This window comes from Shinella zoogloeoides (genome assembly GCF_022682305.1).
GTDB lineage: Bacteria > Pseudomonadota > Alphaproteobacteria > Rhizobiales > Rhizobiaceae > Shinella > Shinella zoogloeoides_B.
Genome location: NZ_CP093529.1, coordinates 338,216 through 395,551 on the forward strand (window position 1 = coordinate 338,216; position 57,336 = coordinate 395,551).

A 57,336-nucleotide genomic window follows, 5' to 3' on the forward strand; every position below is an offset into this window, starting at 1 on the left:
CTCCTTGCCCTCGGAACCGCGCTTCCCGCCATCGCCGCCGACAACCTGACCGTCTTCGACTGGTCGGGTTACGAGGACCCGGCCTTCCATCCCGCCTATACGGAAAAGCACGGCGGCTCCCCGGACTTCTCCTTCTTCGGTGACGAGGAGGAGGCCTTCCAGAAACTGCGCTCCGGCTTCAAGGCGGATGTGGCCCATCCCTGCTCGCAGAGTGTCGTGAAGTGGCGCGAGGCCGGCCTGCTGGAGCCGCTCGACACGAGCAAGCTGGCCGCCTGGAACGATATCCTGCCGAACTTCAAGACGATGAAGAACCTGATGACCTCCGATGACGGGACGGCCTGGTTCATCCCCTTCGAGTGGGGCAATACCGTCCTGACCTATCGTACGGACACGGTGAAGCCGGAGGACGTGGCCTCGCTGAAGGCCTTCGCCGACCCGAAATTCAAGGATCGCGTGTCCATCGGCGACAATGTCGACGACGCCTATGCGCTGGCGAGCCTTGCCATCGGCGTCAAGGACTGGACGACGATGACGGACGCGCAGTTCCAGGAGGCGTCGGCCTTCCTGCGTGAGGTGCACAAGAACGTGCGGCTCTACTGGACGGACAATACCGATCTCAGCCAGGCCATGGCGAGCGGCGAGGTCGATCTGGCCTGGGCATGGAACGAGACGGCGACGACCCTTCTGGCCGAGGGCCAGCCCGTCGCCATGCGCAAGGACACCAAGGAGGGGCTGTCCACCTGGGTCTGCGGCTATGTGCGATTGAAGGGCGCCGAGGCCAGCCCGGACCTTGCCTATGACTATCTCAACGCCGTCACCGATCCGGCCGTTGCCGCCTATATGGTCGAGAGTTGGGGGTACGGCCATTCCAACGCCAAGGGCATGGCGGCGGTCGATCCGAAGATTCTTGCGGACAAGGGCTATGCCGACGTCGACGCCTTCGTCGCCAATACGCTCTTCCAGTCGCCCATGCCGACGGAGTTGCGGCAGAAGATGATCGCGGAATTCGAGAAGATCAAATCGGGTTATTGAGGGCGCGGGTGCCCCTTATCCGGCCTGCCGGCCAACTTCTCCCCGCAAGCGGGGAGAGGGTCGCGGCAGCGGGATGAGGGGCCGGCCTACACGCGCGATACCGGCGCATCCTCCGCCAGAAGGACGAACGCATCCGGATCGTAGGCCAGGCGGATTTCCGCGCCGATCGGCAGGTCGTCCGCGCCGTAATTGTTGGTCTCGACCATCGAGAGCGGTTCTTCAAGCCCGTCGACGCCCACGGTGAGATGCGTCACCTCGCCGAAATAGGCGCGGTTTTCGACGCGGCCGGCAAGCTCGTGCGGCGCGCGGTCGTCATCCCAAAGCAGACGCAGGCGCTCCGGGCGGATGCCGACGGTGACGTGGCCGTCCGTGGCGGCAAAGCCGTGCGGCTTGTCGAGGCTGACGGCGCCGAAGCGGGCGGCGTCGAGCGAGACCGTGTTGCCCTGCTCGCCCAGCACCTTCGCCTTGAGGAAATTCATGCCGCCGAGGAAGTCGGCGACCTTGCGGGTGCGCGGACGCTGATAAATCTCCTTCGGGCTGGCGACCTGCGCGATGCGCCCGCCGAACATGACGGCGATGCGGTCGGAGAGGGCCAGCGCCTCGTACTGATCGTGCGTGACGAGGACGAAGGTGATGCCGACCGCCTTCTGCAAGCTGCGCAGCTCCACCTGCATTTCCTCGCGCAGCTTCTTGTCGAGAGCCGAGAGCGGCTCGTCGAGCAGCAGCACCTTCGGGCGCATGACGAGCGCGCGGGCGAGCGCCACGCGCTGGCGCTGGCCGCCGGAAAGCTCATGCGCCTTGCGCTGCCCGAGACCGGAGAGCCGCACCTGGTCGAGTGCGTCGCCGACGCGCTTCCTTTCCTCTTCCGGCGGGAGCCTCAGCCGCTTCAGCCCGTAGGCGACGTTTTCCGAGACGTCGAGATGGGGGAAGATGGCGTAGCTCTGGAAGACCATGTTGGTCGGGCGTCTGTTCGGCGGCAGCGCCAGCGAGGGCGCGCCGTCGATATAGATCTCGCCCGCCGTCGGCGTCTCGAAGCCGGCGATGGAGCGCAGCAGCGTGGTCTTGCCGCAGCCGGAGGGGCCGAGCAGGGAGAAGAATTCGCCCTCGCCGATGGTGAGCGAGATGTCGTCCAGCGCCTTGTAGATGCCGTAGAACTTCGACACGTTTTCGATCTGGATCATCGCGCGGTCGGGCATGTTCGGCTCCTAGGGCAGGGCGTGCGCCATCTGCGTGCGGCGTTCGGCACGGCGGCGCAGGGTTTCGGCGAGGGTGAGCAGGAGGATGGAGACCACGATCATGATCGTGCCGAGCGCCAGCACGCCGGGCAGCTTGGCGGCGAAGCGAAGCTGGCCCCAGATATAGACCGGCAGCGTCGGCTCGGTGCCGGAGAGGAAGAAGGCGAGGATGAACTCGTCGAGCGAGATGGTGAAGGTGACGAGCAGGCTCGACACGATGGCCGGCGCGACAACCGGCAGCGTCACGCGGCGGAAGGTGCCGATGGCGGTCTCGCCGAGATCGTAGGAGGCTTCCTCCAGGCTCCGGTCGAAGCCCTCGAAGCCGGAGACCAGCACCGACATCGCATAGGGGATGCAGAACACCGTCTGGCCGAGGATGACGGTGAGAAGCGACAGTTCCACCCCGAGCGCCAGCACGATCATCAGCAGCGAGACGGCGACGATGATCTCCGGCAGGAAGAGCGGCGCCATGATGAGGCCGGCGGCGGCCCTCTGGCCGCGGAAGCGGTAGCGCGTGATGGCGCGGGCCGCGCAGATGCCGAGCACGGTGGACAGCAGCGAGACGGAGACGCCGACGACGAGGCTGTTCCAGGCCGCTTCCAGCATGACGGTGTTGCCGGCGAGCGAGGCGTACCATTTCGTCGTGAAGCCGGCCAGCGGGAAGGTCGTGGTTGCCGCGTTGTTGAAGGAGAAGATCGGCAGCAGCAGGATCGGCAGGTAGAGGAACAGGAAATAGACGGCGACATAGGCCGGCAGGAAGGGAAGAGGGCGCAGGCGCCGCATGAGGAAACTCATCGGATCCTCCGCACGGTGAATTTCAGCGCCAGCACCACGGCGGCGGCGGCGAGCGAGACGAGCACCATGGTCGTCACCGAGAGGGCCGCGCCCAGCGGCCAGTTGGCCGCCTTGCCGAATTGCGCCTGGATGGCGGTCGCGATCATTACGCCGTCCTTGCCGCCGACGAGGCGCGGCGTCACATAGTCGCCGACCGTGGGGATCATCACGATCAGGAAGGCGGAGATGACACCGGGCAGCGAGAGCGGCAGCGTGATGCGGAAGAAGGCCTTGAGGCGGCTGTCGCCTAGGTCGCGCGCCGCCTCGATCAGCGTACGGTCGATCTTCTGCAGCGAGACGTAGATCGGCAGGATGGCGAAGGCCGCCCAGCTATGCACCAGCGTGATGACGACGGCGTTGGAATTGTAGAGCAGCGATGTCACCGGCTTGTCGATTAGGCCCATCGAGATGAGGCCGGTATTCATGACGCCGCCATAGCCGAGGATGACCTTCCACGACATGACGCGCAGCAGGTAGCTCGTCCAGCAGGGGATGGTGATGAGGAAGAGCCAGAGGTTCTTGTGTACGCCGCCGTGGAAGGAGATGAACCAGGCGACGGGATAGGAGAAGACGACGGTGACGACGCTGACGGTCAGCGAGATCCACAGGGAGCGGACGAACAGGTCGCGATAGATCGGCTCCGTCAGGGCTTGCCGGTAGTTCTCCAGCGTGAAGGTGCGGTCGATGTCGAGATAGTTCTGGGTCCAGAAACTGTAGGCGATGACGATGAGGACCGGAAGGAAGAGCACCGCCAGCGCGTAGAGGAAGGTCGGAGATATCATGGCGAGGCCGCGGGCCTCTTCGCTCCGCATCCAGGCTCTGCGCCTGGCGGGAGAGGGCGCGTTTGCGGCAGGGCCAAGCGCCGCCGCCGTCATCGCAAGGCGTTCCCGTGGCGACAACTCTCGCGGAGCATGCGGTTTTCCATGTCCATCCTTGCGCCTTTTCGGCTTGTGCGGCTCCGTGCGGGGAGCGCTTGTGTTCCCGAATGCAGCATGCGCTCAAATCCCCGTTGAAATCAACCCCTGTTTCTGCAATATTGATTGAATGAACATTCAATATGATTGAGAAAATACTGATCTTTCATATTGTTGTTCCGGAATCTCTTTCTTGTGTGATTGATGGAGAAGGGCATGGCGGCAATTGCGAAGACGGCGAATGACGGCGGGCCTGCCGACGAGGCGGCGGCCGACGACCTTACCCGGCTTGCCGAACGGCATCTCGTGCAGCCCTGGCCGGTCTCCGGCTCCATCGGCGCGGAGGCGCGCGGGCGCATCGAGGCGGGCGAGGGCATCTATGTGACGGATGCGGCCGGGCGGAAGCTGATCGACGGGCCGGCCGGCATGTGGTGCGTCAATGCCGGTCACCGTAACCGCGAGCTTGCCGACGTCATGGCCGCGCAGGCCATGGAGCTTTCCTACAATTCGCCCTGGTATACGACGAACGCGCCCTCCGCGGTGCTGTCAGCGCGGCTGGCGGGCCATGCGCCGGATGGTGTCGACCATGTCTTCTACACGACCGGCGGCTCGTCTGCCGTCGAGACGGCGCTGCGCTTCATGCAGTTCGCCAATAATGTGAAGGGCCGGCCGGAGAAGAAGCTGATTGTCTCCCGGCAGGGCGGCTATCACGGCTCGACCTATCTTTCCGCCTCGCTGAACGGCCGGCCGCGCGACCATGACTGGATGGACAGCGCCGCCGACCTCGTGGTGAAGCTCTCCTGCCCCAATCCCTTCCGCCGGCCCGAGGGCATGAGCGTCGAGGCCTTCTGCGATTTCCTCGTCGAGGAGTTCCGCCAGGTTATCGAGGCGCGGGGGGCGGAGACTATCGGCGCCTTCATCGCCGAGCCGGTTATGGCCTCCGGCGGCGTCATCGTGCCGCCGCCCGGCTATCTTCAGCGCATGCATGCGCTGTGCCGGCAGAACGATATCCTCTTCATCGCCGACGAGGTGGTGACGGCATTCGGCCGCCTCGGCCATGTCTTCGCGTCGAAGGATGTCTTCGACATCGAGCCGGACATGATCACCTTCGCCAAGGGCGTGACGTCCGGCTATTTTCCGCTTGGTGGCGTGATGATTGCCGGCCGGCTCTTCGAGGAACTGCGCCGCTCGAACCATTCCGAGGCGATGTTCGCCCATGGCCTCACCTATTCCAGTCATCCGGTCGGCTGTGCCGTCGCGCTGAAGAACCTCGATATCCTCGAGGGCGGGCTGCTGGAGCATACGCGGGCCGTGTCGGGCCATTTCCAGGCGAGCCTGAAGGCGCTGGAGGACCTGCCGCTGGTCGGCGAGGTGCGCGGCCTCGGGCTGATGGCCTGCGTCGAATGCGTCGCCGACCGCACCAGCAACAACCCGCTGACGCTCGACCTCGAAGTCGGCAAGCGCATCGACCGGCATTGCCAGGAATTGGGCCTTCTCGTGCGCCCGCTCATCCATATGTGCGTGATGTCGCCGCCGCTGACGATCACGACAGCCCAGATCGACGACATGGCGGCGATCCTGCGTAAGGGCATCGAACTGACGATGGACGATCTCGCCCGCGAGGGGCTTTGGAAAGGCTGAACTCGCGCCGAAACCCTGTTTGGAGCGATCATTCCCTGCTCCAGACATTTGAGGCCCGCGAAAGCGGGCCTCTTTTTGTGCGGGCGGCCGCTATGCGTTTCTTCTGGCGGCGACAGCGGTCTCTATGCTGTTTGGGAAATGACCTTCGAACCAGTCTACCATACGCTTGATATGAGGGCCTGCGGGCGCGGCGTCGCCCGCCTCGATCAACTCTGCGCCCGCTTGCGCCATCGCGATCAGGATTCTGGCGCTTTCCGGCACATAGGGCAGGTCGGTGCCCTGTGCGTGGCGGTCGCGTATGATCCGGTAGCGGATGTTTTCCGGATAGGTCCATGCGCTGACAAGCAGGTCGTGCACGGTGGCCGGCTGGCCGTCGACCCCGATTGCCGCATCGCGATCGGTCTCGTCGCACCCCGATGCCTCGATGCGCTCGCAGGCATCGATCGCGGCGTTCATCATGCCCCTGATCAGGTTCCAGTCGGTTTTCATGCCAGGCCTCCGATACCGCGCCGACGGCGATGGTAGGAGGAGGCCGTGCCGGACGCAATCTCGGGCTTCGTGCAGGTGTGCCGACCCTATCCCGTCATCCCGGCATTTGCCGCCGCCATTTCCCTTTCCTCCGGCGCGTCCTTCAGGTTCACCACCGGCAGCACACGGCGCAGGTGATCGTGATGGGTGCGCACGCCATATTCGAGGTCGGAGAGATAGAAGCCGGCGAAGGCGTTCGAGGTCATGGCCTCGTTGGACCAGACGGTGAGCTGCACGTCCTCGGCCTGCGTGTCGCGGTCGATGCGGGCGGCGAGGTAGCGGGCGAGACGCTGCGCGCGGTCCTCCTCGCGGTAGCGGTAGATGCCGCCGCGCAGCAGCGTCCTGCCGACGGAAAGCGGGAACTCCTGGTAGAACTGCACGCTCTCCGGCGTCACGGCGATGACGCAGTTCGGGAAGAGGCCGAAATAGATCCACGCCTTGCGCAGCCGTTCCGGCAGGCGCGTGTTCTCCGGCGAGACCTTCACATAGTTGCGCACGCTCCAGCGCCGGCCGGCATGAGGATTGTAGGTGGCGAAGGAGCGGCAGAGACCATTGACGAAGGGCTCGTCGTAATAGGTGGAGCCGTAGAGGTCCTGTAGCGCCGGATGCGCCATGGCGACATGGTAGCCCTCGTTGTCGACGTCGCGCACGGATTTCCAGTTGACCGGGCTTTCCTGGGTCCAGATGCCGCCGGCCGGCACCATCTCCTCGGCGCGGTAATGCGACAGCTCCTCCTCGAAGGGGCGCATCTGCTCGGCGACGGAAGGCTGCGGGCCGGGGGCGAAGCGGATGAAGACGAAGCCCTGCCAGACCTCGCATTCCAGCGTCTTCAGCGCGAATTCGTCCTTGTCGAGCGGCGGGAAGCTGCGCGGGCGCGCCGCGCCGCGCAATGTGCCGTCGAGATTGTAGACCCAGCCGTGGAAGGGACAGACGAGCGCGTTGCGGCACGCGCCCTTCTCGTCCGCCACCAGCCGCGAGCCGCGGTGGCGACAGATATTGTGGAAGGCCCGCACCGCGCCGTCCTGCCCGCGCAGGATCAGTGCGCGCTCGCCGAAGACGTCGAGGGCAAGATAGTTGCCGGCCTCGGGAATGTCCGAGACATGGCAGGCGATCTGCCAGTGCTCGCGGAAGACATGCTGCTTTTCCAGCTCGAGCAAGGCGGGGCTGTGATAGCACCAGCCCGGCAGTCCGCTCCGGTCCCAGTCGTTCGGAACGCTGATATCGCGGATCACCTCATTCATGTCGTTCCCCATATTTTGCTGAACGTTCATTCAATATAAACACGATTTTCGTTCAAAAGGAATAGCTTGTGAATCTCCGGGTATCGGAAGGTCGAGAGAAGCCGCCCGCTTGGACGGGCAGGCGCGAGTAACGCGGGATGCCGAAGGCGGCTGGCGGACCGGCGTGGGGTGGAGCGTTTCCGCCTGTTTCCGAACCGCAACGGCGCTTTGCTGCTCTTCCGCGAGATTCTTATTTTTCAATGTGTTGGCAAACCATCGACAGATAGCCGAGGGTGGTGACGAGCGGAAGCCGGGCTTGTCGGCAAACCGCTGGTCCCCGCGGGAAAAACCCTAGGTCCGGCCGTAGGCGCCGCCGGCGCCGGTGATGGCGGCGAGGAAGCTGGCAAGGCCGGCCGAGCGCAGCGGCAGGTAGGGCTTGCCCTGGTCGCGGCAGAGCCGCTTCACGAGGCCGACGGCCGAGTGGCTGATGTGGTCGACGGGAAAGAGGATCGTCGCGGCCTGCCCGACGAGGGCAGGCAGGAGCGTGGTGCTGTCTTCCATGCCGCCGTCATGCAGCAGGAGAGTGACATCGCAGCTCGCCGCATAGGCGCGCAGATGTTCGAAGAGATTGCGCCGTCCGCCGACATAGAGGACCGGGCCGGCAGGCCGGGCGGTTTCCGCGCCATGCTGGAGATGGGTCGCGATGGCCGTCTCCAGCGCCTCGTTCTCCCGCAGGATCGCGTCGTTGAGGTCGCGCAGTTGCTCGACCTCGCGCTGCAGGGCGCGGCCCCGCTCCTCCGCCTCGGCAAGCCGCCTGGACTGCGCGTCGAAACGGCTCGCCTCCGTCTCCCGCTGTCCGGGCAAGGTATCTTCCGCCCGGGCCGGCCGCGCGAGTGCCGCAGCCAGGGCTTCGGCGTGGATGAGCCGCTCTTCCATCTGCCGGGCGCTACGCTGGAAGGCGGCGCGCTCGCCGGCCGCGGCCTTCAGGCGCATTTCCTGCCGCGCGCCGCGCGCCTTCTCCTGTTCGAGCTGCCGTTCCAGCCGGGTCAGGCGGGCAAGGTCGAGACGGCTTGCGCTGCCGACGAGATGCGAGAGCATGTGTACCTCGCCGAAGATGTCGCGCAGGAGGCGCGCTGGGCTTGCCGGGTGGCTCATCAGCGCCCAGTACGGCCCGGCAATGTCGCCGCGGTCGAAGCAGTCGCGCCAGATGGCGCGAAGTTCTTCCTCGTCGGCGTTGCGGGGAAGGCGCTTGATGCTGCTCTCGTGGCGCTTGTCGAGCGCCTTGTTGAGGAGCCTGCCGGCCTGGTCGTGCTGGCCGGCGAGACGCACGCCCCGGCCATGCAGGGCATGGTCTGTCGCGGTGCGCGCGTCCTCCTGCCCGGCCTTGATCAGGATCTGGCGAAGCTCGCCCGTCGTGAGGCACGTGCCGACGATGGAGCAATGGAAGGTGGACGGGATATCGGAAAGCCGCAGCCGTTGCGATGCGGCCCGTGTCACAGTCTCGCCGGACCCCTTGAAAGGCATGGCCAGCGGGGGAAGGGGAGCGCCGTGGGATTTGAGGCGGGGCAGGGTGGGCATGGGCTTTGCTCTCTCGCTCTGTCGCGGGCGCGCCCGCACCTTTGGGCGGCCCCTGTCGCGCGTGCATCGAGCGCTCGCGCCTTCCATTTCGTTATATTTCATCAAATATAACGAAATGGAAGGGCCTTGTATCGCAGAAGCGTCGAAGGATTCAGAAGGGGGAGCCTACGCCGAGAATCGTCTCGGCTTCCTCTTGCGGCATGGCGAGCACCGTCCGGCCGATCTCGAAGCCGAAGCCGGCCCGGGTGAAGGCGGCAAGCTCCTTCGCCTTGCGCTTGTCGTCGAAGTCCACTTTGCGGAACGGCCCGAAGGCGCGCTTGCGGGCGAGGACGAGCGCGGCGAAGAGGTCGTCGATCCCGGCGACGGCGGCCGCCGCCGTTTCCCGGGCGATGCCCTTGCGGGTCAGCTTGAGGGCGACAGCCCTGCGGGACCGGCCGTTGCGCATGCCCGAGCGGCTGCCTGCCGCAGCATAGGCCTCGTCGTCGAGGGCCTTGTTGTCATAGGCGAATTTGACGGCGGCTTCGGCCAGCATGCGCACCTGCGCCTCGCCGATGCCCTCGAATTTCTCGCGGGCCTTGCGCGCGATCGCGTCGAAGAGCTGCTTTTCCGTGTGCATGCGCCGCCCAAGGCGGTAGATCGTCGAATTGCGCGCCCAGGAGAACATGCGCGGGGTCGGCTTGTCGGCCGCGGTCTTCTCTTCCTGCATGTTCAGTCTGTCTGTTGCGCTGTCCATGCTCGGAACGTGATCGAGGACATAGATATCCCGCCTCCGCGCCGAGACGGCGGCAGGCACGCGGCAAGGGCCGCTGCGGGAGAACCGGCGGCCTGATGCCGCCGGTCCCGAAGATGCCGGTCAGAGGACGCGAACGTTCTCTGCCTTGGATTTGCCGGTCTTGCGATCCTGGCCGAGATCATAGCTGACGCGCTGTCCCTCGCTCAGGGTGCCGCCCTGCAGGGCCGAAACGTGCACGAACACATCGCTCCCGCCGTTTTCCGGCGTGATGAAGCCGTAACCCTTGTCCCCGTTGAAAAATTTAACTGTGCCCGTGGCCATGTCCTGATCCTTAAAATGCTCTTACAGCGAATTGCCGCGCGCAGAACCTATAGATGAAGAGGCTTGTCTGCAATGCGCTTGGCTGTTGACGGTGCAACAGGCGCGCCGCGCTGCTTTCCGCGCCCTTGAAATGGCCGAAATGCAACCTATCTATCGCTCATCGCCCGTATCGATGACGCCTGTCGCACCAGCACAATCTGCTGCGCGCGTCGTCCGGGTTCGGCAGGGCGCTCCCCGAAAGGGTCGAGCGCCCTGTTGCGTTTCCGGTTCCATGATTTTTTCGCGGCCGCCTGTCGGAACCTGACGGCCTTGTCCGTCCTTGGGGCGATCGGGTTGCGAAAGGTGCGCCCGGTGTGGAGAAAACCGGCCATCCGCCTATCTCTCCGAGAACGGATGGCGACGACCCCGGAGGAAGGAACATGACGATGGCGAAGAACACGATCTGCATCTGGTACGACAAGGACGCCGAGGCTGCCGCCCGCTTCTATGCGGAGGTCTTTCCCGACAGCGCGGTGACGGGCGTGTTTCACGCGCCGGGAGATTACCCCTCCGGCAAGCAGGGTGATGTGTTGACGGTCGAGTTCACGGTTGCCGGCATTCCCTGCCTCGGCCTCAACGGCGGACCGGTGTTCAAGCATTCGGAGGCTTTCTCCTTCCAGATTTCCACCGAGGATCAGGAAGAGACGGACCGCTACTGGAACGCCATCGTCGGCAATGGCGGGCAGGAAAGCGAATGCGGCTGGTGCAAGGACCGGTGGGGCATTTCCTGGCAGATCACGCCGCGCACGCTGATGGAGGCGCTGGCGGCCGGTGGTGGCGAGGCCAAGCGCGCCTTCGACGCGATGATGACCATGAAGAAGATCGACGTCGCCGCCATCGAGGCGGCCCGGCGCGGCTGAGCAGGCCTCACCCCGCGGCGCTGCGGTACGCGCGCCGCGGGGTGAGGAACCTGTTGATGGTGCGTCATAGTCATTGACGCAAATTTTACCTCGTCTACTATATCTTGTGTTCGAGGTTCCTTCGATTCGTAGCGGGTCGAAGGCTGAGGTACGACCCCGGTGTGGCCATGATGGTCGCGGCGTACGGGATTGTTCCTGACTGTAAGCGGCATCATCCGTTCGACGAGCCACCGCGGCGCAAATGCCATGGAAGGCGGACGGGTGCCGTGAGCCGGAAGCCCGCCTCGTACGCGAAAGTCCACGGGCGGGGTGTCCGGAAGGCGAGCGAGGGGGCGGAGAGCGGCCCCGCGATTTCCCTGATGTCCCGCAGAAATGCCTCGGGGTGAAGTCATGCCGGTTTCGATTCCAGTTCCTCCGCGCGAGTAAGCGGCGCCCCCGTTCCGGCCGTCCGCAAGGCGGCCTCCATATTTTTCCGACTTGATCGAACGGCCATCGGCGGATGACCGGGCGATTTTCTGCGCCCAATTGCCAAACACGAGGAAAGCCATGTCCATCACCGTCTATTCGAAGCCAGCCTGCGTCCAGTGCACCGCGACGACCCGCGCGCTCGACCGCCAGGGGATCGACTACAGCGTCGTCGACATCTCGCAGGACGCGGACGCGTTCGCGCTCGTGCAGGGCCTCGGCTACCGCCAGGTTCCGGTGGTGATCGCCGGCGAGCAGCACTGGGCGGGCTTCCGTCCGGACATGATCAGCGCGCTTTCTTGATCGCGGGAGGTTCGCTTGGACACGCTGAACACGATGACGCACCGCGATGCAGGTGAGAAGGCCTTGAAGTCCCCAGAGATTACGGGGGTGGATTATCATGCGCTGAACGCGATGCTGAACCTCTACGACGAGGAGGGGCGGATCCAGCTCGACAAGGACCGTCAGGCGGCCAAGCAGTATTTCCTGCAGCACGTCAACCAGAACACGGTGTTCTTCCATAATCTGCGGGAGAAGCTGGATTACCTGGTGACCGAGGGCTACTACGAGCAGGAGGTGCTGGACCAGTACGCGTTCAACTTCGTGCGCGACCTGTTCGACGCGGCCTATGACAGGAAGTTCCGCTTCCCGACATTCCTCGGCGCGTTCAAGTACTACACGTCCTACACGCTGAAGACCTTCGACGGGAAGCGCTACCTGGAGCGCTACGAGGACCGGGTGTGCATGGTGGCGCTGACGCTTGCGCGTGGCAACGAGCAGCTGGCGCGCGAGCTGATGGACGAGATCATCTCGGGCCGCTTCCAGCCGGCGACGCCGACCTTCCTCAATGCGGGCAAGAAGCAGCGCGGCGAGTTGGTCTCGTGCTTCCTGCTGCGGGTCGAGGACAACATGGAGAGCATCGGCCGGTCGATCAACTCGGCGCTGCAGCTTTCCAAGCGCGGCGGGGGCGTGGCGCTGTCGCTGACGAACCTGCGCGAGATGGGCGCGCCGATCAAGCAGATCGAGAACCAGTCGTCGGGCGTCATTCCCGTCATGAAGCTTTTGGAGGATTCGTTCTCCTACGCCAACCAGCTCGGCGCGCGGCAGGGCGCGGGCGCGGTCTATCTCAACGCGCACCATCCCGACATCATGCGCTTCCTCGACACCAAGCGCGAGAATGCCGACGAGAAGATCCGCATCAAGACGCTGTCGCTCGGCGTCGTCATCCCCGACATCACCTTCGAGCTGGCGAAGAACAACGAGGACATGTACCTGTTCTCGCCGCATGACGTGGAGCGGGTCTACGGCGTGCCGTTCACCGAGATCTCGGTGACGGAGAAGTACCGCGAGATGGTCGAGGACGGCCGGATCAAGAAGAAGAAGATCAAGGCGCGCGACTTCTTCCAGGTGATCGCCGAGATCCAGTTCGAGTCGGGCTATCCCTACATCATGTTCGAGGACACGGTGAACCGGGCGAACCCGATTGCCGGGCGCATCACCATGAGCAACCTGTGCTCGGAGATCCTGCAGGTCAGCGAGGCGAGCGAGTTCAACGAGGACCTGTCCTATTCGAAGATGGGCAAGGACATCTCGTGCAATCTCGGCTCGCTGAACATCGCGGCCGCCATGGACAGCCCCGACTTCGGCCAGACGATCGCGACCTCCATCCGCGCGCTGACGGCGGTCTCCGAGATGAGCCACATCTCCTCGGTGCCGTCGATCGAGAAGGGCAACGACGACAGCCACGCCATCGGCCTCGGCCAGATGAACCTGCACGGCTATCTCGCCCGCGAGCGGATCTTCTATGGGTCCGAAGAAGGCGTCGACTTCACCAATATCTACTTCTACACGGTGACCTACCACGCCATCCGCGCGTCGAACCGGATCGCGGTGGAGAAGGGCGAGACCTTCAAGGGCTTCGAGAACTCGAAGTATGCCTCGGGCGAATATTTCGACAAGTACACCGAGGCCGAATGGCTGCCGGCGACGGAGAAGGTGAAGGGTCTCTTCGAGGAGGCCGGCATCCATATTCCGACGCAGGAGGACTGGCTGGCGCTGAAGGCCGAGGTGATGAAGGGCGGTCTCTACAACCAGAACCTCCAGGCGGTTCCGCCGACGGGCTCGATCTCCTACATCAACCACTCGACCTCCTCGATCCATCCGATCGTCTCGAAGATCGAGATCCGCAAGGAAGGCAAGATCGGCCGCGTCTACTATCCGGCCGCCTTCATGACGAACGACAACCTGGATTACTACCAGGACGCCTACGAGATCGGCCCGGAGAAGATCATCGACACCTATGCGGCGGCCACGCAGCATGTCGACCAGGGTCTTTCGCTGACGCTGTTCTTCCGCGACACGGCGACGACGCGCGACATCAACCGGGCGCAGATCTATGCCTGGAAGAAGGGCATCAAGACGATCTACTACATCCGCCTTCGCCAGATGGCGCTGTCCGGCACGGAAGTGCAGGGCTGTGTCTCCTGCGCGCTTTGACCTGACCTTCTGGTGACGAACATGAACAGCCACGTGAAGACGAAGGCGGCCAAGGCCGCGAGCGCGATCCGCGCGATCAACTGGAACCGCATCGAGGACGACAAGGACCTCGAAGTGTGGAACCGCCTGACGGGGAACTTCTGGCTGCCGGAGAAGGTGCCGCTGTCGAACGACATCCCGTCCTGGGCGACGCTGAAGCCGCAGGAGCAGCAGCTGACGATCCGGGTGTTCACCGGCCTGACGCTGCTCGACACGATCCAGAACGGCGTCGGCTCGGTGAAGCTGATGGAGGACAGCGTGACGCCGCACGAGGAGGCGGTTCTGTCGAACGTCTCCTTCATGGAGGCGGTGCATGCGCGGTCCTATTCGTCGATCTTCTCGACGCTGTGCCTGACGCCGGACGTGGACGACGCCTATCGCTGGTCTGAGGAGAACGAGTTCCTGCAGAGGAAGTCGACGCTGATCATGGAGCAGTACGCCTCGGGCGACCCCTTGAAGAAGAAGGTGGCCTCGGTCTTCCTGGAAAGCTTCCTGTTCTATTCCGGCTTCTATCTTCCGATGTACTGGTCGAGCCGGGCGAAGCTGACGAACACGGCCGACCTCATCCGCCTGATCATCCGCGACGAGGCGGTGCACGGCTACTATATCGGCTACAAGTTCCAGCGGGGCCTCGAGCGCCTGTCGGAAGAGCGCCGCCAGGAGATCAAGGACTTCGCCTTCGATCTCCTGCTGGAACTCTACGACAACGAGGCGAAGTATACCGAGGACCTCTACGACGCCGTCGGCCTCACCGAGGACGTCAAGAAGTTCCTGCATTACAACGCCAATAAGGCGCTGATGAACCTCGGCTACGAGGCGCTGTTCCCGCCCGAGGCCTGCAAGGTCAACCCCGCCATCCTGTCGGCCCTCTCGCCCAATGCCGACGAGAACCACGACTTCTTCTCCGGTTCCGGTTCCTCATACGTCATCGGTAAAGCCGTCGCCACCGAAGACGACGATTGGGACTTCTGAAGACGGAGCCGGGGTGCCATCGTTCCCCGGCTCTCCCCTTGCATGCCGTAAAAGCGCAAGCAGCCGTCGCGCTTGCGTTGACAGGCCGGAAACACGGCTGATAGATATCGATGTCACCTTGGGAATCCAGTGAAACTCTGGAGCGGTCGCGCCACTGTATTCGCGCTTTGCGAAAGCCAGACCTCGGGTGCCATTACACAGACTCGTAACGAACGCGCATTCTAAGAGGAAACCATGTCTGACATCACTTTGAATCACGGCGTCGCCGTCACGCCGATTCCGGCCGCCCAGCTCTTTCCCTGGGCACTTTTCGGCGGTCTGCTGATGCTGCTGGCGCTTTACTTCGTCAGCACGGAAGAGGGCGCCGCCCGGCTTCTGTCCGGCCTGGAAGTCCACGAATTCGTGCACGACGGCCGCCATCTACTCGGTTTTCCCTGCCACTGAGGGGACGGACATGTCTGGTCATCTTTTGCTGCGGGGCCTTATTGCGGGCCTCATCGCAGGGCTTGTCGCGTTCGGCTTCGCCCGTGTCTATGGTGAACCCCAGGTGGAGCGGGCCATCGCCTTCGAAGAACTGATGGCGGCGGCGGAAGCGCCGGCCGCGGGCGCCATCGAGGAGCCGGAGGCCGTTAGCCGCGAGACGCAGGCCGGCATCGGTCTCCTGACCGGCGTTCTCGCCTACGGCGTTGCCATGGGCGGCATCTTCTCGCTCGTCTTCGCCGGTCTCTATGGCCGTGTCGGCAGCCTCAGCCCGCGTGCGCTGGCCCTCGTGCTCGGCGCTGCCGCCTTCGTGGCGCTCGTCGTGGTCCCGGACCTGAAATATCCGCCGAACCCGCCGGCCGTGGGCGATCCCGAGACGATCGGCGCGCGGACAGGCCTGTTCTTCGTGGTGCTGGCCGCCTCGATCTTCGCCCTGGCCCTTGCGGTCGCCTTCGCCCGGCGTCTGGCCGAGCAGCTCGGTCGCTGGAACGGCGTCATCTTCGCCGGCATCGCCTACGTGGTGTTCCTGGCGATCGTCTTCCGCCTGCTTCCCGCGATCAACGAGGTGCCGGAAAACTTCCCGGCAACGGCGCTCTACGATTTCCGTCTGGCGACGGTCGGTCTGCAGTTGACGCTGTGGACGGTTCTCTCGCTGGTCTTCGGCTACCTTGCCGAAAAGAGCCTCGTGCGGTCGGGCAATTACCGCACGGCGCGCGCCGGCGTCTGACGCGACGCTCCGGAATGCCGCGGCCACGCGGCATTCCCTTTTCCGCAGGAGAACCGCGTTGCGCTTGCTCTTTCTCCTCTTCGGCCTCGCGCTGATGGCCGGGCAGGCCGAAGCTCATGGCCGCCGGGCCGCCTCCGCCAACGCCACGGGACTTGCCATTCCCAGCATGTCGCACGGCGCGTTGCTGGTGCTGGACGATCACTACACCGCGATCCTCAGCCTCGCCGACCGTGCGAAGGAATCCGATCCGGTCTTCCGCAAGCTGCGCAACCACGCCCGTATCCAGAACTATTATTGTCTCTGGGGCTTTGCCCCGCGTGCGATCGAGGACGAGGCAAGCCCGTTCAACGAATGCTCGCACGCCTATCTCTCTGCCGCCCGGATGCTGCTGCTGCATATGCGGGACATGCCGAGCGTGCGTGCCGAGGCGAATGATATGGTCTCCGCCGTCGACGCCGAGATGGTGCGGCGCGGCAGTGCGCTCATCCAGTGCGAATATTCGGCGGACCCCTTCTATACCGGCGATTTCATCACGCCCCATTGGGAAAAGCTCGTGGAGCATCGCCCGAGCCTGATCGCTGCGCTCTCGCCGTTCGTTCTCGTGCTCGGCTTCGCATTCCTGCGTCGGCGGCTCCCGTTACGGCAGGATATATGACGGCCGCTCTTCCTCTCGCTGCGCAAGGTGCGGGATGGTGCCGGTGCGGCGTTGAAACAGTTTCATGGAAATCCCGATTGCCGGGGTGTCGCCGGCGATGCAGGAATTGTCGCTTCCGGCGTCGAAGACGGGTAGCAATGCGCGCGGCTATGCACTAGGCAGGAAAGTGGAGGAGCGCCGTCTTGCGGTGTTCGGTTTGTGTTGAGGCGTTGCGCGATGCCGCGGCGCGGATGGAAGTGGGGGCATATCTGGAATGAATGCGAAGATTGGAGCTCTCAGGGAGAGAGCGACTGGGGAAGCGCGTGTCGCGATGACGCCGGAAAGCGCGGGCCAGCTTGCAAAGCTTGGCTACGGCTGCGTTGTCGAGGCCGGCGCGGGGCTTGCGGCTGGCATATCGGATGACGCCTATCGCGCGGCCGGCGTGACGGTGGTCGAGGATGCGGCTTCGCTGGCTGCGGCGTCGGACGTCGTCGTCAAGGTGCGCCCGCCGACGACGGGTGAGATCGATCTCCTCTCGCCGGGCAAGACGCTGATCTCGTTCTTCTATCCCGGCCAGAACGGCGAATTGCTGGAGGCGGCCCGCGCCAAGGGCGCCAACGTCATCGCCATGGACATGGTGCCACGCATCAGCCGAGCGCAGAAGATGGACGCGCTGTCGTCGATGGCCAATATCGCCGGCTACCGCGCGGTGATCGAGGCGGGCAACAATTTCGGCCGCTTCTTCACCGGCCAGATCACCGCCGCCGGCAAGGTGCCGCCGGCCAAGGTGCTGGTGATCGGCGCGGGTGTCGCGGGCCTTGCGGCCATCGGCGTCGCCGTCTCGCTCGGCGCGCAGACCTATGCCTTCGACGTGCGGCCGGAAGTGGCCGAGCAGATCGAATCGATGGGTGCGGAATTCGTCTATCTCGACTTTGATGGCGGCGTGCAGGACGGCGCGGCGACCGGCGGCTATGCTGCCCCGTCTTCGCCGGAGTTCCGTGAAAAGCAGCTCGCCAAGTTCCGCGAGCTTGCCCCGCAGGTGGACATCGTCATCACCACGGCACTGATCCCCGGCCGCGACGCGCCAAAACTGTGGCTGGCCGACATGGTCGCGGCGATGAAGCCCGGCTCCGTCGTCGTCGACCTTGCGGCCGAGCGCGGCGGCAACTGCGACCTCACCGTCGCCGACCAGAAGATCGTGTCGGACAACGGCGTCACCGTCATCGGCTATACGGACTTCCCGAGCCGCATGGCGGCGCAGTCCTCGGCGCTCTATTCCACGAATATCCGTCACATGATGACGGACCTGACGCCCGGCAAGGACGGCAAGGTCGTCCACAACATGGAGGACGACGTGATCCGCGGGGCGACCGTCGCCTTCGAGGGCGACATCACCTACCCCCCGCCGCCGCCGAAGATCGCGGCCATCGCCGCGCAGAAGCCCAAGGAGAAGGTCAAGGAACCGACGCCGGAGGAAAAGCGCGCGGCGGAAGCCGCGGCCTTCAAGGCCGAGACGAAGAGCCAGCTTGCGCTGCTTGCCATCGGCACGGCGTTGCTGCTGATCGTCGGGGCCTATGCGCCCTCGGCCTTCATGAGCCACTTCATCGTCTTCGTGCTCGCCTGCTTCGTCGGTTTCCAGGTCATCTGGAACGTCTCGCACTCGCTGCACACGCCGCTGATGGCCGTCACCAATGCCGTTTCGGGGATCGTCATCCTCGGCGCACTGTTGCAGATCGGTTCCGGCAACTGGCTGGTGGTGGTGCTTTCGGCGCTTTCCGTCCTGATCGCCACGATCAACATCGTCGGCGGTTTCCTCGTCACCCGGCGCATGCTCGCCATGTTCCAGAAGTCGTGATCGGGGGAAGCTGACATGACCATCGGTATCGTTTCGGCCGCCTATATCGCGGCGGCAGTCCTCTTCATCCTCTCGCTCGGCGGCCTTTCCGGCCAGGAAAGCGCCAAGCGCGCTGTCTGGTACGGCATCGTCGGCATGGGCCTTGCGGTCGTCGCCACGGTCTTCGGGCCGGGTGTCGGCAACTGGTTCGTCATCGTGCTGATGATCGCCGGCGGTGCGGTTCTCGGCCATTATGTCGCCTCGCGCGTGCAGATGACCGAGATGCCGCAGCTCGTCGCGGCGCTGCACTCCTTCGTCGGCCTCGCCGCCGTCTTCATCGGCTTCAACGCCCATATCGAGGCGGCGAACGTCGCCGGCCTCGACGAGGCCGCCCGCTCCGCACTGACCGGCTTTGCCGCGATCCTCGCCCACAAGGAACCGGTCGAACTCACGATCATGAAGGTCGAGGTGTTCCTCGGCGTCTTCATCGGCGCGGTCACCTTCACCGGTTCGATCATCGCCTTCGGCAAGCTGGCCGGCAAGGTGGACGGCAAGGCGAAGAAGCTGCCCGGCGGGCACCTGCTCAATGCCGGCGCGGCGCTGCTCTCGCTTCTCCTGCTGGTCCTTTATGTCAATGGCGCCGGTGCATGGACGCTCGTGCTCATGACGCTCGCCGCCTTCTTCATCGGCTATCACCTGATCATGGGTATCGGCGGCGCGGATATGCCGGTCGTCGTGTCGATGCTGAACAGCTATTCTGGCTGGGCTGCGGCGGCTATCGGCTTCACGCTGGGCAACGACCTTTTGATCGTTACTGGCGCGCTGGTCGGCTCCTCGGGCGCGATCCTCTCCTACATCATGTGCAAGGCGATGAACCGCTCCTTCATCTCGGTCATCCTCGGCGGCTTCGGCGCGACGACTGGCCCGCAGATGGAGATCACCGGTGAGCAGATCGCCATCGACGCGGAGGGCGTGGTCACCGCGCTCAACGATGCCGACTCGATCGTCATCGTGCCGGGCTACGGCATGGCGGTGGCGCAGGCCCAGCAGTCGGTCTCCGAGCTGACGCGCAAGCTGCGTGCGGCCGGCAAGACCGTGCGCTTCGCCATCCACCCCGTCGCCGGCCGCCTGCCGGGCCACATGAACGTGCTGCTTGCCGAAGCCAAGGTGCCCTACGACATCGTTCTGGAAATGGACGAGATCAACGACGACTTCCCGAACACGGACGTCGTGATCGTCATCGGCTCGAACGACATCGTCAATCCGGCCGCGCAGGAAGACCCGAACTCGCCGATCGCCGGCATGCCGGTGCTCGAAGTGTGGAAGGCCAAGCAGGTGTTCGTGTCCAAGCGCGGGCAGGGCACCGGCTATTCCGGCATCGAGAACCCGCTGTTCTACAAGGACAATACCCGTATGTTCTACGGCGACGCCAAGAAGAGCATCGACCAGCTGCTGCCGGCACTCGCCTGAGCGCTCGCGGCTGAACGCCTGAATGCATAGCGCCGCGGTTCATGCCGCGGCGCTGTTTGCGTTGATGGGCTTGCTCAGTAGAGCCGGGCGATATCCTCGCGCCGGAAGGGTGCGCGGTCGCGGTCGGCCGGTTCCCCGTAGGTGCGGGCATATTGGTGGCCGGAATAGACGGCGGCGGCGATGATGCCGGGGGCGAGACAGTCGCCGAGGCGGGTCACCGTGCGGATGCCGGCGTCGGCCCACTCCGCCTCGCGCGCCTTCAGGTCCAGCCAGAGGGTTTCGTCCGGCAGGCGCGCGGTGACCGGCACGAGCGTGGCGCAGTCGATGGTCTCGATCCGGTCACTGTAGATGCAGGCGAGGTCCAGCCGGTCCTTCGTGCGACCGGCCAGCGCCTTCGCCGTGACGATCCCGACGCCGACCTCGATGAGGCGCTTCTGCACGCGGCCCTGTTCCAGTGTGTGCTGGCTCCAGGGGGAGACCTGGGATTCCGGCGTCACGAAGGTCACCGCGCGGCCGGCCCGGGCGAGCAGTTCCGCCAGGACGCTGCCCATGTAGTAGCCGTCGTCGTCGAAGACCACGACAGGCCCGTCGCCGGGAACGGCGGCTGCGCCGGCGGAGAGGATGGCGTCGGGCGAGACGACCGCTCCCTCCGGGAGGAAGGCGAGGGGCCGGCGGTGGGTGCGGCCCGCGCCATCGGTACGCCAGCGCGCGCCGGTCGCGATCGCGACATGGGGTATGCCGTATTGCAGCACGTCGTCGGCGGACAGCGGGCTGTGCAGGTAAAGCTCGGCATTGGGGCGCACATTCAACTGGCCGACGCGCCAGTCGCGCACGCGGCCCCAGGTGGCAAGGCCGGGCAGGCGGCATTCGCGCGCGACGCGGCCACCCCATTCCCCGCCGCCTTCAGCCAGGACGACATCGACGCCACGCTGGGCGAGCGCCCGCGCCGCCTCCAGCCCGGCCGGGCCGCCGCCGATGACGAGGGCGGGTTCGGGGGCTTCGGCGGTCGCGATGATTTCCGGGTGCCAGCCCTTGCGCCACTCCTCGCCGATGGTCGGGTTCTGCGTGCAGCGCATCGGCACGTTTGTGTTGTCGCCGGAAGTGCAGATGTTGCAGCCGATGCATTCGCGGATATCGTCGATGCGGCCTTCCTCGATCTTTCGCGGCAGGTAGGGATCGGCGATGGAGGGACGTGCGGCGCCGATGAAGTCGAGGATGCCCTGGCGGATCGCCCGCACCATGCTGTCCGGCGAGGTATAGCGCCCGACGCCCACCACGGGTTTCGTCGTGACGGACTTGACGAAGCGGATGTAGGGTTCCTGGAAACCCTCCTCGGAGAAGCGGGCTGTCTGGCTGTCGTTCGACCAGCCGGAAAGATTGACGTCCCAGAGATCGGGCAACTCGGCGAGCGCCGTCACGATATCCTTGCCCTCGCCCTCGCAGGTGATGCCCGAGGGGCCGAGGAGTTCGTCGACGGCGAGGCGGATGGCGAGGGCGCAGCTATCGCCGACGGCCTCGCGCGTATCGTCGATGATCTCGCGGAAGAGCCGCAGCCGGTTCTCGAAGGAACCGCCGTATTCGTCGGTGCGGTCGTTGTGGCGACGGGACAGGAAGTGCTGCAGCACGCTCATGTCGTGCCCGGCATAGAGATAGATGATGTCGAAACCCGCCTTTTTCGCGCGTAGCGCGGCGTTGCGATACCAGCGGCGCATGTCGGCAATGTCGGTCTTGTCCATGGCGCGGGCCTGGACGGGATCGAGACAGTCGCTGATGACATGGGAGGGGGCGAGGGGGATCATCCGGCTGAAGCGGTTGGCGACATGCAGGCCGTTGTGCACGAGCTGGATGGCGGCGAGGCTGCCGTGGGCATGGATGCTCTCGGTGACGGCCGAAAGGGCCGGCAGGTCGCCGTCGTCCCAAAGCCGCGCCTCATTGGCCGGGGTCAGGTCCGAGGTGGGATGGATTTCCGCCTCCTGGGTGGAGACGACGCCCCAGCCGCCTTCCGCCTTCATGCCGCGCAGCCGGGCTTCCGCATTGGGATAGCGGTAGCCCATGCCGGAACAGTGCGGCACCTGGTAGAAGCGGTTGCGCGCCGTGACCGGCCCGATCCTGACGGGTTCGAAGAGAATGTCGAAGCGGGGATCACGAACCATGTCTTGCCATCCTGAAAGGGCCGGTGCTGCTCTGTTTATGGCGGCAGGATATCGGGATTGTATCCGGGAACAAGCAGATTGTTATACATTTGCATAACAATGTTTGCGCGATGCGCGCTTAATAGTCGATCAGCCGCAGATCCGACGAGGCGTCCGCAAAGCGGGGCTGGACGCCGAGGAGGGGCGCGGTACGGCGGATGATCGCTTTGACCATCGGTGCGGCGTTGGAGGCGGCGGTGCGCGCGCCATTCTCGCCGGTACGTGGAGCATCGATGATGGACAGGACGATGTAGCGCGGCTTGTCCATGGGGAAGGCGGCAAGGAAGGAGTTGAAGTTGCTGGTCTTGGAATAGCGGCCGTTGATGACTTTCTCGGCCGTGCCGGTCTTGCCACCCACAAGGAAGCCCTCGACCTGCGCATGCCTGCCCGAGCCGATCTGGCCGTTCCGGTCGTAGAGAGTGCGCATGTCGGCGCTGGTCGTGTCCTTGAGGACGCGCGTGGCGAGCGACTGTGCGACATCCCGGGAGCGCGGCAGGAAGGTCGGCGGGATGAGGTGGCCACCATTCATCAGCGCCGCCGCTGCGGCGGCAGTCTGCAGGGGGGTGGTCGAAACGCCGTGGCCGAAGGAGATCGTGACGGAATTGATCTTCTTCCAGTTTCGCGGCTGGGTGGGCGTCGCGACGCCCGGCATCTCCGTCTCCAGCTTCGAGAGCAGGCCAAGCCGGGTGAAGAACTGCTGGTGATTCTCGATGCCGACCATGTCGGCTACGGCGGCTGTGCCGATGTTGGAGGAATACTGGAAGACTTCCGGAATGGAGAGAGGACGGTTCTTGCCCTTGAAGTCGCGGATGGTGAAGCCGCCCATCCGGATCGGGCGGGAGGCGTCGACGACGGAGTTCAGCGCGATCTTGCCTTCGTCCAGCCCCATGGCGAGCGTGAAGCTCTTGAAGGTCGACCCCATCTCGAAGGTCGCGTTGCTGATGCGGTTGAACCAGCCCTTCTCATACTCCTTGTCGATACTGCCGTCGGTGAGCCGCCGCGAGGGTTCGTTCGGGTCGTAGTCGGGAACCGAGGCCATCGCGAGCACTTCGCCGGTTTGCGCGTCGAGGATCACCGCGCCGGCCGCTTCCGCCTCGTAGTCGACCATGGCCTTGGCGGCGACCTCGCGCACGATGTTCTGGACGCGCAGGTCGATGGAGAGTTTCACGGGTTCGAGCCGTGTGTCGTTGGTGAGGCCGGCGGCGCGCAGGTCCGCGAGGCCCTGCTGGTCGAGATACCGTTCCATGCCGGCGAGGCCCTGGTTGTCCACGTTGACATGACCGACGATATGGGCGGCGGTGACGCCACCCGGATAGAAGCGCCGCTTTTCCGGCCGGAAGCCGATGCCCGGCAAGCCGAGCGCCAGGATTTCGGCCTGCTGCTTGGGCGTGAGCTGGCGGCGTAGCCATTGGAAGGCGCTGTTCGAGTGCAGCTTGCGATGCGTTTCGCGCCAGTCGAGGTTGGGCACGACCAGCGCCAGCTTCTCCACCACCTCGTCGGCGTCGATGATGCGGCGCGGTTCGGCATAGAGCGAGACCGTGTTGAGGTCGGTCGCTAGCAGCAGGCCGTTGCGGTCCGTGAGGTCGGGGCGGGAGGCGACGGCATGCGCGCCCGCATCGATGGCGGCCGATTGCAGCGGCTCGTTGAGGCCGTACTGGAGAAGGCGCGCGCCGAGCGCAAGATAGGCTGCAAGAAAGAGGCCGATGAGGATGGCGAGGCGCTGACGCGCCTGCTTGCGGCGGCGCGCATTGGTGCCGAGGAAGGTCGCGTCGCGAAGACCGGGCTGCGGCCCGATCGTAAAATGCGCGCGGCTCTTCAGCCGCATGATGAATGCGATCATTCCCTACCTGCCCAGGAGTTCGCAGCCTGCCCGAACGGCGACCGTCACGATCCGGTAGATGAAAACCTGCGGGCAAAGAGTTGAAACGCCAAGGGAAATGTCGGGAAGCGGCGGCGGATCATTAAAGTTGCATTAATATACATTTAAAATTGCTTACGGCCGATTAAGGACTGCGGCCGGCAGGAGCGCTGTACGCGGGCGGGGAAGGTCTGCCGGGATTCTTGACATTTGCACGGAAAACGGTTGACAGTCGATATCTCTGTATACATTTTAAATACAAAAAGAATTTTAGAGGGATGCAATATGTCGACAGAAAATGCGCCGACGGATCGCTCCACATGGGCGGACGGGGTCACGCAGCTATCCCAGGTTATCCTGCGCGGTGAGAAAGCCCTTGCCGGGTTTTTCATGACGGTGCTGCTCGTGCTGATCCTGGTGAATGTCGTGACGCGCTTCGCCCGGGTGCCGATCTACTGGATCGACGAAGCCTCGATCTTCGCGATGATCTGGCTCGGCTTCATCGGCGCGTCGGTCATGACGCGGCTGCGTATCGATTTTGCGGTCACCCTCCTGGCGGACCAGCTTTCGACAAAATGGGTCGCACGGCTGCGCGCGCTTGCCACGGCCGTCTCGCTGCTCTTCGCGGTGGGGTTTGCGGTTGTATGCTGGCTTTGGCTGGATCCGGTGGGCATTGCCTCGCATGGCTTCGATGCCCAGGCCTATGCCGCCGAGACGTTCAATTTCCTCTACACGGAACGGACGCAGACGCTGGAATGGCCGACCTGGATCGTCAATCTCATCCTGCCGATCTTCGCGCTGACGCTGATCGTCCACAACGCCGCCAACCTACTTGAAGACCTCGGCCTTGCGCGCAAGCGCGAGCAGGTATCGCTGACGAGCGCGGAAGGAGCCGCCTGATGTTCACCTTCGGCGCATTCGTCGTCCTCATGCTCGTGGGCCTGCCGATCTCCATCGTGCTCTGCCTGACGGCCGCGGCCTATATCTGGCAGAGCGACAATACGGTCCTCTTCGCCTCCTATCCCACCCAGATGTTCATGGGACTGGATAGCTATGGCCTGATCGCCATTCCGCTCTTCATCCTCATCGGCGAGATCATGAACGGCGGCGGCATCACGCGGCGCATCATCGACATGGCGATGGCCTTCGTCGGCGCGCTCAAGGGCGGCCTTGCCTATGTAAACCTGCTTGCCAACATGTTCGTGGCGTCGATCCTCGGCTCGGCCGCGGCGCAGGTCGCACTGATGTCGCAGATGATCGTGCCGGAAATGGTGAAGAAGGGCTACGACAAGACCTTCGCCGCCGGCCTCACCGCCTATGCGGGCATGCTCGGGCCGATCATTCCGCCCTCCATCATGTTCGTCGTCTACAGCGTCATCGCGCAGGTGCCCGTCGGCACCATGCTGGCCGCGGGCATCATCCCGGGTATCATCCTCACCGTCGCCTTCTGCGTGGTGATCGCGCTGATGGGCTATGTCTACAACTATCCGCGCGGCGCGAGCCTGCCGATGCGCGAGCGCGTGACGATCACGCTGAAGGCCCTGCCGACCCTCATCATCCCGCTGATCATCGTCGGGTCCATCGTGACCGGGCTTGCCAACCCGACCGAGGCTGCCGCCATGGGCGTCGTCGCCGCCGTCCTCGTTGGACGCTATGTGACCGGCGACCTCAGCCTGAAGCAGCTTCCGGCCATGTTCGTCAAGGCCGGCGTCCTGTCGGCGGGCATCCTGTTCCTGATCGCCGCGGCGGCCGTGTTCTCGTGGGTTCTCGTCTACGGCATGGTGCCACAGCGCGTGGCGGAATGGATCCAGACCATCGCCAAGGACCCGATCACCTTCATGCTGCTGGTCAACGTGATCCTGCTCGTCATCGGCACGGTGATCGATGGCGCGCCCGGCCTTATCATGACAGTCCCGATCCTGCTGCCGATCGCCACCGACGTCTACGGTATCGATCCCGTGCATTTCGGCGTCGTCGCGGTGATCAACCTCGTGCTCGGCTTCCTCTCTCCGCCGGTCGGCCTGAACTTCTTCATCGCCGCCGCGGTGACTGGAGCCAAGCCCGGCAAGATGTTCATCGTCACGCTGCCGTTCTTCGTCATCTGCTGCATCATCCTGGTGCTGCTGTCGATCTTCCCGGCGCTGTCGACCTACTTCGCCTGATCACCAACTCACAACAGAGGGAACCTGCCATGAACATTACCCGTCGTACCCTGATGAAAAGCGTATCGCTCGGCGCGGCGATGGCCGTATCCGCGCCGTCGATCCTGCGCGCACAGGAGGCCAAGGTCTATCGCCTCGGTATCACCACGCCTCCGGGCCACCCGTGGAACCTTGCGGCCGAAGCCGTCGGTAAGCGTCTCGCCGAGGAGACCGGCGGCCGCCTCTCGATCCAAGTCTTCCCGTCGAACCAGCTCGGCAACGAAGGCGCGATGCTGCAGCAGATGCAGTCCGGCGCACTCGATCTCGGCTGGATCATGACCGCCGAACTCGGCTCGCGTATTCCGCAGATCGCCGCCATCAATGCGCCCTGGCTCGTCAAGAGCACGGAGAAGGTCGCAGCGCTCGTTCGCCATCCGGTCGCGATGAAGCTGCTTGATGTCCTGCCGGCCCAGACGGGCACCATTGGCCTTGGTTACGGCATCACCACGTTGCGCGTCGTCTTCACCGGCAAGGAGACCGGCGGCATCGAGGACATCCAGGGCATGAAGCTGCGCATCAATACGACGCCGGCCTACCGCGATTTCTATCAACTCCTCGGCGCCGCGCCGACGCCGATCCCGACGCCGCAGGTGTTCGACGCCATGTCCAACGGCCAGGTGGACGGCCTGGAAGCCGACCTCGACCTGTCCTGGAACCAGCGCTACGACAAGGTTGCCAAGACCATGCTGCGCATGAACGCCATCTTCATGCCCTGCGTGGCGCTTGCTTCCGGCCGCGTCTGGAAGGGTGTCCCGGAGGCTGATCGCGAGCTGATCGCCCGCCTGACGCGCGAAGAACTCGACAAGCAGATCGATGCGACCGTCGCCAAGGAAGCGACGCTCCTGCAGAACTTCAAGGACACCGGCATCAAGATCGTCGATGTGAACCTCGAGAACACCGCGGAAATCATCAGCGCCTATGATGCGATCTGGCTGCCCAAGGCGCCGGTTCTGAAGGAACTGCGCGAAGTCGGCGCAACCCTTTGAGATAAAAGGGTTCTCCCTGTCTGAGAGCCTGCCGTTCTTGCGGCGGGAGACGGAAGAGACCGGACTGGCAGGCGGCCCTTGTGGCCGCCTGCGCCGTTTGGCGCGGGGGCGGATGCTTGAATTTGCCGGGTACATCGTGCCATTAGGACGTCTTCCTCCGGAGAATGGCACATGACCAAAGACACGATGGCCGGACGGCCATGGAAGAAACTGGCGTTCATCGCATCCCTTTTCGCCTATGCGACGGCCGCGCAGGCGACCCCCGTGCTGGTGGTGGACGCCGACAGCCATCAGGTGCTCTACCAGGAAGATGCCGGCGTGCCCTGGTATCCGGCCTCCACGACCAAGCTCATGTCGGCCTTCATCGTGTTCGAGGCGCTGCGCGCCGGCGATGTCACCCTGAAGACGCCCGTCACCATGACGCGCAACGCGACGAAGCAGGCCTTTCTGGAATCCGGCCTGACCTTCGGGCGGGTGATGACGTTGGAGGACGCGCTGTTCGCCATGCTCACCGCCTCGGCAAACGACGTCGCCGTGGCGCTAGCGGAGGCCGTCGCGCCCGATGAGAAGGCCTTCGTGCAGCGCATGAACGATGCCGCCGCCCGCCTCGGCCTGAACGGCACCCGCTTCACCAATCCGAACGGCCTGTTCGACAAGCAGAACTACACGACCGCGCGTGACCTGGCGCTGCTCGGCATGGAGGTGGACCGGGCGTTCCCCGAATATCGCCGCTTCTTCCAGGCCTCGGCGGTGACGATCGACGGCAAGGAGATCAAGTCCAACAACCTGCTCCTGACCCGCTTCAGCGGCACGGTCGGCATGAAGACCGGCTTCCTCTGTGCGTCCGGGCGAAACTTCGTGGGCCTTGCCGAGCGCAATGAGCGACGCGTGATGGTTGTCGTGCTGGGCGCGACGACGGAGCGGGAGCGCAACGAGCGTTCCGCGCAGTTCCTGACGCAGGCTTTCGCCGGCAAGCTACCGGCCGGCGGCGGCAGCGTCGAAAACGTCGCGAACCGGCGCGATGTCGCGCCCGAGGACATGCGCATCCGTCTCTGCACTGACAAGAGCGCGGAATACGAGGCCAGCCGCGACGCGCTCTACCCGATGGGCCTGCCGGGTCACGAGACCTATCTGCAGGATCAATTGCCGGGCGGTGTCCATGCGATCAGCACCTGGGCGGACGACAAGGCCGTAGATGTGCCGGTTCCCGCCCGGCGGCCATCGTGAGCGTCGTCGTCTATTCCTGAAGCAAGGTGAGAAAGCGTTCCGCTGCCGGTGACGCAGGCCGCCGGGCTGGTTGGAGCAAGTAGAGCGTGCGGGTGAGGTCGAGGTCGGCCACATCGACGAAGGCGAGCGCCGGATCGGCAAAGAGCAGAACGGCTTCGCGCGGCAGCAGGGCGACGCCGACGCCGGCGCGCACCAGGGCAAGCTGGGCGACGGTGGAGCGGGCGCTGAGATTGCCGGCGAGGAAGACTTCCGGCAGGCCGGCATGGCCGGCGAGCAGGCGCTGGGTCCCGGTGTCGCCGTCGAGCTGGATGAGGTCCTGCGGGTCGATATCCGCAAGGTGGACGGCTCCCCCTCGAAGCGCCAGCGGATGGTCTGCCCGGCAGGCGAGACCGAACGGGTCGCGGCCGATCTCGACCTGGGCGAGGTCCGGCGAGGTGCCCGCCCTTCCGGCAATCGCAAGGTCGAGCACGCCATCGGAAACGAGGGTGGCCAGCCGCTCGGCGATATCGTCGTAAAGCGTGACGGTCACGGCCGGATGCGCCTTGCGGAACGCCGCGAGGGCAGGGGCGACGCGACCCGAGATCGCCGAGGGCGATGCGCCGATGGCGAGCGAGCCATGTGCCAGCCGCGCCCCGCCGCGAAGGCGCTGCATCGCCCGGTCCAGTCCCTCCACCAGCGGGCGGGTCTCCTCCAGGAACTGCAGGCCGAGCGCCGTCGGCTGCGGCGGACGCAGGCGCCGGTCGAAGAGCGCATGCCCGGCATTCTCCTCCAGTTGCCGCACGGCTTCCGTCAGGGCAGAGGGCACGACGCCGAGCGTTTCGGCCGCGCGCACGAAGGAGCCTTCCTGCCAGATGGCGTGGATGGCTCTCAGATGTCGAAGATTTATGTTCGAATTATCAGAATTTATCTTCATGATTTTCTAATTCTACGAACATGGCTTCCATGGTTCAAGGGGATGCGAGCTTTTGAAAGGAACCCCAGTGCAATTTCCGGCGAAGAACCGTATCGGCGATCTTTCGGCTGCCCTGCGTGCGGGCGGTTTCAGCGGCGAGATCGAGACGGACAGCGCGCTGCGTGCCGCCATGTCCACCGACAATTCGGTCTACCGGATCGTGCCGGACCTGATCGTCGCCCCGCGTCATGCCGAGGACGTCGTGTGTCTTATGCGCGTGCTGGAGGACCCGGCCTTCGATGGCATCGCGCTCACCGCGCGCGGCGGCGGAACCGGCACCAATGGCCAGAGCCTCAACAGCGGCGTCGTGATCGATTTCCGGCGGCACATGAACCGGCTGATCGCCGTCGATCTCGCGGAGCGGTGGGCGGAGGTGGAGCCGGGCATCGTGCTCGACGACCTCAACGACCGGCTGCGGCCGCATGGCCTGTTCTTCGCGCCGGAGACCTCGACCTCGACGCGCTGCACCGTCGGCGGCATGGTCTCGACCGACGCTTCCGGCAAGGGATCGCGCGTCTACGGCAAGACCTCGGACAACCTCGCCGGCGTCGAGATCGCACGTGGGGAGGGCTGTCTCGCCTCCTTCGAGGAAACGCCGGACTGGGCGCGGCCGATGCTGGCGGCCGCCGAGGCGGCGGCCCGGGGCGGGCGGGAAGCCTTCGTCGCCAATACGCCGAAGCTCAACCGCCGCTTCACCGGCTACGACCTGGAGCGGGCCTGTCCGCCGGAAGGCGGCTTCGAGTGGTGGCGGCTGTTTCCCGGTTCCGAGGGCACGCTCGGCCCGATCACGCGCATCCGGGTGAAGCTCCTTCCCATCGAACCGGAAAAGCGGCTGATCGTCGTCGGCTTCGACAGTTTCCGCCAGGCGCTGGCGGCCGCAACGCCCCTGATGCAGGACGAGCCGACGGCCATTGAGGTCATGGACGAGCGCGTGCAGCAACTCGCGCAGGAGGCCGGCATTCTCCAGCGCCTGCCGGAAGGGCTGCGTCCGAAGGGCGGTGCGCGCGTCGCCTATGTCTTCGTGGAGTTCAACGGTTCGGATGCGGCGCTTCTTGAGGCGCGGCTTGCCGCCTGCCGCGTCCGGCTTGGCACATTGGATGGCGCGGGCGCTGTGCATGTGGCGGCGGACAAGGCGGAGATCCGCGCACTCTGGGCGATCCGCTCGGCGGGCGTCGGGCTGCTCGGCAAGGTGGACGGCCGCGCGCGGCCGGTCGCCTTCGTGGAGGACTGCGTGGTGCCACCGGAAAACTTGCCGGCTTTCGTCGACGATTTCCTCTCCCTCATCGCCGCGCACGGCCTCGGTTTCGGCATCTATGGCCATGTGGACGTCGGCTGCCTGCATATCCGTCCCGCACTCGATATCGACGCGGACGCGGACCGGGAGAAGCTCGTCGCCGTCTCGGACGGCGTCTTCGCGCTGACGCGCAAGCATGGTGGCATCTTCTGGGGCGAGCACGGCAAGGGGGTGCGCGGCGCCTATCTGCGCGAATGGATCGGCCCGCAGGCCTATGCGGCCCTTGAGGGCGTCAAGGCCGCCTTCGATCCGAGGGCGCGTTTCAACCCCGGCAAGCTGGTTGGCGGCGAGGGCACGGTGATGGGCATTGCGACCACGCCCTTCCGGCCTTTCAACGCGCCCGAAGGCGACACACTGGAAAAGGCCTTCCGCTGCAACGGCAATGCGCAATGCCTCAGCTATCAGGCGGCGACGCCGATGTGTCCCTCCTTCAAGGCGAGCGCGGACCTGCGCCACTCGCCGAAGGGCCGCGCCGATGCGCTGCGCGCCTGGAAGACAGCGAAAACAGCGGGCGGCGAGGGCATCGATGAAACCGACCTGCTGGGCGTGCTCGATACCTGCCTCGGCTGCAAAGCCTGCGCCTCCACCTGTCCCGTACAGGTGGATATTCCGCAGATGCGTTCCGCCTTCTATGCCGATTACTACGCGCGCAACGCCCGCCCGCTCGCCGACCGGCTGACGCTGCTTGCCGAGCGGATGAGCCCGCTTCAGGTGAAGCTGGCCGGGGTGCTGCGGCCGGTCTGGCCGCTGCTGCGCCGCGTCGCGGCGGGCCTGATGGGGGCCGTCGACCTGCCGGAACGGCTCGCCGGTCCCGTGCCGGAGCTGGAGCGCATCGCGATTGCCGATCTCGGCGGTCCGCTGCCGGAGGGTGCGGTCCTCGTCTGGCAGGACTGGTTTACGGCGCTCTTTGACGCGGCCGTGCAGCGCGATGTGGCGGCCGGGCTGCGCGCGCTCGGCTATCGTCCGCTCTTCGTGGAGATGCTGCCGGCCGGCAAGGCCGCGCTCAATCTCGGAGATATGGCGGGCTTCCGCGCCATGGCGGGACGGCTTGCCGCGGCGCTGGCGCAGGCGGCGCGCTCCGGTGTCCCGATGATCGGTCTCGACCCCGCCTTCGTCATGATGCTGCGGCAGGACTATGCGAAGGCCGGCATCCGCCTGCCGGAGGTGCTTCTGCCACAGGCGTTCCTGGCCGGCGAGATCGCGGCGGGAAGGGTGATGCCCAGGGCGGCGGCCGGCGCAGATGCCGTCACGCTGCTCAGCCATTGCACCGAAACGACGGGGGATGCGGGCGCGCGCGCCGACTGGCAGGCGGTGTTTGCCGCGCTCGGTGTGGAGCTGGCCGCGCCTGAAACCGGCTGCTGCGGCATGGCGGGCCTCTTCGGCCACCAGAAGCGCCATCAGGCCGTCTCGAAGAGCCTCTTCGCGCTTTCCTGGGCCGGGCACGTGAAGGACGGTAAGACGGTGGTCGCAACCGGCTTCTCCTGCCGTTGCCAGACCGAGCGTCTGGCGGAACGGGACGTCCGCCACCCCCTCGGCCTCATCGCCGATCTTCTGGCGGTCAGAGCCAGCCGGCCTTCTTGAAGCGGGCGAAGAGAATGCCGCAGAGAGCGGCGATGACCCCGAGGACGATGAAATAGCCGTAGCGGGTCTCCAGTTCCGGCATGTTGCGGAAGTTCATCCCGTAGAGGCCCGCGATCGCCGTTGGAACCGCCAGGATGGCGGCCCAGGCGGCAAGCTGGCGGGTGATGACGCCCTGGCGCTGTTGCTCGAGCAGATTGCTCGCCTCGAACACGGATGTGATGACGTCGCGCAGGCCGGCGATCATCGTCTCCACCCGTTTGACATGGTCGAGGACGTCGCGGAAATAGGGGCGGGCGTTCTCGTCGATGCAGGGCAGGTCCAGATGGGTGAGCCGCCCCGCCACTTCCGCCATCGGCCCCAGCACGCGCTGGAACAGGATCACCTGGCGGCGCATGCGGAAGATGCGGCGGATCTGCTCGCGCTCGAGGAAGGAGATCAGCATGTGCTTTTCGAGCGCCAGAACGCTGTCCTCGATCTTCTCGACCATCGGCAGGTAGCCGTCGACGATGAAGTCGATGATGGCGTGCAGCACGTAGTCCGGCCCATGCCGCAGCATCTGCGGCGATTGCTCCAGCAGGCGGCGCAGTTCCGTGTGCGTGCGCGCCGAGCCGTGGCGGACCGTGACGATATGATGCCGGCCGACGAAGATGCAGGTTTCGCCATAGACGATCTTGTCCGCCTCTAGATGCGCGGTCTTCACCACGACGAAGAGTTCTTCGCCATAGACCTCGACCTTCGGCACCTGCCGGCCTCGCAGCGCATCCTCCACGGCGAGCGGATGCAGGCCGAACATCGCCTTGAGTTTGCCCATCTCTTCCTCGGTCGGCTCCGTCAGGCCGATCCAGACGAAGGCGTTTTCCTCGGTTGCGAAGGGTTCGTCCGCAAGCGCGACCTCTTCGGCGCGCTTGCCGTCACGGTAGATACAGGAGGCGACGACTGTCATCGGGTGGCTCTTCGAGGCGCGTGATGGCGTTTGGGCGGGTCAAAGGCGCATATCCCGCCCTTGATGGATGAGCAAGCGTCACGGCATGGCTATACCGCCTAGCCTCCACGTAAGTTCCATAAGATAGATTATGCAATTTTCGTATGTAGCCGGGGTGGGTTCAAGGATGGAGTGCGACTTGCGAATGATGCCAATGGGTTATCCGCCGCAAGGACGCTGCCATGAAACGCACCTACTCCCATATAGACCTGAACGAACGCCGCAGGATTGCGCGCTGGCGTCATGCTGGCGTGAGCATCGACATCATCGCCGAAAAGCTTGGGCGCCATCGCTCAACGATCTTCCGCGAGGTCCGTCGAAACGCCTACATCGACAAGGAATGGCCCGATCTCAGTGGCTACCATTGCGTGACGGCGCATGACATGGCCTGCGAGCGTCGGACCAAGCTCAGGAAGCTTGCGCGCTTCTCGCATGTCCGCCAATCCGTCATCGAGCGGATCATGCATGGCTGGTCGCCGCAGCAAATCGCGGGTCGGATGCGGCTGGAGCGCCATCCGATCTCCGTCAGCCATGAAACGATCTACAAGTTCGCCTATTCGGTTGACGGACACGCCATCAAGCTCTGGAAACATCTGCCGGAACATCGTGCACGACGTCGGCCGCGGCATGCCAGACGCCGACACGGCCAGCGCTTCAGCCCGGATCTCAACATCTTGCGCCGCCCGGACGTGGTCGCCGATCGAAGGCAGCTCGGACACTGGGAATGCGACCTCATCCAGTTTCGCCAGAAGTTCGGCAAGGCAAACGTGACGTCGCTGGTCGAACGCGTCAGCCGCTTCGCCGTTCTTCTCCGCAACAACGACCGGCAGTCGCGGCCGATTATGCAACGGCTCATCGGCGTGCTGCAGGCCCTGCCCCATCGCGCCCGCCGTTCGATCACCTTCGACCGCGGGACGGAGTTCACCGACTGGGCCTATCTCCAGGCCGGGATCGGCTCTGCGACCTGGTTCTGCGATCCGCAATCACCCTGGCAGAAAGGCACCGTCGAGAATACGAATGGCCGGGCCAGGAAATGGCTTTCGAGGGATGTCGATCCGCTCTCCATCACCGACCATGACCTCAAAGAAATCTGCGATCGATTGAATACGACGCCCCGCAAGTGCCTCGGCTACAAAACGCCCGCCGAAGTCTTCCGCCAGAAGCTGCTCGCGCAGATGCGGTCGCGAGGATAGGATCACCGAGCCCGCAAGTCGCGTCTCGGCTTGAACTCACAAGGCTATTTAGTAATGCGACAGTTGGGCTAGTTAGAGATGCGACGGTCTCGCCTCATGACGCCGGTGTCGACGGCGCATGCCCGCCGCCATGTCTCCGGCGCGACTACAATGCCTGCGGTGCGATGAACTGGTAGTAGGCCCAGGCGAGCACGATCACCGCGGCGACGGCGAGCCAGACCAGTCCCTTTTTCGGCCCCGGCGCGGCAGGCTTGTTTTCCTGCTTCGGTTTCCGTGGCTCGAATTTCAGAACATTTTTGTCGTTCAAGGCATCCTCCGTGGCATTGCGATACGCTAAAAGGTCTGCGGGCGGGTTTCAGGGCCGCCCTGCCCTCTGAAAATCACCGGGCTTCTATCACGGCGGCCCGCCCGCCGGAAGTTCGACGTGCCCGCTGGTACGGCGGATGACGGCCATTCGGCTTGCAATCGGCGTTTCGATCAACGAGGCTGCGGGCCTGCCGGACGCTTTCGGGCGGAAGGCGCTGAACGACAGCATCGAAGCAGGAGCCGGCATGGCCGTCAACGATATCGCGACCCGTACCTACGACCATAATTTCCGGCTCGACCCGATCGTGCGCAGCCTGCTCGATACGGACTTCTACAAGCTGCTGATGCTTCAGATGATCCGGCAGCTTCACCCCGATGTAAACGCGACCTTTTCGCTGATCAACCGTACGAGGAGCGTGCGGCTGGCCGATATTATCGACGAGGGGGAGCTGCGCGCCCAGCTCGATCATGCCCGCAGCGTGCGCTTCACCAAGAAGGAGTTGATCTGGCTCGCCGGCAACAGCTTCTATGGCCGCGCGCGCATGTTCGGCCCGGATTTCATCGCGTGGCTGGCAGCCTTCCAGCTACCGGAATACGATCTGCGCAAGGTGGACGGGCAGTACGAATTGCACTTCGACGGGCCGTGGACGCATACGTCCATGTGGGAGATTCCCGCGCTTGCGATCATCAACGAAATGAAGTCGCGCGCGGCGATGCGCGACCGGGGGCGCTTCGCGCTCGACGTGCTCTATGCCCGCGCCAAGGCGCGGCTCTGGGAGAAGGTGGAGCGGTTGCGGCAGTTGCCCGATCTCGTCATCTCCGATTTCGGCACGCGCCGCCGGCATGGGTTCCTCTGGCAGCGCTGGTGCGTGGAGGCGCTGAAGGAGGGGCTTGGCGAGCGTTTCATCGGGACCTCCAACGTGCTGCTCGCCATGGATGCCGATCTCGAGGCGATCGGCACCAATGCGCATGAACTGCCGATGGTCGCCGCCGCGCTCGCAGACGGCGACGAGGCGCTGGCGCGCGCGCCTTATCGGGTGCTGGAGGAATGGCGGCAGCACTATAACGGCAACCTGCTGATCGCCCTGCCCGACGCCTTCGGCACCACCGCTTTCCTTGCCAATGCGCCGGATTGGGTGGCGGACTGGACCGGTTTTCGCCCGGACAGCGCACCGCCGATCTCCGGCGGCGAGCAGATCATCGAGTGGTGGCGCAGCAAGGGGCGCGATCCGCGCGAGAAACTGCTGATCTTCTCCGACGGCATGGATGTCGACACGATCGAGGAGACCTATCGCCATTTCCATGGCCGCGTGCGAATGAGCTTCGGCTGGGGTACGAACCTTACCAACGATTTCCGTGGCTGCGATCCGGACGGCGGGACGCGCCTCGATCCGATATCGCTGGTCTGCAAGGTGACGAGCGCCAACGGCCGTCCGGCGGTCAAGCTCTCCGACAATCCCCTGAAGGCGACCGGCGCGCCGGCGGAAATCGAACGGTACCGCCGCGTCTTCGGCGTCGCGGGGCAGAAGGCGATTCCCGTACAGGTTTAAGGATGGCCTGCCGGGTGTCCGGTCGCGGCCCGCGTCAGCCGGCGCGCTGTTCCAGCGCCTCGTCCTCGATCATGGCGGAGGCCCCGGGCACGGCGACGAACTGTTCGAGCGTCATCGTGTCGAGGATCGCGGCAATCGCGTCGCGCACCTCGGTCATCGCCCGGCGGACCTGACAGCCTTCCGGATCGGCGCAGTCCTCGCAGGCTTCATAGGCCGTGCGGCTTGCGCAGCGGATCGGCGCGAGGGGGCCGTCGAGCACGCGGATGGCGTGGCCGATGCGGATTTCGGCGGCGGGATGCGACAGCGAATAGCCGCCGCCCGGCCCTTTCTTCGACCGCAGCATGCCGGCATTGCGAAGCTCTAGAAGGATCGTGTCGAGGAATTTCTTCGGAATGTTGTTGCGCAACGCAATTTCGCTGACGAAGGCCGTTTCACCCGGGGCGAGGCGAGCGAGGTCCACGAGGGCCTTCAGTCCGTATTTTCCCTTTTTCGTCAGCATTCCGGTCTGCTTTCCATAGGCATGTGCGGCGGCATGGGCGCGGTTGCGCCCGGCAATTCTCACCATCGTCTTCGGGAAGATCGAGCGGCTTGCCCTGTCGGGCGCTGCCGATTGATTCGAGGCAACGAAGTGCGAAAAAACATATAAAAACAGTATAATTACTTTGAGCTTCCGACTGCAAGGAAATTGGCCGGCTTTCGCCGTCTTTTCATGCCGGAATGCAAGTATTTCTTCCGAAAGGAAGCATTTTTGTCACGAGATTTGCATTTGCGGCGGTTCAGCGCGGCGATTCCGCGCCGCGTATCCCGCCGGGCGGCCCGTTTCGCACCCTTCATGCAAAACGCAAAACCAATCGCTGCCGACCGGCGGAATTGAGGCGAATATTTCTCTACTAAGTTTACCGAATATATAGCCTAAAAGCCCTGCCCGCCGCAGATCGCCGGGCGACGGCAACTTGAGGAGACGACCAATGACCATTACCCGCAGAACCCTGCTGGCCGCCACCGCCGCCCTTGCCATGGCCGCCTCGTTCGGCGCCGCCCATGCCGGGGAAGTGACGCTCAATATCGGTTACCAGCCGATCGTCGAGCCGTCGCGCGTGCCCCAGGCCGATGGCACCTATGAGAAGGTGACGGGAGCCAGGATCAATTGGCAGAAATTCGATGGCGGCGCAGATGTGATCGCCGCGATCGCTTCCGGTTCGCTCGATATCGGCTATGTCGGCTCCTCGCCGCTGGCCGCCGCCGCCAGCCGTGAGTTGCCCATCGAGACGATCTTCGTCGTCGGCCTCATCAGCGAGGCGGAAGCGCTCGCGGTGAGATCCGTCGAGAAGCCCGAAGATCTTGTCGGCAAGAAGATCGCGACGCCCTTCGTCTCCACCGCGCATTACAGCCTGCTGACGGCGCTGAAGCACTGGAACGTCGATCCGAAGTCCGTCGAGATTCTCAACCTGCGCCCGCCGGAAATTGCGGCGGCCTGGCAGCGCGGCGATATCGACGGCGCCTATGTCTGGGATCCGGTCCTGGCCGAATTGAAGAAGGACGGCAAGGTGCTGGCGACATCCGCCGATGTTGCCGATTGGGGCGGCCCGACCTTTGATGCCTGGATCGTCAGCAAGACATTCGCCGAGGAGCATCCGGACGTCGTGACGGCCTTCGTGAAGGTGACCGGCGAGGCCACGGCGGCATACCGCGCCAATCCCGACGCGTGGAACGCCACCTCGCCCGAAGCCGAGAAGATCGCCCGCCTGACCGGCGCGCGGCAGGATGAGGTTCCGGCCCTCCTCAAGGGCTACATCTTCCCGACGCTCGAGGAACAGGCCGGCGAGACGCTGCTCGGCGGCGGCACGGTGAAGGCGGTTGCCGATACCTCCGCCTTCCTTCTCGAACAGGGCAAGATCCCGGCGGCGCTGTCCGACTACAAGCCCTACGTTTCCACCCGCTGGGTCAGCGACGCGAGCAAGCTCGCCTACTGACCCGCCCCTTGCGGCGGAGGCGGCCCGGCGGCGCGCGAGCGTTGCCGGGTCGTCGCCGGACCACACTTCCCGGAGGGACCCATGAGCATCCTCACATTCCGCAACGTTTCGCTACGCTATCCGCCGGGGGCGAGGCGCAGCGCCGCGCGCGAAAAGCGCGTTCTCGAAGGCATCGACCTGCAGATCGCCTCGGACGAGCTTGTCACCATCATCGGGCGCTCCGGTTCGGGCAAGACGAGCCTGCTCAATCTGGCGGCCGGTTTCATCGCGCCGACGGCGGGTGCGATCACCGTGGATGGCGCGCCCGTCCAGGGACCTGCGGCGGACCGCGCGGTCGTGTTCCAGGATGATGCGCTCTATCCTTGGCTCGATGCGCGCGACAACGTCGCTTTTCCCTTCAAGTTGAAGGGGCTTGCCGTCGCCGAGCGCCATGCGCGGGCCGATGCGCTTCTGGAACGGGTCGGGCTTGCCGGGGCGGGCGACCGGCGCATATGGGAGCTTTCCGGCGGCATGCGCCAGCGGGTCGGCATCGCCCGGGCGCTCGCGGCCGAACCGCGCTTCCTGTTGCTGGACGAGCCGCTGGGCGCGCTCGATGCGCTGACGCGCACGCGCATGCAGGACTTCCTGCTGCGCATCAAGGCGGAGAGCGGCGCGGGCGGGCTTCTCATCACCCACAGTATCGAGGAGGCGCTGCTGCTCGGCACGCGCATCCTGGTGCTTTCGCCCAATCCGGGGCGGCTGACCGCGGAGATCGAAGCGGGCTTCAACGCGGAGATTCTTCGCGGCGCGTCGATTGCCGCCGTGAAGGAGACGCCGCTTTTCAAGCGCATGCATGCCGGGTTGACCGGCCTCATCCATTCCGGCGCCGAAGAGGAGCTTGCCGCATGACGCTCTCTGCCGATATCGAAACCTTGCCGCAACGGATCGAGACCGGACAGGCCGTCCGTGCCTCGACGCCCCTTCCCGTCCCCGTTATCTCGGCCATCACGGTTGCGGCGATCGTCGCCCTCTGGGGGCTGGCCTCGGCCTATGCGCTGGTCTCGCCGATCTTCCTGCCCTCCCCGCGGCAGGTGGCGGTCGCCACCTACGATCTCGTCGTGAAAGGCTTCGTCGATGCGACGCTTGCCGAGCATGTCGGCGCCAGCCTCTACCGTATCTTCGGGGCGCTGATCGCGTCCGTCGCGATCGGCATTCCGGCGGGCATCGCCATCGGTACCAGCCGGATCGGCCGGGGCATCCTCGATCCCATCGTCGAGTTCCTGCGGCCGCTGCCGCCCCTGGCCTATCTGCCGCTCGTCATCATCTGGGCCGGCATCGGCGAAGCCTCGAAGATCACCGTCATCGCGCTTTCCATGCTGCCGTCGATCATCCTGTCGACCTCGGCCGGTGTGCGCGCCGTTTCGAGGGATCATGTCAATGCGGCGCGTTCACTGGGCGCGGGCAGGCGGCAGGTCCTCACGGAGGTCGTGCTGCCGAGCGCCGTGCCGTCGATCCTCACCGGGATCCGTATCGCGCTCGGCGCGGGCTGGACGACGCTGGTGGCGGCCGAACTTGTGGCGGCGACAAGTGGCATCGGCTTCATGATCCAGTCGGCGGCGCAGTTCCTCGTCACGGATATCGTGATCGCCGGCATCGTCGTCATCGCCCTGATCGCGATCCTGCTGGAATATGCCGCCCGGCAGATCGAGCGGCGGCTGGCGCCCTGGGCGTTCCAGCGCTGAACGGTCAGTCGCCCAGAAGCTGCCGGTCGTCGCCGTCGCGGCGGCTGACTAGCTCCTCCTTGATGGCGCGCAGCGTCTTCAGCGATTTCGACCGGTCGGCATAGGCGACGAGGTTCGCCAGCATGTCGATGACGGCAAGGCAGGCATAGCGCGTCGCGGAGGGTCGGAAGACGTTCCGGCCCTCCGGCAGGTCCACGGCGATGACCACATCCGCCGCCGCCGCGACGGGCGATCCGCTCTGGGTGATGACGATGGTCGGCGCGCCGTGCCGGCGCGCCAGTTCCAGGCAGTGGACGAGGGCCGGGTCGCGGCCGGTGAAGGACGAGCCGAAAACCACAGTGCCCGGCTGCACCGCCGCCGCGAGCATGGCGTTCATATTGTGGTCGTTCGAGGCGTGGATGCGGCATCCGAGCCGGAAGAGCCGGTTGTGCAGCTCGTTGACGATCATCGCCGAGTTGCCGCTAGCTCCGAAAGCCTGGATGAAGGCGGCCCCGCCCAGCAGCCGCGCCGCCGTCTCCAGCGCGGCAAGGTCGAGCTGGCTGTGCATCTGGAACAGGGCGTTCTGCGCCTTGGCGACGATATCGCGGGCGACTTCGCCCGGTGTTTCCGCCGGCACGTCCGGCTTGACATAGCGAAGGCCGACATAGGCGAGCTTGGCGAGCTGCACCTTGAAATCCGGAAATCCTTTGCAGCCCAGCCGGCGGCAGAAGCGGGTGACGGTGGGTGGCGAGACGCCGGCGCGCTCGGCGAGCGTGCCGATGGAGGCGTTCGTCACGAAGTCCACGTCTTCGAGCGCGATCCGTGCAAGCCTCCTGTCGAGGCCGGACAGCCTGCCCTCCTCGTCCGACAGCGCTTGAAACAGGTCCATCGGGTTCCTCCGCTCATGAAACGGGCCACGAATTTGAAAATGAATTTCTTAGCGGCTTTTCATAACACGGCAGAGGAGGTCATCAAGAGGTGTGGATGTGGCGGCCCTGCCTTGTTTCTGCCCGATCTCCCATCGGATAAAAAATATTTTGCCCGGTAGCGTTATAGTGCGCCCCATTTCGTCGCACGCGATGAAAACGTCGATCATTTCGCGGTGATCGATTTTCATCGTTCCGGCGGATTTCCGGCGCCGGGCTTCGCGCCGGATGAAAATCCCATCGGAAATCGGCCCCTTGAAAAACAGCCTGCACGGCGCGCTGCGGAGCATGGCCGATATGTTGACTTTCCAGGCGATTGCCGCATGTTCGAGAAAACAATTTACATCGCTGCGGCGTGCGGCATGCACGCGTTATCGGGAATGGACATATGCGCATCTTCACGGCCTCTCTTGCGACCGAGACCAACACCTTTTCCCCCGTTCCCACGGATATGAATTCCTTCAAGGCGGCGTTCTATGCCGGCCCCGGCGAGCATCCGGACACGCCGACGCTCTGCTCCTCGGTGGTGCCGATCCTGCGCCGGCGCGGCCGGGCGGAAGGGTTCACCGTCATCGAGGGCACGTCCTGCTGGGCGGAGCCGGCGGGTCTCATCCAGCGCCAGACCTACGAGACCCTGCGCGACCGCATCCTCGATGAACTCAGGGCGGCCCTTCCCGTCGATGCGGTGGTCCTTGGCCTGCACGGCGCAATGGTGGCGCAGGGCTACGACGACCCGGAGGGCGATTTTCTCGCCCGTATCCGCGATATGGTCGGACCCACCGTCCTGATCGCCGTTGAATTCGATCCGCACAGCCACCTCACCGCCAGGCGCCTCGCCAATCTCGATGTCATGGCAGCCTTCCTCGAATTCCCGCACACGGATTTCGAGGAGCGCGGGGAGCATGTCGTGGAACTGGCGCTGCGCACCCTGAAGGGCGAGATCAAGCCGGTCGTTTCTACCTTCGACTGCCGCATGATCACCATCTACCCGACGAGCCGCGAGCCGATGCGTTCCTATGTCGACCGCCTGAAGGCGATGGAAGGCAGGGACGGCATCCTCTCCATCTCCGTCATCCACGGCTTCATGGCCGGCGACGTGCCGGAGATGGGCACGCGCATCGTGGTCGTCACGGACGGCGACAAGGCGAAGGGCGATGCGCTCGCCGAAAAGCTCGGCCATGAACTCTACGGCCTGCGCAAGAGCACCGCCATGCCGATGCTCAACACGGAATCCGGCCTCGATCGGGCGGCGGCGGTGCGCGAAGCGTGGCCGGACATGCCGGTCGTCATCGCCGATGTCTGGGACAATCCCGGCGGCGGCGTGGCGGGCGACGCCACCTTCATCCTGCGCCGGATGATCGAGCGCGGCTTTACGGATGTCGCGGTCGCCACCATCTGGGATCCCATCGCCGTTTCCTTCTGCCATGCGGCCGGGCAAGGCGCAGAACTGGCGCTGCGCTTCGGCGGCAAGTCCGGTCCGGAAGGCGGTGAGCCGCTTGACCTGCGCGTCACGGTCCAGGCGGTCTTCGATGCCGGCTGGCAGAGCTTCCGCAACAGCCGCGTGACGCTCGGTGCGGCGGCCGTGGTGCGTCCACTCGGCACGACCATCGATATCGTGCTGATCACCAGCCGCACCCAGACCTACGAGCCGGATATCTTCTCCAACCAGGGCGTGGATTTCACGAAGAAGGCGTTCCTGCTGGTGAAGTCGACCAACCATTTCCATGCCGGTTTCCAGCCGGTCTCTTCCGAGATCGTCTACATTGCCGCCCCGACCTCCTATCCGACGGACCCGGCCACCACGGCCTATCGCAAGGCACGGCTGGACCTGTGGCCGCGCGTCGCCGATCCGCTCGGTCTCGATGGCTGATCTTTCGCTTCGACCGCGCGTAGTAATTTTTTGAATTGAGGCGAAAAGCGTCCGAGATTTGCCACATCCCGGGCTAGGATGCGGCCATTGCCTCAGCGCGGGTCGAAAGTCGGAACATGTCGGATGATAAGAGTGCGGTTGTCGAAGATCGGGCCTCGCGTTTCCTCCGGCTGCTCCTGACCTACAGGCTCTACATCCTCGGTGCTGCGAGTCTTTTCGTCTTCGCGCTCGTCGCATACGGCATCTACCGGCTGACCGACGAGGTGCGTTACGACGAGGTGCTGGCCGCGCTCGCGGATACGCCCTGGAGCGCAATAGCCCTTGCCGCGCTCTTCACCGGCCTCAGCTTCGTTGCGCTGATCCTCTACGATTCCAATGCGCTCGATCATATCGGCCGCCGCCTGCCCTTCCCTTCCGTCGCGGTGACGGCCTTCATCGCCTACGCGGTAGGCAATACGGTCGGCTTCGGGCCGCTCAGCGGCGGCGCGATCCGCTTTCGCGCCTATTCTCGTCTTGGCCTTTCGCCGGGCGAGATCGCCCGCGTCATCGCCTTCGTGACGCTGTCCTTCGGCCTCGGCCTCCTGTCCGTAAGCGCGCTCGCCACGCTTGCCGTCGCCCCACGCGTCGCAGGCATCCTCGGTGTGGACCCGCTGTGGCTGCGCGCCCTCGCCGGCCTTGTCCTCCTCGTGCTGGCCGGCCTGTTCTATATGGGTCGCAATGGCCGGGTCGTCGGGATTGGCGGCTTCAGCCTGCGCCTGCCGGACAGCCGCACGGCATCGCGCCAGTTCCTCGTCTCGGCTTTCGATATCGCCGCCGCCGCCTCCGTCCTCTATGTGCTCCTGCCGGAAACCCATGTCGGCTGGCCAACCTTCCTGGCGGTCTATGCGGTGGCGATCGGCTTTGGCGTGCTGAGCCATGTGCCGGCCGGCCTCGGCGTCTTCGAGGCGGTCGTCATGGCGGGCCTTTCCAACGCCATCGGGATCGATCAGCTCCTCGGCAGCCTCGTGCTCTACCGGCTGATCTACTACGTCCTGCCGCTGCTGCTGGCGACCGTGCTGCTGCTCGTCACCGAAATGCGCCAGCTCGCGCTGAAGCCCCAGGTCGCCGATGCGGCGCAGCTTGCCGGAAAGCTGGCCCCCGCGCTGATAGCGACGCTCGCGCTGGTGCTGGGTGTCATGCTGATCTTTTCCAGCGTGGTGCCCTCTCCCGATTCCGACCTCGACTTCCTCTCCACCTATCTGCCGCTCCCCATCGTCGAGGGCGCGCATTTCCTGTCCAGCCTGCTCGGGCTTCTCCTGATCGTGGCGGCCCGCGGCCTCGGCCAGCGGCTCGACGGTGCATGGTGGGTGGCGCTTGCCGGAGCCTCGGTGGCCTTCGCCTTCGCTTTCCTGAAGGCCATCGCCGTCTTCGAGGCGGGCCTGCTCGCGCTTCTCATCGTGGCGCTGCTGGTGAATGCGCGCGCCTTCGACCGGCACAGCTCGCTCTTCAAGCAGGCCCTCGGACCGTCCTGGCTCGCGGCCATCGCCGTCGTGCTGGCGACCGCCTTCGTCATCCTGCTCTTCGTTTATCGCGACACGGAATATGCCCGTGAGCTGTGGTGGCAGTTCGAGTTTTCCGAGGAAGCGCCGCGCGGCCTGCGTGCGCTGCTCGGCCTCTGCATCGCCGCCTCGGCGCTCGCGCTCTCCAGCCTGCTGCGGCCCGCGCATTTCCGCACCGACGCGCCGGCGGCGGCCGAGCTGGAACAGGCGATAGCCGTCACGATGGCGCAGGACGGCGCGGACGCCAATCTGGTTCGGATGGGCGACAAGCGGCTGCTGTTCTCCCCTTCCGGCCGCTCCTACATCATGTACGGCATCCACGGCCGGTCGTGGATCGCGCTTGCAGATCCGGTCGGCGTCGAGGAGGAGTTCGCGGAACTTGTCTGGCAGTTCGCTGCCACGGCCCGCACCGGCGGCGGCCGGGCCGCCTTCTACCAGATATCGCCAGCGCTGCTGGCCGCCTGCGCGGATGTCGGCCTCAGGGCCTTCAAGCTCGGCGAGATCGCGTTGATCGACCTCGTGCATTTCGACATGAAGGGCAGTCGCTTCGCCAATCTGCGGCAATCGGCCAGCCGCGGCCTTCGCGACGGCCTTAGCTTCTCCGTCGCCCGGCCGGAGGAACTGGGGCCGATCGTGGCGGATTTGCGCGCCGTGTCCGATGGCTGGCTCGCCCATCACAATGCGAAGGAAAAGACCTTCTCGCTCGGGGCCTTCGAGGAGAGCTACGTGCTGTCCCAGCCCGTTGCCGTCGTTCGGCTCGACGAGCGGATCGTCGCCTTCGCCACGCTGATGGTGACGGACACGAAGGCGGAGGCGACGGTGGACCTGATGCGCTTTTCCCCGGACGCGCCGAAGGGCACGATGGATTTCCTCTTCGTCGGCATCCTCGATTACCTGCGGGCCGAGGGCTACCGGCAGTTCAATCTCGGCATGGCGCCGCTGTCCGGCATGGCCCGGCGCGAGGCGGCCCCGGTCTGGGACCGCGTCGGCGGCGCGCTCTTCGAGCACGGCGAGCGGTTTTATAATTTCAAGGGCCTGCGTGCCTTCAAGTCGAAGTTCCACCCGCGCTGGGAGCCGCGTTACCTCGCGGTTTCCAACGGCACGGGCGCGGCGCTCGCGCTGATGGACGTGACCTTTCTCATCGGCGGCGGCGTCAAAGGGGTGATTTCCAAATGAACATGTTCCATCGCATGGCCATCGCCGGGCTTCTCGCCGGCCTGCTGCCTCTTGCTGCCCTTGCCGAAACGCCACGCTTCGACATGGGCATGGTTCCCGGCGGCCATGTCCTGCTGCCGGAAGATACGCCCGAGGCCAGCATATTCCTGATCTCGGACGCCGGAGGATGGGGCGCGCAGGAGGACCGGCAGGCGGCCGCTCTGGTGGACAAGGGCGCCGCGGTGATCGGCATCGATTTCCCGGCCTATCTCAAGGCCCTGCAGGCGGACGACGGCGACTGCGTCTACATGATCTCGGATATCGAGGCGCTCGCCCAGCAGGTGCAGCGCGCGACGGGTGCGACGCGCTACAGCCCGCCCATCGTCGCCGGCATCGGCGAAGGCGGCGCGCTGGCCCTCGCCATGATCGCGCAAAGCCCGGCGGCGACGCTCGGCGAGGCCATCGCGGTCGATCCTACGGCCGGCATCCCTCTCGAAAAGGTCCTGTGCACGCCCGCCACCAAGGTGAGCGCCGGCGGCCGTACGGTCTACGGCCTAACCGATGGTCCCCTGCCGGCCGCCGTGACCGTGCTCCTTACCGGCAACGCGCCCCAGGCGGGGCGCGACCATGTGGCGGCGCTGAAGGGGACCCATGCGGATATAGACGTGCGGGACGTCTCCACCCAGGCGGCCGACGCTCTTTCGCAGGCGCTTGCGGATCGGGTGGACGCGGCCGGCGATGGCGATACGCCTCTCGGCCTGCCGCTGACCGTTCTCAAGGCCAAGCCCGCGTTCGATACGATGGCGGTGGTCTATTCCGGCGACGGTGGCTGGCGCGATATCGACAAGCAGGTGGCGGGTGCGCTGCAGGAGCGCGGCATCCCCGTCGTCGGCGTGGATTCGCTGCGCTACTTCTGGTCCGAGCGAAAGCCGCAGGAGACGGCCGACGATCTTGCGCGCATCATCGAGGCTTTCCGCAAGGAATGGAACGTCGGCCATGTGCTGCTCGTCGGCTATTCCTTCGGTGCGGATATCCTGCCCGCGACCTACAACCGGCTTGCCGCCGCCGACAAGGCGCGCGTGCCGCAGATCACGCTCATGGCACTCTCCCATCAGGTCGACTACGAGATTTCCGTGAGCGGTTGGCTCGGCGTCGCCGGTGCGGGGGCTGGCGGCAATCCGGTCGGGGACATTGCGAAGATCGAGCTTGGCCGCGTGCAATGCATCTACGGTTCCGACGAGGACGACGACCCCTGCCCCACGCTGAAGGCCTCCGGCGTGGAATCCATCGCCATCGACGGCGGGCATCATTTCGACGGTGACTACGAGGCGCTCGCCGAGCGCATCGTCGCGGGCCTCAAGCGGAGACTTCAACAGGCGCCGTCTCCGTAAATCGAGGCTTTGCATTTTTCTTGTCGACAAGATGGGTGAGGAATCGCTAGGAATCACCATCAGGCCCGGCGCCTTGCCGTGGAAGAATGCAAGGAGAGTCGAGAATGTCGTGGCAGCACCCCGTTCCCCCGATTGCCGATGAGGAGAGGCAGGCGCGTCTTGTCCGGCTGCGTGCGGCGCTGGAAGCCCGCGGTCTTGCGGGCATGCTGCTCGGGCCGAGCGAGAGCCTGCGCTATTTCACCGGTCTCGTCTGGCATGCCAGCGAGCGCTTTCTCGGGACGCTGGTCACGCCCACCGGCCTTTTCTACATCGTGCCGGGCTTCGAACGGAGCCGCGTCGAGACCCTGCCGCATCTGGCGGCCGACATTCTCGAATGGAAGGAAGAGGAAAGCAGCGCCGCGCTGGTGGCCGGCATGCTTGAGGCGGGTGGCGTTCTTGCCGTCGACGACGCCATGCCGCTTTACTTCTATCATGCCTTGGCGGCGCGGCTGGGGACGGAGCGGCTGATGGACGGCGGACCGATCCTCAATACGCTCCGCCGCATCAAGTCGCCGGCCGAAATCGCGCTGATCCAGTATGCTATGGACCTGACGCTCGGCCTCCACCGGCAGGTGCACGCCATGCTGGAACCGGGCGTGCGCGCTTCGGAGGTCGTCAAGTTCATCGACCGTCGGCATCGGGAACTTGGAGCCGACGACGGCTCGACCTTCGCCATCGTCTCCTTCGGCGCGGCGACCTCGCTGCCGCACGGCGCCGATGGCGATCAGGTCCTGACTGAGGATGACGTTATTCTGGTGGATACCGGCTGCCGCATCGACGGCTACCACTCCGACCTGACGCGTACCTACAAGCTGGCGCCAGGTGACACCGCCTTCGAGGATGCATGGGCGATCGAGCGCGAGGCCCAGCAGGCTGTGTTCGATGCGGCGAAGCTCGGCGCGTCCTGTTCCAGCCTGGACGATGCGGCGCGCGCAGTGCTCGCCCGATACGGCCTTGGCCCGGACTACGCCCTGCCCGGCCTGCCCCATCGCGCCGGCCATGGCCTCGGCCTGCAGATCCACGAAGAGCCGTATATCGTGCGCGGCAATGCGACGCCGCTTGCGGCGGGCATGTGTTTCTCCAACGAGCCGATGCTTGTTTTTCCGGGAAAATTCGGAATCCGCCTCGAGGATCACATCTACATGACCGAGGACGGCCCCCGCTGGTTCACCGAGCCGGCCAAGGGGCCGACCGATCCGTTCCAGGCTGTCTGAAGCGCTTTTCTTCGCAATGAGCCAATGGAGTGCGCCAGTGGCGGATGTCAGGCGTGCGCGCCGGTGAGCGCCCGGTTCATCTTCCCGATCAGCGGCTTCTCAATATAGCGGAAGGATAGCCTTGCGGCGCCTGTCGCTATTAGCGATGCAGCGACGAATACGGCGACGCGCAGGCCGACCGGAGAAGATTCACTGTCGCCGCCCACCAGGTTGAAAACCAGTGTGATTGCGAGAGCGTGAAAGATATACCCGCCATAGGATATCTCACCGATGCGCTGGAAGAGTCGCACGCGTGTCAGCGAGCGCCAGGGTGCGGTTCCGGCGGCCGTCCAGGCTAGAATGCCGCCGGCGAAGAGTGCGACAGCCGAGTAGAGCCAGATTTCCCGGCCGTTGCCGTACATGATGCCGGAAAGGATATCGCGGACGATATCGACGCCGGTGCGACCGAGCAGGAAATGGTTCACGCCGGCATAGACCAGCACATAGAGACCGAGGGCGGCCGTCCCTGCCGCGAAAAGCAGGCGTTCACCGCCTCTCTCGCGGATAAACGACCAGTTCAGGGCGAGTATGGCGCCGATGGCGAAGGAATCGAAATGTAGGAAGGAGGTCGCATAGATGCCGTAGGCAACAGCCAGGTCGCTTCCGAGGATGTCAGGGGCCAGCATGCCGGCTACCCCGCGTACCAGGGGGCTGATGATCGCCATCGCCATCAGGGCTTGCAGCAGCCGCTTCCCGTTCAGATAGGCGAAGAGGAAGCCGTAGAGCGCATAGAACTGCATCTCGACGGAAATCGTCCAGAGATGCCCGACCGGCCAGTCCTGCATCTCGCCAAATCCGAAAATCATCGCGAAGTTGTTGTAGAAGAGTAGCAGCGATATCAGGGCGCCCGGTTCGGCGGTCTTGCCAAGCGCCCACAGCATGGTCACGCCCAGAAGCAGATAGAAGGCATAGACGGGAATGATCCTCGCGGAGCGCCGTGCATAGAACGATGTCAGCAATTGTGCCCTGTCGTCGTTGCCATGGCGCATCAGCGACAGGGTGACGACGAAACCGGAGATCACATAGAACAGCCAGACGCCGGTCCATCCGAACGGCAGGATGCCGCAATGCTGGGCGACAACAGCCAACATCGCAAAGCACCGAAGGCTGTCCACCTCACCGGAACGTGTCCCCCCCTGCATCGGCTGCTCCTTGCCCGGTTTAGAAAGACGGCTGCTGTTGGCGCATCGCGTTCCTCAGGCGGTAGAGGGCGGCGATGGGGGATGGGAAGGGACGGCGGATGAAGGCGGCTTTCTTGACGTAGTTGTCGATGCGCCATGTCGCCCAGCTTCGCGCCGCGAAGTAGCCCATGTCCCCTGCGCGCAGCGTATAGGCGTTTCCGTCCTCGTCCGTGATATGGACCTCGCCTTCGAGGATGATGACCGTCTCGTCCCAGTTGAAATGCCAGCGGAAGGTTCCGGCGGTGCAGTCCCATAGGGCCGAGAACGAGGAATCGTCCGCGCTGCGGACGTGCTCGGCGGCGCGCGCCACTGGGTTTCCTTCGAGGATCCAATCCGGTTCGATGGGCGCATCCCGCATCTCAAGGTCGCGTGCCCGTTTGCAGACGGTCGTCACGCGCTCCTGCGCCGCGGAATTGTTCGAGGATGCACGTCGCGCCGCCATGGCGACGGCACCGGCAACGAGTAGTTTCAAAACCAAGCTTCCGCTCCTTCTTCCTTAGGTTGTCTGCATCATGGAAAACAAGGATGACGATACGGTTGAAAAAACCGTTAAGATCTTATCGATTGCTCGCAATTCCCGCGGTCCGGAACACGTTTTTCCGGTGAATGTCACACTTTGGGACGCACGGGCTTCCTACGGGCGGAGGAAGGCGGGATACGGCCGGCGCTTAAGCAAAGATTCACGTCGCTGTGGTTTGGTCGTTCCGGATAGGCTTAGAATGCAAGGACCGGGCGCGCCTCGCCTGCAAAGAGAGCGAAATGGATTTGATACCGGTCATCGTGTTCTGGGGACTTCTGCTCGTCGGAATGTTCAGCCGGGGACCGTTCATCTTCTACTTGCTGTTCGGTTCCATGGCCTTCGGTGCCTTCGCCGTCATCCCGCCTGAATTCACGCAGGGTCTGAGCTTCACGCCGCCCCCTATCATCGCGCTTGCCATCATCCTCATCTATGGCGGCGGTACGAAGGGCCTGTCACGGATGCTGGACATTGCCCTGCGTCCCTCCCAGTGTCTGCTGCTGTTCCTGTTCTGGATCGTCGCCATCTGGGTCACCCTCTTCATGCCACGGATTTTCGCCGGGGCCGTCACGATCATTCCAATGAAGCTGGAAGGCTCAACCTCGGGTGATCCCCTTTACCCGACGATGCAGAACATCTCGCAGCTCATGTACCTGACGATTTCGATCGTGACGGTGTTCGCCTGTGCCCTTGCCTTTCGCACCGCGTCCACGCGTCAGCACCTGCTGGCAGCCCTGTGCGTCGGCGGGGCCGTCATCGTCCTGACTGGCATTCTCGACCTCGTCGGTCTTGGCCCTTATCTGGACATGTTCCGAACGGCCCAGTACGGCTACCTGACGGATGTAGAGATCGCGGATGTCAAGCGCATCGTCGGCCTGATGTCGGAGGCGTCAGCCTACGGCTCCACGGCGGTGGCGTTCCTCTCCGCAATCTATTTCTTCCGCCGTGCGATCGTCTCGCCCTGGTTGCGGCTTTACGGCGCGCCCTGCCTCATCGTTCTTCTTTCGCTGTTCTCGCTTCTTTCCACATCCTCCGCGGCTTATGCGGGCCTTGGCGTCTTCGCCTGCGTGGCGGCGGCGGAATGGTTCTGGCGGCTGTTGATGACGGATCAGGGCAGCCAGGCGCGGGAAGGACTGGTGGCCGAATTCTGGGTAGTCGTTCTTGGTCTCGCTGCCATCTACGTCCTGATGCTCACCTATCCTGCGATCTTTGATCCGTTTCTGAAGCTGATCGATACGATCATCTTCAAGAAGACTGCGTCGGATTCATTTGAGGAGCGTAGCATGTGGACGGCCGTATCCCTGCAAGCGCTCTGGGATACCTGGGGTCTGGGGGTCGGCGTGGGGGCGACCCGCGCCTCCAACGGCTTCGTGGCGGTCTTCAGCAACAGCGGCATCGCCGGCGGCCTGTTCTACTATGGCTTCATGCTGCAGACGTTCCTGCGCCGTGCGCGGCCGGGCGCGGCGGTGGATGCCGCCATGCTGAACGCTGTGCGCTTCTATATGCCGCCGGTCTTCATAACGGGTGTCCTTGCCGGCACCTCTGCCGATTTTGGCATCATGAATGCCTGTATCTATGCGATGGCGGCCTCGATTGCCTGGACCGCGCCGGCTCCCGCTACCGCGCGGCCCGTGACCGGCCGATCCATCCGCCATGAAAGGCCTGCCTGAATGTCTTCTTCCGCCGATGCCCCCCTGTCGCAGCGAACTGTCCGTGCCGGCCTCTGGACGGTCGGCGCCCGCCTGTCCTCCCGGGTCATCGATCTGGTCGCCTTGCTCGTGCTGGCGCGCTTTCTTGGGCCGGCGGATTTCGGTCTCGTCGCGACGGCGATGACCATCATCTTCATCGTTGAGGCGATACTCGAATTGCCTCTTGCCTCTGCCCTTATCCGCCTTCCGGAGATCAGCCGGCGCGCTTATGATACGGCCTTTACTCTCGGGCTTATGCGTGGCATCGCCGTCGCCGCCCTCATGGCGGCCCTGTCCTATCCGCTCGCCCGTTTTTATGGCGACGAAAGGCTGGTGCCGCTGATCTGCACCCTCGCCCTCGCGCCCGCCATGCGCGGTTTGGCAAGCCCGCGCATGGTGCAGTTCGAAAAGTCGATGGATTTTCGCCGGCGCGGTATCCTGGAGTTCCTCGGAAAGACAACCGCCGCAGCCGTCGCCATCACGATTGCCGTGGCCACGGGAAGCTACTGGGCCATTGCCGCCAGCACCATCACCGCGCCGACCGTTATGATGATCGTTTCCTATGCCATGGCGCCGATGTTGCCGCGCCTGACGTTGACGGACTGGCCCCTGTTTGCCGATGTGGTCGGCTGGAACTTCGCCTCACAGATCCTCGCCGCCATCAACTGGCAGATCGACCGCCTGCTTCTGCCTCGTTACATCGATACTGCATCCTTCGGCCGGTTCACGGCGGCTAACGATCTTGCCTCGCTGCCGTTCCAGGCGGTCGCGGCGCCCGCTGCGGGCCCGCTGATGGCAGCCTTCGTCAATGCGCGCGAAAAGGGGACGCTCAGGGAAACCTATCTCAAGAGCAGCGGCGGCCTCGTTCTTATCCTGTTGCCGATCCTTTGCTTCATGGCGCTTCTTTCCGGCCCGGTGATCCGGGTCCTGCTCGGGGCGAACTGGAACGAGGCCGCGCCGATACTGACGTGGATCGCCCTCGTCGGCCTCGTTTCCCTGCCGGTGATCCCCATGCCGTCGCTCGCCATGCTGGTCGGCCGGTCGAAAGCGCTTGCGGTGCGGTCCCTGATCGAGTTCTCCGTCCGCCTTCCCCTTTCGCTCGCTGGAGTGATCTTCTTCGGCATCCCCGGCGCGATCGCGGCGAGATTGGGCGGTGCGCTCGCCGGGAGTGTCTCGTCCTTCTTCCTTATCAGGGAGATTGCCGGGATCGGTTGCCTCGAGCAGCTTTCGGTGGTCGTGCGTCCGCTTCTCGCCCTCGTCCCGGCGGCCCTCGCCCTGCATCTGTGCGAGCTGTATCTGGATTTCGACGGCGCGCTCCATGTCAGCTTCGTCGCGTCCGGCGCGGTATATTGCCTGACCTATGCCGCCTTCATCTATCTTTTCTGGGTGGCGGCCCGCCGGCCGGAAGGGGTGGAGGCGAGCCTTGCCGGAATGATCGCCCGCTACACCTGCAAATAGGAAACGTCGCTCCTCCGCGCGGCGAACGGAAGGATCGGATGCTTCGGACATTCGGCTAAGCCTACATGTCGAGGATATTCCTTGGATCGATGCGGCCGGTGAGAAGGTCGCGTAGCGCGAGCATGTTGCCCTGTAGCCGGCCGCGCCGGTCGGTCCAGGGTTCGGGCTTCAGGCTGCGGGCGAGGTTCGACGTGACGTTCCGCAGGATGCCGCCCAAGGCGTGGTGCAGGGGCATGTTGCCCTTGCGATGGATGTAGACGCGGTTGGCGACCTGCGAATAGCCGAGCCGCCTTCCGGGGCTGCGCCCCGCCTTCTTCGTGCCGAGATGCACGCCGCGCATCCGGTCGGCCCGGACGATCCTGCCGGAGGTTGCCAACTGGCGTGAGAAGTCGATGTCCTCCAGCCAGGAGTAGAACGGCAGGTTCTCGTCGAAGCGAACGGCGCGATCGCGGACCGGCGCCATGCGGATCGCCATGTTGCAGCCATAGCCGTTGAAGGTCGGTTCGATCGAGGGCGCGCCGCCGGGGACGTCCGCGGCCAGCAGCGCGCGTCCCTCCTCGAATTCGAAACCCGGCCCGCCTATGCCGTCGGCGATGACGTGGCCGGTGGCGATCACGATTGTGGGGTCGGATGCGAAGAGCTTCTCGACCTCGCCGAGATAGTCGGCGGCCGGAAGGAAGTCGTCGTCGAAGAAGACGACGATATCCGCCGTCGCGGCGGACAGGAGGAGGTTGCGTTGATATGACAGGCCGGCAGAACCCGGCAGGATCATGATAGCGCCGTCATAGGCCGAAAGCCCCTCGGGATCGATATCCTCGGGGCTGGCGGGGCAGATGAGGAATTCGTCGGGCCGGCGCTGCTGGTTGTTGAGGAAGACGACTGTCTGCGTCAGGATATCCCGGCGCCCGGCCGTGGCGATGGCGATGGCGATGGTCAGGCCATCCTTCTGGATGCTCATGGTCTGGTCCTCGTGCAAATCCGGTATTCCGCGTTTCCGTGGCTAGATGAAGCGGCCGCCGCTCTGGGCGTTCCATCGCTCGATGGCCGACGGAAGCTTCCCCTCCGCCGCTCTGCCCGCCGTTTCCAGCCAGGCGGGAACCACATCGGTCGAGCGTACGAGCTTCATGACGCGGTCGGGATGGATACCGAGGCCCATGACGGAGAAGGGGCGCAGGAGTGTGGCGGCCAATGTCACCACGCCGCGTGGCACGAGGAAGGTTTTCGCGCCGCGCATGTGCTGCGCGCGGAACGTCTCGACGATCTCTTCGAGCGTATAGCGGTCGGGGTAGCAGCCGTTGAAGAGGACGAAGCGTTCAGGCTGCCGGGCGGCGAATTCCAGTGCGTCCAGCAGGTCCTCCACGTAGAAGCACGCCTTGATCGTGTCCTTGCGGCCCGGATAGATGAAGAAGCCTTTCTTCAGCAGCTTGGCCATGCGCGTGAAATTGCCGCCTTCCCCGGGGCCGAAGATGACCGCGGGCCGGCATATGACGAGGCGGCGGCTCTCGTCCTCCTCCAGCCAGTCCCGCTGGATGCGCTCGGCCATGTATTTCGACCAGCCATAGGGCGACTCAGGAGCGGGGGGCGTGTCTTCCCGCTTGGTTTCCTCGCCCGGGCCGTAGACGGAGATCGAGCTGGTGAAGACGATCTCGCGGATGCCGAGCCGTCGCGCCAGCGCCGTGATCGCGGTCGCGCCGAGGATGTTCGTTTCATAATATTCGTGGGCGGGATGTCCGGGCGTGGTATGGACGGCCGCGAGATTGTAGATGCGGTCGATCCGCATGCCGGGATCGAATGCCGACAGGTCGCGCACATCGCCGTGCAGATAGGACACGCCATCCAGCCGCTCGCGCGGCGGACGTATATCGACCGAGACGACATGCTGCCCTTCTGCGGCAAGCCTGCGCACCAGGTGCGTTCCGATGAAACCGGAGCCGCCGAAGACGAGGGCGTTCCTGGATGTCTCACCAATCATAGTGATATGCCTCCCGAGGCAGATAGGGGCGCAAGAAAACGAGGTGTTTGCGCCGATTCTAATAGGCGCAACATCTGGATAATTGTTTAAGCCGCCGCCCGAAATCCGAACGGTCCGACCTTTCCCGCTCGAAATAGGGCGCCTTGAAGGCAAAGAAGCGCGCGCTTATCCGCTCAATTGGGCGAAAAATGGTGAGAAATTCAGGTTTCTTAAGGATATTCGGGTTTTCTGTGGACTGATGGAAAGTCTCGCCGAGCGGTATCTCCCGGCAGGAAAGGTTCGATAATGCATGGAACAGCCGCCCACGGCAGCGCACGCCCGCTCACGACGACGTTCGAGCAGGCGGATTTTCCCGTAACCTTTGCGGGCACCGTTGGTCTTTATCATGTCGCGCCGCAGCCGAGCGATACGGCTGTGCTGTTCGTCGGCGCGTGGGGGCTGGAAGAACTCTGTGCGCGCAAATTCTGGCGGCTGCTAGCGGCCGACCTCGGGCGGGCGGGAATATCCAGCCTGCGCTTCGACTATCCGGGAACCGGCGATGCGCTGGATCCTCAGGATTACTCCGCGGGTCTCGATATCTGGCGCGAGAGCATCCTTGCCGCGGCAGCGGTCCTGCGCGATCTGTCGGGCGCAAAGCGGCTGCTGCTTGTCGGCCATAGCATCGGCGCCGCGCTCGCCTGGCAGGCGGCGGAGACGCTTAGGGACGTCGCGGGTATCGCCCTGGCGGCGCCGGCCCTGTCGGGACGCCGCTGGATTCGCGAGTTCATGGCCCTGAGCCGCATCGCCGATCATGGCGCCATCACGCACGTAACGCTGCCGAGCGGGCCGGCCATGGGCGAGCAGCATATACCGGACCCTGTTCTCGCCGGTATCCGCGCGCTCGACGTGTCCAAATCCGCTAAAGCTCCTGCACCGGATATGCTGTTCCTGCCGCAGGAGGGGCGCGCAACCGACCCGGTCCTGCTGGAACGCCTCGTTTCGCTTGGTGCGAAGGTGCGCGAGACGTCGTTTGAGGATTACGACGCTTTCATCCGCGATGTCCTGCTGTCGGTTCCGCCGACAACGGCGATCGGCGTGCTGGCGGAGTGGGCTGTAGGCCTGAAGGGCGACGGGACTGCGGAGCAGCGTCCCCGGCCTTCCGGGACTGCCCCACTCACCGGTGACGGTTTCCGGGAAACTCCGGTGCGCTTCGGCCGAGGACAGCGTCTTTATGGCGCGTTGTGCGAGCCGGAGGGGCCGCCGAAGGGGGCCGCGGTGATAATCCTTTCCACAGGATACGACCGTATGTCCGGGCGCGGGCGGATCGGTGTCCGGATCTGCCGCGATCTGGCGAAGGCGGGTATCCCGGCTTTCCGTTTCGATTTCTCCAACATTGCCGACAGTCCGCCGCAACCGGGCATGCCCGACCAGATCCTCTATCACCCCGGCCTCGAGAGAGACGTTGGCGAGGCTGCGGACTTCCTGGAGGCTCACGGGCTACACCCGGCGGTTCTGAGCGGCCGATGCAGCGGTGGGTATACGGCCTTTCGCAGCGCTCTCCATATGGATGGCGTCAAGGCCATCGTCGCCGTCAACCCGTTCGATTTCTCCGTCGGGCCGGGTGCTGACGTGGATGCGCTCATCGCATCGGTCCTGCCGTTCGGCAGTTACAAGGAGAAGTTCCGCAACAAGGCTTACTGGAAACAGGTCCTGCGCCTGGAGATCGATATCCTGAAGGAGGCGCGTCACCTGCTGCGGAAGGTCTCCGACAAGATGATGATCAAAGCCTTGCCGCTTCTGGCGCACATCCCGCCGTTGTCCCGCTTCCTCAATCCCAGCGAGCGCGATTTCGACAGGCTGGCGGAGAAGGGGACGAAGATTTCGCTCATCTACAGCAACGGCGATCCCGTCATCTCGAACCTGGAGGCGCGCCTTGGCAAGCGGGGCCACCTGATCGCGCGATACGGCAATGCGGGCATCGTCTTCCTCGACGATGCCGACCACAATTTCTCGACGGCGCATACGCGCGGGTACTGGCTCGACGCGCTGGTGAAAACGGCTTCTCAGTTCAAGGTGTAGACGAAGGGCCGGCGCCCTACTCAGCCGCGACGGGCGGATAGGGGCGTTCGGCTTCCTCACGGGCATCGACCTTGAGGCCGAGCAGAAGGGCTAGCTTGCGGGCGGCGCGATCCCAGGTGAAGGCCGCGGCGTGCGTGCGGCCGCGCGCCCGCATCTGCGCGGAGAAGCCTGCATCGTCCGCAAGCGCGCGGATCTGATCGACCCATTCGTCTGGATCGTGCGCGGCTGCCGTGAGGGCGGCAT

General features: G+C 64.8%; 49 protein-coding genes and 1 pseudogene (2 of these 50 only partly in view). 29 read left to right on the top strand and 21 right to left on the bottom strand.

Annotated features, from left to right (window positions below):
* Positions 1–1,032: the 3' portion of an ABC transporter substrate-binding protein gene (locus tag MOE34_RS23000; protein ID WP_242224400.1), read on the top strand. Its footprint begins 51 nt before the window's first position; only the last 1,032 of its 1,083 coding nucleotides appear in the window; its start codon lies off the left edge, out of view; its stop codon occupies positions 1,030–1,032.
* An 86-nt stretch (positions 1,033–1,118) separates the two neighbouring features.
* On the opposite strand, the gene MOE34_RS23005 is transcribed toward MOE34_RS23000, so the two are convergent.
* From MOE34_RS23005 to MOE34_RS23015, 3 genes are read right to left on the bottom strand one after another with little or no spacing between them, the layout of a single operon-like run.
* Positions 1,119–2,213: an ABC transporter ATP-binding protein gene (locus MOE34_RS23005; protein ID WP_242224934.1), complete on the bottom strand. Its 1,095-nt coding sequence runs from the start codon at positions 2,211–2,213 to the stop codon at positions 1,119–1,121.
* A 24-nt stretch (positions 2,214–2,237) separates the two neighbouring features.
* Entirely contained in the window at positions 2,238–3,062 is an 825-nt protein-coding gene (locus MOE34_RS23010) for an ABC transporter permease (RefSeq protein WP_242224402.1), read from the bottom strand.
* The gene (locus MOE34_RS23015) at positions 3,059–3,976 is read right to left on the bottom strand and encodes an ABC transporter permease (RefSeq protein ID WP_242224404.1); all 918 of its coding nucleotides are present in this window, start codon (positions 3,974–3,976) and stop codon (positions 3,059–3,061) included. Before MOE34_RS23015 ends, MOE34_RS23010 begins: the two co-directional genes overlap by 4 nt.
* Before the next feature lie 255 nt (positions 3,977–4,231).
* Here MOE34_RS23015 and MOE34_RS23020 point away from each other — a divergent pair, with 255 nt between their 5' ends.
* Positions 4,232–5,656, top strand: coding sequence for an aminotransferase (locus MOE34_RS23020; RefSeq protein WP_242224406.1), 1,425 nt, complete (start codon positions 4,232–4,234; stop codon positions 5,654–5,656).
* Between the two features lie 90 nt (positions 5,657–5,746).
* On the opposite strand, the gene MOE34_RS23025 is transcribed toward MOE34_RS23020, so the two are convergent.
* The 5 genes from MOE34_RS23025 to MOE34_RS23045 all read right to left on the bottom strand — a co-directional run bounded on the left by MOE34_RS23025 (position 5,747) and on the right by MOE34_RS23045 (position 10,036).
* Positions 5,747–6,145 (bottom strand): hypothetical protein, encoded by a 399-nt coding sequence (locus MOE34_RS23025; protein WP_242224407.1) that lies wholly within the window; start codon positions 6,143–6,145, stop codon positions 5,747–5,749.
* A gap of 86 nt (positions 6,146–6,231) precedes the next feature.
* A complete protein-coding gene (locus MOE34_RS23030) occupies positions 6,232–7,425 on the bottom strand; it encodes an aromatic ring-hydroxylating oxygenase subunit alpha (protein ID WP_242224408.1) in 1,194 nt (397 codons plus the stop codon).
* Between the two features lie 330 nt (positions 7,426–7,755).
* On the bottom strand, positions 7,756–8,982 hold the full coding sequence (locus tag MOE34_RS23035) for a DUF2325 domain-containing protein (protein ID WP_242224409.1): 1,227 nt from the start codon (positions 8,980–8,982) through the stop codon (positions 7,756–7,758).
* Positions 8,983–9,133: 151 nt separating this feature from the next.
* A complete protein-coding gene (gene recX, locus MOE34_RS23040; protein WP_242224935.1) occupies positions 9,134–9,688 on the bottom strand; it encodes a recombination regulator RecX in 555 nt (184 codons plus the stop codon).
* Positions 9,689–9,835: 147 nt separating this feature from the next.
* Positions 9,836–10,036: a cold-shock protein gene (locus tag MOE34_RS23045; protein WP_242224410.1), complete on the bottom strand. Its 201-nt coding sequence runs from the start codon at positions 10,034–10,036 to the stop codon at positions 9,836–9,838.
* A gap of 425 nt (positions 10,037–10,461) precedes the next feature.
* Between MOE34_RS23045 and MOE34_RS23050 the strand changes: the two genes are divergently transcribed.
* From MOE34_RS23050 to MOE34_RS23095, 10 genes are all read left to right on the top strand, one after another.
* Positions 10,462–10,935, top strand: a complete 474-nt coding sequence (locus MOE34_RS23050; protein WP_242224937.1) for a VOC family protein — start codon at positions 10,462–10,464, stop codon at positions 10,933–10,935.
* Positions 10,936–11,481: 546 nt separating this feature from the next.
* Positions 11,482–11,703 carry a glutaredoxin-like protein NrdH gene (nrdH, locus tag MOE34_RS23055; protein ID WP_160787485.1) on the top strand — a complete coding sequence of 74 codons (222 nt, stop codon included), beginning with the start codon at positions 11,482–11,484 and terminating at the stop codon, positions 11,701–11,703.
* 33 nt (positions 11,704–11,736) lie between these two features.
* Entirely contained in the window at positions 11,737–13,896 is a 2,160-nt protein-coding gene (gene nrdE / locus MOE34_RS23060; protein ID WP_242224882.1) for a class 1b ribonucleoside-diphosphate reductase subunit alpha, read from the top strand.
* 21 nt (positions 13,897–13,917) lie between these two features.
* Positions 13,918–14,907 carry a class 1b ribonucleoside-diphosphate reductase subunit beta gene (gene nrdF, locus MOE34_RS23065; protein WP_242224413.1) on the top strand — a complete coding sequence of 330 codons (990 nt, stop codon included), beginning with the start codon at positions 13,918–13,920 and terminating at the stop codon, positions 14,905–14,907.
* A gap of 234 nt (positions 14,908–15,141) precedes the next feature.
* Positions 15,142–15,351, top strand: a complete 210-nt coding sequence (locus MOE34_RS23070) for a CbtB domain-containing protein (protein ID WP_242224415.1) — start codon at positions 15,142–15,144, stop codon at positions 15,349–15,351.
* A gap of 10 nt (positions 15,352–15,361) precedes the next feature.
* The gene (locus tag MOE34_RS23075; RefSeq protein WP_242224417.1) at positions 15,362–16,114 is read left to right on the top strand and encodes a CbtA family protein; all 753 of its coding nucleotides are present in this window, start codon (positions 15,362–15,364) and stop codon (positions 16,112–16,114) included.
* Between the two features lie 58 nt (positions 16,115–16,172).
* Positions 16,173–16,769, top strand: a complete 597-nt coding sequence (locus MOE34_RS23080) for a hypothetical protein (protein ID WP_242224419.1) — start codon at positions 16,173–16,175, stop codon at positions 16,767–16,769.
* A 64-nt stretch (positions 16,770–16,833) separates the two neighbouring features.
* Positions 16,834–16,974, top strand: coding sequence for a hypothetical protein (locus tag MOE34_RS23085; protein ID WP_242224421.1), 141 nt, complete (start codon positions 16,834–16,836; stop codon positions 16,972–16,974).
* Positions 16,975–17,022: 48 nt separating this feature from the next.
* Complete coding sequence (locus MOE34_RS23090; RefSeq protein WP_242224423.1) at positions 17,023–18,603, top strand: Re/Si-specific NAD(P)(+) transhydrogenase subunit alpha; 1,581 nt, start codon at positions 17,023–17,025, stop codon at positions 18,601–18,603.
* Positions 18,604–18,618: 15 nt separating this feature from the next.
* On the top strand, positions 18,619–20,052 hold the full coding sequence (locus tag MOE34_RS23095; RefSeq protein ID WP_242224425.1) for an NAD(P)(+) transhydrogenase (Re/Si-specific) subunit beta: 1,434 nt from the start codon (positions 18,619–18,621) through the stop codon (positions 20,050–20,052).
* Between the two features lie 74 nt (positions 20,053–20,126).
* Here MOE34_RS23095 and MOE34_RS23100 read toward each other — a convergent pair whose 3' ends face one another.
* On the bottom strand, positions 20,127–22,205 hold the full coding sequence (locus MOE34_RS23100; RefSeq protein WP_242224427.1) for an NAD(P)-binding protein: 2,079 nt from the start codon (positions 22,203–22,205) through the stop codon (positions 20,127–20,129).
* 118 nt (positions 22,206–22,323) lie between these two features.
* On the bottom strand, positions 22,324–24,084 hold the full coding sequence (locus MOE34_RS23105) for a peptidoglycan D,D-transpeptidase FtsI family protein (protein ID WP_242224445.1): 1,761 nt from the start codon (positions 24,082–24,084) through the stop codon (positions 22,324–22,326).
* Between the two features lie 303 nt (positions 24,085–24,387).
* Between MOE34_RS23105 and MOE34_RS23110 the strand changes: the two genes are divergently transcribed.
* The 4 genes from MOE34_RS23110 (at position 24,388) to MOE34_RS23125 (ending at position 28,516) form a co-directional block, all read left to right on the top strand.
* Complete coding sequence (locus tag MOE34_RS23110) at positions 24,388–25,002, top strand: TRAP transporter small permease (RefSeq protein ID WP_242224447.1); 615 nt, start codon at positions 24,388–24,390, stop codon at positions 25,000–25,002.
* Positions 25,002–26,264, top strand: a complete 1,263-nt coding sequence (locus tag MOE34_RS23115; protein ID WP_242224449.1) for a TRAP transporter large permease — start codon at positions 25,002–25,004, stop codon at positions 26,262–26,264. The genes MOE34_RS23110 and MOE34_RS23115 overlap by 1 nt, the downstream gene beginning before the upstream one ends.
* Positions 26,265–26,293: 29 nt before the next feature.
* Entirely contained in the window at positions 26,294–27,289 is a 996-nt protein-coding gene (locus MOE34_RS23120) for a TRAP transporter substrate-binding protein (RefSeq protein ID WP_242224451.1), read from the top strand.
* Positions 27,290–27,460: 171 nt separating this feature from the next.
* Positions 27,461–28,516 carry a D-alanyl-D-alanine carboxypeptidase family protein gene (locus MOE34_RS23125; RefSeq protein ID WP_242224453.1) on the top strand — a complete coding sequence of 352 codons (1,056 nt, stop codon included), beginning with the start codon at positions 27,461–27,463 and terminating at the stop codon, positions 28,514–28,516.
* A 10-nt stretch (positions 28,517–28,526) separates the two neighbouring features.
* Here the strand turns inward: MOE34_RS23125 and MOE34_RS23130 are convergent, their stop codons facing one another.
* The gene (locus tag MOE34_RS23130; RefSeq protein WP_242224455.1) at positions 28,527–29,429 is read right to left on the bottom strand and encodes a LysR family transcriptional regulator; all 903 of its coding nucleotides are present in this window, start codon (positions 29,427–29,429) and stop codon (positions 28,527–28,529) included.
* Positions 29,430–29,679: 250 nt separating this feature from the next.
* On the opposite strand from MOE34_RS23130, the pseudogene MOE34_RS25625 reads away from it, so the two are divergent.
* Positions 29,680–31,305: pseudogene (locus MOE34_RS25625) on the top strand (FAD-linked oxidase C-terminal domain-containing protein); the annotation flags it as partial.
* Between the two features lie 1,015 nt (positions 31,306–32,320).
* On the opposite strand, the gene corA reads toward MOE34_RS25625, so the two are convergent.
* Positions 32,321–33,286 carry a magnesium/cobalt transporter CorA gene (corA, locus tag MOE34_RS23140; protein ID WP_242224459.1) on the bottom strand — a complete coding sequence of 322 codons (966 nt, stop codon included), beginning with the start codon at positions 33,284–33,286 and terminating at the stop codon, positions 32,321–32,323.
* Between the two features lie 221 nt (positions 33,287–33,507).
* Between corA and MOE34_RS23145 the strand changes: the two genes are divergently transcribed.
* Positions 33,508–34,518 (top strand): IS30 family transposase, encoded by a 1,011-nt coding sequence (locus MOE34_RS23145; RefSeq protein ID WP_242224460.1) that lies wholly within the window; start codon positions 33,508–33,510, stop codon positions 34,516–34,518.
* 145 nt (positions 34,519–34,663) lie between these two features.
* Here MOE34_RS23145 and MOE34_RS23150 read toward each other — a convergent pair whose 3' ends face one another.
* Positions 34,664–34,825, bottom strand: a complete 162-nt coding sequence (locus MOE34_RS23150; protein ID WP_242224462.1) for a hypothetical protein — start codon at positions 34,823–34,825, stop codon at positions 34,664–34,666.
* A gap of 244 nt (positions 34,826–35,069) precedes the next feature.
* On the opposite strand from MOE34_RS23150, the gene pncB reads away from it, so the two are divergent.
* Positions 35,070–36,374: a nicotinate phosphoribosyltransferase gene (gene pncB / locus MOE34_RS23155; protein ID WP_242224885.1), complete on the top strand. Its 1,305-nt coding sequence runs from the start codon at positions 35,070–35,072 to the stop codon at positions 36,372–36,374.
* Between the two features lie 34 nt (positions 36,375–36,408).
* On the opposite strand, the gene MOE34_RS23160 is transcribed toward pncB, so the two are convergent.
* The gene (locus MOE34_RS23160; protein WP_242224464.1) at positions 36,409–36,873 is read right to left on the bottom strand and encodes an RrF2 family transcriptional regulator; all 465 of its coding nucleotides are present in this window, start codon (positions 36,871–36,873) and stop codon (positions 36,409–36,411) included.
* Between the two features lie 469 nt (positions 36,874–37,342).
* Here MOE34_RS23160 and tauA point away from each other — a divergent pair, with 469 nt between their 5' ends.
* The 3 genes from tauA (at position 37,343) to MOE34_RS23175 (ending at position 40,068) form a co-directional block, all read left to right on the top strand.
* Positions 37,343–38,347: a taurine ABC transporter substrate-binding protein gene (tauA, locus tag MOE34_RS23165; protein WP_242224466.1), complete on the top strand. Its 1,005-nt coding sequence runs from the start codon at positions 37,343–37,345 to the stop codon at positions 38,345–38,347.
* An 81-nt stretch (positions 38,348–38,428) separates the two neighbouring features.
* Entirely contained in the window at positions 38,429–39,235 is an 807-nt protein-coding gene (locus MOE34_RS23170) for a taurine ABC transporter ATP-binding protein (protein WP_242224468.1), read from the top strand.
* Positions 39,232–40,068 carry an ABC transporter permease subunit gene (locus MOE34_RS23175; RefSeq protein WP_242224470.1) on the top strand — a complete coding sequence of 279 codons (837 nt, stop codon included), beginning with the start codon at positions 39,232–39,234 and terminating at the stop codon, positions 40,066–40,068. Before MOE34_RS23170 ends, MOE34_RS23175 begins: the two co-directional genes overlap by 4 nt.
* A 4-nt stretch (positions 40,069–40,072) precedes the next feature.
* Here MOE34_RS23175 and MOE34_RS23180 read toward each other — a convergent pair whose 3' ends face one another.
* Positions 40,073–40,936, bottom strand: coding sequence for a MurR/RpiR family transcriptional regulator (locus MOE34_RS23180; RefSeq protein WP_242224472.1), 864 nt, complete (start codon positions 40,934–40,936; stop codon positions 40,073–40,075).
* Between the two features lie 48 nt (positions 40,937–40,984).
* Entirely contained in the window at positions 40,985–41,341 is a 357-nt protein-coding gene (locus MOE34_RS23185) for a hypothetical protein (protein ID WP_242224474.1), read from the bottom strand.
* A 20-nt stretch (positions 41,342–41,361) separates the two neighbouring features.
* On the opposite strand from MOE34_RS23185, the gene MOE34_RS23190 reads away from it, so the two are divergent.
* From MOE34_RS23190 to MOE34_RS23205, 4 genes are all read left to right on the top strand, one after another.
* Entirely contained in the window at positions 41,362–42,843 is a 1,482-nt protein-coding gene (locus MOE34_RS23190; RefSeq protein ID WP_242224476.1) for a M81 family metallopeptidase, read from the top strand.
* Positions 42,844–42,959: 116 nt separating this feature from the next.
* The gene (gene mprF, locus MOE34_RS23195) at positions 42,960–45,557 is read left to right on the top strand and encodes a bifunctional lysylphosphatidylglycerol flippase/synthetase MprF (RefSeq protein WP_277955668.1); all 2,598 of its coding nucleotides are present in this window, start codon (positions 42,960–42,962) and stop codon (positions 45,555–45,557) included.
* Between the two features lie 14 nt (positions 45,558–45,571).
* On the top strand, positions 45,572–46,927 hold the full coding sequence (locus tag MOE34_RS23200; protein ID WP_242224887.1) for a virulence factor family protein: 1,356 nt from the start codon (positions 45,572–45,574) through the stop codon (positions 46,925–46,927).
* Positions 46,928–47,031: 104 nt separating this feature from the next.
* Positions 47,032–48,180 (top strand): M24 family metallopeptidase, encoded by a 1,149-nt coding sequence (locus MOE34_RS23205; RefSeq protein ID WP_242224477.1) that lies wholly within the window; start codon positions 47,032–47,034, stop codon positions 48,178–48,180.
* Between the two features lie 47 nt (positions 48,181–48,227).
* Here MOE34_RS23205 and MOE34_RS23210 read toward each other — a convergent pair whose 3' ends face one another.
* A complete protein-coding gene (locus MOE34_RS23210) occupies positions 48,228–49,361 on the bottom strand; it encodes an acyltransferase family protein (protein WP_242224479.1) in 1,134 nt (377 codons plus the stop codon).
* A 19-nt stretch (positions 49,362–49,380) separates the two neighbouring features.
* A complete protein-coding gene (locus MOE34_RS23215) occupies positions 49,381–49,878 on the bottom strand; it encodes a cupin domain-containing protein (protein ID WP_242224481.1) in 498 nt (165 codons plus the stop codon).
* A gap of 281 nt (positions 49,879–50,159) precedes the next feature.
* Between MOE34_RS23215 and MOE34_RS23220 the strand changes: the two genes are divergently transcribed.
* Entirely contained in the window at positions 50,160–51,587 is a 1,428-nt protein-coding gene (locus MOE34_RS23220) for a hypothetical protein (protein WP_242224484.1), read from the top strand.
* On the top strand, positions 51,588–53,063 hold the full coding sequence (locus MOE34_RS23225) for an oligosaccharide flippase family protein (protein WP_242224485.1): 1,476 nt from the start codon (positions 51,588–51,590) through the stop codon (positions 53,061–53,063).
* A 61-nt stretch (positions 53,064–53,124) separates the two neighbouring features.
* On the opposite strand, the gene MOE34_RS23230 is transcribed toward MOE34_RS23225, so the two are convergent.
* On the bottom strand, positions 53,125–54,021 hold the full coding sequence (locus tag MOE34_RS23230) for a glycosyltransferase family 2 protein (RefSeq protein ID WP_242224486.1): 897 nt from the start codon (positions 54,019–54,021) through the stop codon (positions 53,125–53,127).
* Between the two features lie 42 nt (positions 54,022–54,063).
* Positions 54,064–55,035 (bottom strand): NAD-dependent epimerase/dehydratase family protein, encoded by a 972-nt coding sequence (locus MOE34_RS23235; RefSeq protein ID WP_242224487.1) that lies wholly within the window; start codon positions 55,033–55,035, stop codon positions 54,064–54,066.
* A 285-nt stretch (positions 55,036–55,320) separates the two neighbouring features.
* Here MOE34_RS23235 and MOE34_RS23240 point away from each other — a divergent pair, with 285 nt between their 5' ends.
* Entirely contained in the window at positions 55,321–57,093 is a 1,773-nt protein-coding gene (locus tag MOE34_RS23240; RefSeq protein ID WP_242224489.1) for an alpha/beta fold hydrolase, read from the top strand.
* Positions 57,094–57,109: 16 nt separating this feature from the next.
* Here the strand turns inward: MOE34_RS23240 and MOE34_RS23245 are convergent, their stop codons facing one another.
* Positions 57,110–57,336, bottom strand: partial view of a glycosyltransferase family 4 protein gene (locus tag MOE34_RS23245; RefSeq protein ID WP_242224491.1) — the final stretch only. The gene runs 910 nt beyond the window's last position; the window shows 227 of its 1,137 coding nt (coding positions 911–1,137); its start codon lies off the right edge, out of view — the gene reads right to left on this strand; its stop codon occupies positions 57,110–57,112.

Bases quoted from the DNA above. Each gene is read 5' to 3' on its own strand.
- MOE34_RS23095 (WP_242224425.1), top strand. From the start codon at position 18,619: ATGACCATCGGTATCGTTTCGGCCGCCTATATCGCGGCGGCAGTCCTC.
- MOE34_RS23090 (WP_242224423.1), top strand. From the start codon at position 17,023: ATGAATGCGAAGATTGGAGCTCTCAGGGAGAGAGCGACTGGGGAAGCG.
- MOE34_RS23200 (WP_242224887.1), top strand. From the start codon at position 45,572: ATGGCCATCGCCGGGCTTCTCGCCGGCCTGCTGCCTCTTGCTGCCCTT.
- MOE34_RS23220 (WP_242224484.1), top strand. From the start codon at position 50,160: ATGGATTTGATACCGGTCATCGTGTTCTGGGGACTTCTGCTCGTCGGA.
- MOE34_RS23230 (WP_242224486.1), bottom strand. From the start codon at position 54,021: ATGAGCATCCAGAAGGATGGCCTGACCATCGCCATCGCCATCGCCACG.
- MOE34_RS23225 (WP_242224485.1), top strand. From the start codon at position 51,588: ATGTCTTCTTCCGCCGATGCCCCCCTGTCGCAGCGAACTGTCCGTGCC.
- MOE34_RS23235 (WP_242224487.1), bottom strand. From the start codon at position 55,035: ATGATTGGTGAGACATCCAGGAACGCCCTCGTCTTCGGCGGCTCCGGT.
- MOE34_RS23110 (WP_242224447.1), top strand. From the start codon at position 24,388: ATGTCGACAGAAAATGCGCCGACGGATCGCTCCACATGGGCGGACGGG.
- MOE34_RS23180 (WP_242224472.1), bottom strand. From the start codon at position 40,936: ATGGACCTGTTTCAAGCGCTGTCGGACGAGGAGGGCAGGCTGTCCGGC.
- MOE34_RS23120 (WP_242224451.1), top strand. From the start codon at position 26,294: ATGAACATTACCCGTCGTACCCTGATGAAAAGCGTATCGCTCGGCGCG.
- MOE34_RS23010 (WP_242224402.1), bottom strand. From the start codon at position 3,062: ATGAGTTTCCTCATGCGGCGCCTGCGCCCTCTTCCCTTCCTGCCGGCC.
- MOE34_RS23075 (WP_242224417.1), top strand. From the start codon at position 15,362: ATGTCTGGTCATCTTTTGCTGCGGGGCCTTATTGCGGGCCTCATCGCA.
- MOE34_RS23030 (WP_242224408.1), bottom strand. From the start codon at position 7,425: ATGAATGAGGTGATCCGCGATATCAGCGTTCCGAACGACTGGGACCGG.
- MOE34_RS23005 (WP_242224934.1), bottom strand. From the start codon at position 2,213: ATGATCCAGATCGAAAACGTGTCGAAGTTCTACGGCATCTACAAGGCG.
- MOE34_RS23210 (WP_242224479.1), bottom strand. From the start codon at position 49,361: ATGCAGGGGGGGACACGTTCCGGTGAGGTGGACAGCCTTCGGTGCTTT.
- MOE34_RS23190 (WP_242224476.1), top strand. From the start codon at position 41,362: ATGCGCATCTTCACGGCCTCTCTTGCGACCGAGACCAACACCTTTTCC.
- MOE34_RS23125 (WP_242224453.1), top strand. From the start codon at position 27,461: ATGACCAAAGACACGATGGCCGGACGGCCATGGAAGAAACTGGCGTTC.
- nrdF (WP_242224413.1), top strand. From the start codon at position 13,918: ATGAACAGCCACGTGAAGACGAAGGCGGCCAAGGCCGCGAGCGCGATC.
- MOE34_RS23160 (WP_242224464.1), bottom strand. From the start codon at position 36,873: ATGCTGACGAAAAAGGGAAAATACGGACTGAAGGCCCTCGTGGACCTC.
- MOE34_RS23105 (WP_242224445.1), bottom strand. From the start codon at position 24,084: ATGATCGCATTCATCATGCGGCTGAAGAGCCGCGCGCATTTTACGATC.
- MOE34_RS23130 (WP_242224455.1), bottom strand. From the start codon at position 29,429: ATGAAGATAAATTCTGATAATTCGAACATAAATCTTCGACATCTGAGA.
- MOE34_RS23025 (WP_242224407.1), bottom strand. From the start codon at position 6,145: ATGAAAACCGACTGGAACCTGATCAGGGGCATGATGAACGCCGCGATC.
- MOE34_RS23085 (WP_242224421.1), top strand. From the start codon at position 16,834: ATGGAAATCCCGATTGCCGGGGTGTCGCCGGCGATGCAGGAATTGTCG.
- nrdE (WP_242224882.1), top strand. From the start codon at position 11,737: ATGACGCACCGCGATGCAGGTGAGAAGGCCTTGAAGTCCCCAGAGATT.
- MOE34_RS23045 (WP_242224410.1), bottom strand. From the start codon at position 10,036: ATGGCCACGGGCACAGTTAAATTTTTCAACGGGGACAAGGGTTACGGC.
- MOE34_RS23035 (WP_242224409.1), bottom strand. From the start codon at position 8,982: ATGCCCACCCTGCCCCGCCTCAAATCCCACGGCGCTCCCCTTCCCCCG.
- MOE34_RS23240 (WP_242224489.1), top strand. From the start codon at position 55,321: ATGCATGGAACAGCCGCCCACGGCAGCGCACGCCCGCTCACGACGACG.
- MOE34_RS23050 (WP_242224937.1), top strand. From the start codon at position 10,462: ATGGCGAAGAACACGATCTGCATCTGGTACGACAAGGACGCCGAGGCT.
- MOE34_RS23020 (WP_242224406.1), top strand. From the start codon at position 4,232: ATGGCGGCAATTGCGAAGACGGCGAATGACGGCGGGCCTGCCGACGAG.
- MOE34_RS23145 (WP_242224460.1), top strand. From the start codon at position 33,508: ATGAAACGCACCTACTCCCATATAGACCTGAACGAACGCCGCAGGATT.
- recX (WP_242224935.1), bottom strand. From the start codon at position 9,688: ATGCAGGAAGAGAAGACCGCGGCCGACAAGCCGACCCCGCGCATGTTC.
- MOE34_RS23170 (WP_242224468.1), top strand. From the start codon at position 38,429: ATGAGCATCCTCACATTCCGCAACGTTTCGCTACGCTATCCGCCGGGG.
- MOE34_RS23205 (WP_242224477.1), top strand. From the start codon at position 47,032: ATGTCGTGGCAGCACCCCGTTCCCCCGATTGCCGATGAGGAGAGGCAG.
- corA (WP_242224459.1), bottom strand. From the start codon at position 33,286: ATGACAGTCGTCGCCTCCTGTATCTACCGTGACGGCAAGCGCGCCGAA.
- MOE34_RS23015 (WP_242224404.1), bottom strand. From the start codon at position 3,976: ATGACGGCGGCGGCGCTTGGCCCTGCCGCAAACGCGCCCTCTCCCGCC.
- MOE34_RS23070 (WP_242224415.1), top strand. From the start codon at position 15,142: ATGTCTGACATCACTTTGAATCACGGCGTCGCCGTCACGCCGATTCCG.
- MOE34_RS23100 (WP_242224427.1), bottom strand. From the start codon at position 22,205: ATGGTTCGTGATCCCCGCTTCGACATTCTCTTCGAACCCGTCAGGATC.
- nrdH (WP_160787485.1), top strand. From the start codon at position 11,482: ATGTCCATCACCGTCTATTCGAAGCCAGCCTGCGTCCAGTGCACCGCG.
- MOE34_RS23175 (WP_242224470.1), top strand. From the start codon at position 39,232: ATGACGCTCTCTGCCGATATCGAAACCTTGCCGCAACGGATCGAGACC.
- MOE34_RS23115 (WP_242224449.1), top strand. From the start codon at position 25,002: ATGTTCACCTTCGGCGCATTCGTCGTCCTCATGCTCGTGGGCCTGCCG.
- pncB (WP_242224885.1), top strand. From the start codon at position 35,070: ATGGCCGTCAACGATATCGCGACCCGTACCTACGACCATAATTTCCGG.
- mprF (WP_277955668.1), top strand. From the start codon at position 42,960: ATGTCGGATGATAAGAGTGCGGTTGTCGAAGATCGGGCCTCGCGTTTC.
- tauA (WP_242224466.1), top strand. From the start codon at position 37,343: ATGACCATTACCCGCAGAACCCTGCTGGCCGCCACCGCCGCCCTTGCC.